The sequence below is a fragment of the Nonomuraea terrae genome (assembly GCF_004348995.1).
Classification (GTDB): Bacteria; Actinomycetota; Actinomycetes; order Streptosporangiales; family Streptosporangiaceae; genus Nonomuraea; species Nonomuraea terrae.
On the sequence record NZ_SMKQ01000056.1, the window covers coordinates 1 to 43,004 of the forward strand.

Consider the following 43,004-nt stretch of genomic DNA (forward strand, 5'->3'; position numbering starts at 1 on the left):
CGCTCGTGGTGGGCCGCGGCTTGGGCGCGGTGGGGGTGGCCCGGGGCGTGGACGAGCGCTTGGCCGGCGACGCGGGCTCCTCCCGGATGACCGACGGCGTGGCAGGGTCGAGATCGACGGGGGTGCCGCTGATGCTCGGCGGCTGGACGACCTGGGTGCCTGTGGTCGGCTCGGCCGGCCGCAGCCAGACGAACCCGGCCACGCCCGCGGTCGCCGCCACCGCCGCCGCCATGGTCAGCGCCGCTCGCAGCGTGCGCCGGCGGCGCGACGCGTCGATCCCGACCGGCGACGTCGAGAGCGCGGCGGGGGATGGGACCGGAGGTGGGGCCTCGGAGTGAGCCAGGGGCGAGGCCGGCGCGCGGCGCGCGGCCTCGGCCATCGCCGGGGCGCTCGGCCAGCGCGCGTCGGGCGCCTTCTCCAGCGCCCGCTCCACCACGTGGCGCGGCCCCGGCGGCACGTCGTCGGGCAGCCGCGGGATCGGGGAGTTGAGGTGCTTGAAGATGATCTGTACGGGAGTGTCGCCCTGGAACGGCAGCCGCCCGGTCAGGCACTCGTACGCCACCACGCCCAGCGCGTAGACGTCGACCGCCGGGGTCACGTCGCTGGAGCTGGCCATCTCGGGGGCGCAGTAGCCGGCCGAGCAGAGCATCGTGCCCGTGGCCGTCAGATGCCCGGCCGAGACCGAGTGGGCGATGCCGAAGTCGGTGAGCGCCACGCGGCCGTCGGGCCTGACCATGAGGTTGGCCGGCTTGACGTCGCGGTGGACGATGCCCTGCGCGTGGGCGGCAGCCAGCGCGTCGGCCACCTCGGCGACCAGCCGCATCGTGGCCTCCGGGCCGAGCGGGCCGCGCCGCAGGACGCGGTCGAGCGACTCGCCGCTGACGTACTCCATGACGAGGAAGCTGACGCGGCGGCCCTCCACCTCGGTGGTGCCGTAGTCGTAGACGTCGACCACGCCCGGGTGCCGGAGCGTGGCCATGGCCCTGGCCTCGTTCTGGAAGCGCTGGGCGGAGGCGGGGTTCTCGGTGAGCGCGGGCATGAGCACCTTGACCGCGACCGCGCGCCCGAGGACCAGGTCGTCGGCACGCCAGACCTCGCCCATGCCGCCGCCGCCGAGGCGGTCTCCGAGCACGTAGCGGTCGATGAGGGTGGTCCCCGCGCCAAGCACGTTTCGAGGCTAACACCGCGGGTCAGCCCCCACCGGCAAGTCCGCTCAGTCCGCGAACGCCGAGGCCGGGCGGCGCCGGTGCGCGGCGGCGCGGAGCACGGTGGGCCGGTCCAGCTCGGCGGGCGGGGTCACCTCCCGGCCGCCATCCAGGGAGTGTCCGGTCCAAACATCGATCCGCTCACCCTCTGGGAGGTAAACCGTCACTTCGGAAACATCAGGTTCTGTCGCCGCAGCCACCGAAGCGGAAGGCCCCCGCCCGGGGTGGGCGAGGGCCTTGTCGTGCCATGAGGCGGGGTCAGGCGGAGGCGGCGTCCTTCTCGCGGTTGCGCAGCGCGCGGCTGACGCCGTCGGCGCCCTCCAGGATGAGACGGCGCAGCGCCTGCGGCACCTCGCCGTCCTCGAGGAACCGGTTCGCGGCCTCGACCGTCGCCGGCTCGATGAGCAGCGCGGGGAAGCACCCGATGGCGAACGACGACGCCTGGTCGAACGTCCACTCCCGGTAGATCCGCCCCACCTCGGCGAAGTACCTCTCCCGGTACGGGGCCAGCAGCTCGGGGTGGTGCGGGTCCTGGAAGCCGTTGATCGTCGTACGGGCGATGTGGTTGGCCAGCTTGCCGCCCACGATGCGCTCCCACGCCGCCGCCTTGGCCTCCGGTGTCGGGATCCCGGCCCGGCACAGCGCGGCCGAGCGCTCACCCGTCGCTGTGGCGTCGCGCTCCAGCTCGGCCGCGATGTCGGCCTCGTCCAGCCTCCCGCCGGTGACCAGCGCGTGCACCAGCGCCCAGCGCAGGTCGGCGTCCACGGACAGGCCCTCGGGCACCGCCGTGCCGTCGAGGATGCCCTGCAGCAGCGCCAGGTCGTCGTCGGAGGTCGCCACCGGCGCGAACGCCTGCAGGAAGGCGAGCTGGTGGTCCGAGCCCGGCTTCGCCCCGGTGAACATCGAGCGCAGCTCCTTGGCCAGCAGCGCCATGCCCTCGGCCCGCCAGGCCGGGTCGGCGTACTGCTGGACGGCCTGGCGGGCCTGGCGCAGCACCGCCTGCAGGACCGTGATGTCGCTGACCGTGCCGGCGCCGGAGACGACCAGCCGGACGTAGTCGCGCGTGGACATCTCGCCGTCGCGCGTCATGTCCCAGGCCGCCGACCAGCACAGGGCGCGCGGCAGCGACTCGGTGAACGCCGCGATGCCGCCGTCGACCAGCGTGCGCAGCGAGCCGTCGTCGAGCCGGATCTTGGCGTACGTCAGGTCGTCGTCGTTGAGCAGCACCAGGTCGGGCTGCTCCTCGCCGACCAGCTCGGCCACCTTCGTCCGCGCGCCGACCACGTCGAGCTCGACCCGCTTGGTACGGGTCAGCTCGCCGCCGGTCAAGGAGTACAGGCCGATCGCGACGCGGTGCGAGCGCAGCGTCGGATAGTCGGCCGGGGCCTCCTGCAGCACCTCGAACGAGGTGAAGCGGCCGTCGGACACCTCGAAGGAGGGACGCAGCGTGTTGACCCAGGCGGTCTCCAGCCACTCCTTCGACCAGGCCGACAGGTCGCGGCCGGACGTGCGCTCCAGGGCGTTGAGCAGGTCCTTCAGCTCGGTGTTGCCCCAGGCGTGCTCGGCGAAGTAGTCGCGCACGCCGGCCAGGAAGTTGTCCAGGCCGACGTAGGCCACGAGCTGCTTGAGCACCGAGGCGCCCTTGGCGTACGTGATGCCGTCGAAGTTGACCTCGACGGCCTGCATGTCGGGGATGTCGGCGGCGATGGGGTGGGTGGAGGGCAGCTGGTCCTGGCGGTAGGCCCAGGCCTTCTCCACGTTCGCGAACGTCGTCCACGCGCCCTTGCCCCACCGCGTGGCCTCGGCCTGGGCGAGCACGGACATGTAGGTGGCGAACGACTCGTTCAGCCACAGGTCGTCCCACCAGCGCATGGTGACGAGGTCGCCGAACCACATGTGCGCCATCTCGTGCAGGATCGTCTCGGCGCGCCGCTCGACGACCGCGTCGGTGACGCGGGAGCGGAAGACGTAGTCCTCCAGGAAGGTCACGCAGCCGGCGTTCTCCATCGCGCCGGCGTTGAACTCGGGCACGAAGAGCTGATCGTACTTCCCGAAGGGGTAGCGCAGCCCGAAGACCCGGTGGAAGAAGTCGAAGCCCTGCCGGGTGACCTCGAGGATGTTGTCCGCGTCGAGGTGCTCGGCCAGCGAGGCCCGGCAGTAGATCCCCAGGGGGATGCCGTCGTGCTCGGAGGTCACCTTGTGGTACGGCCCCGCCACCAGCGCGGTGATGTAGGTGGACATGACCGGCGTCGGGGGGAACGTCCACCGCTTGGCGCCCGCGCCGGCGTCCTCGACCCCGGAGGCGGCGGCGTTGGAGACCACCTCCCAGTCGCCCGGCGCCGCCACCGTCAGCTGAAAGGTGGCCTTGAGGTCGGGCTGGTCGAAGCAGGCGTACATGCGGTGCGCGTCGGCCGTCTCGAACTGGCTGTGCAGGTAGACCTTCTGGTCGACCGGGTCGACGAAGCGGTGCAGACCCTCGCCGGTGCGCATGTACGCGCAGTCGGCCTCCACCCGGAGCTCGTTGGACGCGGCGAGCGAGGGCAGCGGGAAACGCCCCTTCTCCGCGTCGTACGCCGCCACGTCGAGGTCCCCGCCGTTGAGCGTGACCTTGCGGACGACGGCGCCGTGCAGGTCGATGAAGGTCGAAACGCCCGGTGCGGCGCTGGTGAAGCGGACCGTCGTGACGCTGTCGAAGCGCTCGTCTCCCTTCGTCAGGTCGAGGGCGACGTCGTACGACTCGACCGTCAGCAACCGGGCACGCTCGCGCGCTTCGTCCCGGGTCAGGTTGCCTGCCAAGATGCGCTCCTTTTCACCACTTCGTCGGGGTTGTCCGTATCCTGCCATGCCAGGGAATAGGACCAGAACCACCTCAGGTTATGGCCACACATGACTGAGAAGATTCCCGTGGACCTGTGGTTCGACCCCTCGTGTCCCTTCGCCTGGATCACGTCCCGCTGGTTGCTCGAAGTCGAGAAGGTACGCCCCATCGAGCCGCGCTGGCGGCAGATGTCGCTGTACTTCCTCAACGAGGAGAAGGACGTCCCCGCCGACTACCTCGAAAGGGCCGCCAAGGCCATGGGCTCGGTCAGGGTGATCGCCGCGGCCGCCGCCAAGCACGGCGAGCAGGTCATCGGCCAGCTCTACACCGGCATCGGCACGCGGCTGCACAACCAGGGCATGAGCAAGGAGCCCGAGCGGCTGCACGAGGTCATCGAGGGCGCGCTCACCGACACCGGCCTCGACACCGGGCTCGCCGACGCGATGCGCTCCGAGGAGTACGACGCCACGATCCGCGCCTCCCACGACGAGGGCATCGGCCTGGTCGGCCAGGAGGTCGGCACGCCGATCATCCGCGTCGGGTCCAACGCCTTCTTCGGCCCCGTCATCACCAAGATCATCCGTGGCGAGGAGGCCGGCCGGCTCTGGGACGGCGTGCTCGCGGTCACGTCGTTCGACGACTTCTTCGAGCTGAAGCGCACGCGCACCAAGCGGCCGACGTTCGAGTGATATATCCCTTTTAAGCTAAAAAAGGGGTCTTTCTGGCTGGGGATAAGTCGGTAACGGTGGAAAAGGCTTATCCCCGGGTCGCGACGAGCTCTCGCATTGTCTCCCGTACGACTGTCAGGATGGGACCATGCGTCAGCTGTACATCGGCGGCTCCTGGACCGCTTCGGCATCGGACGAGCCCATCGAAGTCGTCAACCCGGCCACGGAAGAGATCATCGACCGGGTGCCGGCGGGCTCACCCGACGATGTCGAAGCGGCGGTCGAAGCCGCCAGACGAGCGTTCCCGGCCTGGTCGCAGACCGCCGCCGCCGAGCGCGGAAAGCTGCTCGGCGAAGCGGCCGAGCTGCTGAAACAGCGCTCGGACGAGATGGCCGAGACGATCGCCACCGACATGGGCTCCCCGCTGGCCTTCGCGCTCAGGGTGCAGACGCTCATGCCGGCGAACGTCCTGGCCTCCTACGCGCAGCTGGCCGAGAGCCATCCCCGCGAGACCCGGGTCGGCAACTCCCTGGTGGTGAAGGAGCCGGTCGGGGTCGTCGCCGCGATCACCCCGTGGAACTACCCGCTGCACCAGATCGTCTGCAAGGTGGCCCCCGCGCTGGCCGCCGGGTGCACCGTGGTGCTCAAGCCGAGCGAGGTGGCGCCGCTGGCGGCGTACGCGCTGGCGGAGATCTTCGACGAGGTGGGCCTGCCACCGGGAGTGTTCAACCTGGTCAGCGGGCGCGGCCCGGTCGTCGGCGAGGCCATGGCCGCCCACCCCGACGTCGACATGGTCTCCTTCACCGGCTCCACCGCCGCCGGCCGCCGGGTGGCCGCGCTGGCCGCCGAGACGGTCAAGAAAGTGGCGCTGGAGCTCGGCGGCAAGTCGGCCAACATCATCCTGCCCGACGCCGACCTGGACCTCGCCGTCAAGGTGGGCGTCGCCAACTGCTTCGTCAACGCCGGCCAGACCTGCTCGGCCTGGTCGCGCATGCTGGTCCAGCGCGACCGCTACGACGAGGCCGTCGGCCTGGCCGTCGAGCTGGCCCGCGGCTACCGCGTGGGCGACCCGTTCGACGAGTCCACCAAGCTCGGCCCGCTGGTGTCGGCGGCCCAGCGCGACCGCGTGGTCCGTTACATCAACCGGGGCCAGGAGGAGGGCGCCAGGCTGGTGACGGGCGGCACCGAGCGGCCGCACGACCGGGGCTTCTACGTCGAGCCCACGGTGTTCGCCGGTGTGGAGCCCGGCATGACGATCGAGCAGGAGGAGATCTTCGGGCCGGTCCTGTCGCTGATCCCGTACACCACGGAGGAACAGGCCGTGCAGATCGCCAACGGCACGAAGTACGGCCTGGCCGGCGCCGTCTGGGCGGCCACCGAGGACCGCGCGCTCGCGGTCGCCCGCCGGCTGCGCACGGGCCAGGTCGCCGTCAACGGCGGCCGGTTCAACCCCCTCGCGCCCTTCGGCGGCTACAAGCAGTCGGGCGTGGGCCGCGAGCTCGGCGAACACGGGCTCGAGGAGTATCTGGAGGTCAAGGCGCTGCAGCTGTAGCGCTCGCGGGCGCGGCGGGTGTGGGGCTCGCCGCGCCGGCCGCAGCAGCCGTCAGACGAACAGGCCCCCGGTCGCCAGGAGGTTCTGCCCGGTGACCCAGCGTCCGTCGGGGCCGGCCAGGAAGGCGACCACCGCCGCGATGTCGTCGGGGCGGCCCAGCCGCCCGAGCGCGGTGAACGCCGGCGTCCGCTCCAGCGCCTCCGGCGGGTTGGCGCCCCGCAGCATGTCGGTGTCGGTGGCGCCGGAGGAGACGGTGTTGACCGTGATGCCACGCCCGCCCAGCTCGCGCGAGGCCACCTTGGTGAACTGCTCGACGGCCCCCTTGCTGCCGCAGTAGAGCGACAGGCCCGGCGCGGGAATCTTGGTGTTGAGCGTGGAGATGGTGATGATGCGCCCGTCGTCGCGCATCGCCCGCGCCGCCCACCGCAGGGCCAGGAAGACCGAGCGGGTGTTGACCGCGAACACCCGGTCGTACTCGTCGTCGGTGAGGTCGGCGACGGACTTGTGCCCCTCGCTGGTGGCGGCGTTGTTGACCAGGATGTCGAGACCGGGCAGCCGCGCCTCCGCCTCGGCGAACAACCGCTCCAGATCGGCCCTGCTCCCCAGGTCGGCGCGTACGGGATGCGCGCCCGTCGCCTTGGCGACCTCCTGCGCCGCCTCGTCGGAGCTCCGGTAGCAGAACACGACCTGCGCGCCGTCATCGGTGAGCCGCTCGACGACTGCCCTGCCGATGCCCCGGGAGCCGCCGGTGACCACTGCGCCCTTTCCAGAAAGTACGCTCATGCCGCCAATCTACGTGCGCAGCATGATCTCGCGGGCCTCGTTTCGCGGCAGGCGATCGACGTACAGCCTGCCGTCGAGATGCTCGGTCTCGTGCTGGAAGCAGCGGGCGAGCGAGCCGCGGGCCTTGACGCGCACCGGCCGCTGCAGCCGGTCGACGCCCTCGACGGTCACGCCCGAGGCGCGCCCGACCGTGGCGTAGATCGGCCGGCGCGTCCGGCGGTCGGGCACCGACAGGCAGCCCTCCTCGTCGAGCACCTCCTCCGGGTCGTCGACGGTCAGGACCGGGTTGATCACATGGCCCTTGCGCCCGCTGATGTCGTAGACGAACAGCCGGCGCGAAACGCCGATCTGGGGGCCGGCCAGGCCCACGCCCTCGACCGCGTACATGGCCTCGAACATCTCGTCGATCAACCGGCGCAGCTCGCGGTCGAAGTCCGTCACCGGTTCGGCGGGCGTGCGCAGGACCGGGTCGCCGACGATGCGGATCTCTCGCATGGCTCTCTGCTTTCGTAAGGACTGGACAACCATAGAGATCCTTACTCTAGTCGGCGAGCCGCATCGCCGAGGCTGTGGAAGACTGGAGAGGTGCGTGTCTACATCGGTGCCGACCATGCCGGCTATGAGCTCAAGAACCACCTGGTGTCCTGGTTGAAGGACCACGGCCATGAGGTGATCGACTGCGGTCCCTTCGTCTACGACGCGGAGGACGACTATCCCGCGTTCGTGCTGCGTGCGGCCGAGGGCGTGGCGGGCGACCCCGGCAGCCTCGGCGTGGTCATCGGCGGGTCGGGCAACGGCGAGCAGATCGCCGCCAACAAGGTGCGCGGCATCCGCGCCGCGCTGGCCTGGAGCGACGACACCGCCCGCCTGGGCCGCGAGCACAACAACGCCAACGTCGTCAGCGTCGGCGCCCGCATGCACTCCACCGACGAGGCCACCGGCTTCGTGGAGACCTTCCTCAACACCGCCTTCTCCGGCGGTGAGCGCCACAGCCGGCGGATCGCCCAGCTCGCCAGCTACGAGACGATCGGCCAGCTGCCCTCGCTGCCCTAACCCTTGCGCCGGGAGTCGCGCCTCGGCACCTCGTCGCGCAGGGGCCGCCGGTCGGCGGCCTCCTGCTGCTCCTTCGACGGCCGCGAAACGTCGCGGGCGCGCATGGCGACGACCGCGGTGATCTGAAGACTCTGCAGCGCCATGTCCTCGACACTACGCCGGAATCGGGCCCGGCGCCCTCAGAAGGTCAGCCCGCACCACGGCTTCGGGCTCCACGACATCGCGGCGGCCAGCGCCCGCACCGCGCCGGGGGAGTGCTCGCGCAGCAGCCCCGCCTGCAGGAGCTCGCCGAGCTGGCCGTCGCCCAGGTACGCCGACCCCAGCGCGGCCACCGGCAGCGTCACGTCCGGCGCGTCGTCCACGGGCCCGCACACCGCGCCCGACGGGCCGGCGGTGAGCCGCCTGCGCCCCGCGTTCCACGGGCACACGTCGTCCTCGACCTCGATCACCACGTCCACGGGTGCCGCGTACGCGCGGGAGGCCAGCGCCTGGTCCACGTCGACCAGGCGTACCCACAGCTCGTCCGCCACCTCGGCGCGCAACCGGCGCGGGTCGGCCAGCAGCGCGACGAGCGGGTCGTCCGCCGGGCGGCCGCCCGCCTCCACCCGGGAGATCAGGTCGCGTTCGAGCACGCTGCGCCACAGGAGGGCGTAGGCCGCCGGATCGGCCGCCTCCAGCTCCTGGAGCTTCAGCTCGCCGTCGGGAAGGCCGTGGGCGTCCCAGGACGTCTTGACGCGGAAGAGCGCGTAGCCGCGCACGCCGCCGTCGTCCTCGGCCAGCACCGAGCGCAGCGGGCCCGCGCCGCGCTGGTCGTACTCCTCGTCGGCGAGCACGACGTCCCAGACCAGTTCGGGGCGCTCGTAGCGGCCGGGGCGGCGGGCCACGAGGGAGGCGAACAGCTTCTCCAGGTCGGAACGGACGTCGGCGGGCTTGACGACCCTGAGCCTGAGCGAGGGGTCCTGCGGCCACTCGCGCACGAACGCCGCATCGGGCTTGCGCAGGTGGAAGGAGAGCTCGCTGCTGGCCCGGCCGTAGCCGTACCGGCCGTAGATGGAGGCTTCGGAGGCGTAGAGCGCGGCGACGTGCTCGCCGCGCTCGCGCACGTCGGCCAGCTGCGTGCGCATCAGGGAGGACAGCACGCCGCGGCGCCGGTGGGACGGCAGCACGCTGACCGAGGTGACGCCCGCGACCGGCAGACGTCCGCCGGGGACCGTCATCGAGAGGCTGAAGGCGGCGGCCGCGCCGACCAGCTGGTCGCCGTCGAAGGCGCCGATCGTGCGATCGAACTCGGTCTGCGCCTTGAACCGTGCGGACTGCTCGGGATGCGGGGTCCAGCCGAACGCCTCTTCGAGGACGCGGGTGAGTGCCGGCCACTCGGACTCGGCGACCGGACGGATGGGAAACGTCATCTGTCCACGTTATGAGCGGGCAAAGCGGATGGGCCACCGAATATCCGTGCTTAACGATCAAGGCGTTGGTCAAGTGGGCTGCCCAAACATGGGTGAGACCGATACAGTCAGGCGCATCATGAGTTCCCGTACGGCGCCGCTGATCCCGCCCCGGGTCCGCGCTGTACTGGTGCGGGTTCCTTTTCTGGTGCCTATTGTCCGGTTTGTTCGGCGGGTGCTGCTGGCCCGCAACCGCAACCTGCTCGTCACGCTGGTCACGCTGGCCCTGGTCATCGGGGTGCTCGCGGCCGAAGTCTCGACCGAGTGGTTCTCACCGTCGCTGCTCATCCTCGTCACCCTGGTCGGCGGGCTCCAGCTCCGGCTGCGCAGCCTTGTCAAGCTCCTGGTGGGCGTGGGCGCCTCGCTCGGCTACATCGCCTTCACGCTGGGGGCGAACCGGATCGGCCTGGGGCTGACCGTCACCATCGTGTTCACCACCGTGCTCGCCGTGCTCATGGCCCGCACCAGGGGCAAGCTCGGCGTGCAGGGGCTGCGCGGCGACGCGATGCTGCTGGAGCTGCGCGACCGGCTCAAGAGCCAGGGCGAGCTGCCGCCGCTGCCCAAGGACTGGGGCGGCAAGGTCGTGCTCAAGCAGGCGGGCGGTTCTTCGTTCGGCGGCGACTTCCTCGTCTCCATGCGCGACGACGACTCCGTCGAGATCGCGCTGGTCGACGTCTCCGGGAAGGGCGTCGACGCCGGCACCAGGGCGCTGCTGCTGTCGGGCACGTTCGGCGGGCTGCTCGGCTCCGTCGACGACTTCCTGCCCGCGTGCAACGCCTACCTGCACCGCCAGCGCGGCGACGAAGGCTTCGTGACCGCGGTCCACGTACGCCTCGACCTCGCCACCGGCGACTACACGATCACCTCGGCCGGGCATCCGCCGGTGGTGAAGTTCGACGCGGGCACGGGCAACTGGCAGACCGCCTCGGCCAAGGGCGTGGTGCTCGGCGTCGTGCCCGACCTGCACTGCGAGCCCGACAGCGGCACCCTGCGCAAGGGCGACGCGCTGCTGCTCTACACCGACGGGCTGATCGAGCAGCCCGGGCGCGACATCGACGCCGGTCTCGACCGGCTGCTCGGCGAGGCCGAGCGGCTGCTGCCGTCGGGCTTCCGCGACGGCGCCCGCGCGCTGGTCAACGCCATGGCCTCGGGTCACAACGACGACTGCGCGCTGGTCCTCATCTGGCGTCCATGACGTTTCACACGGGTCAGGTCGTGATGCCGGTCACTGGCCGGGGGCTCGCCTTGCCTGAAATCCTCTAGGGCGTCGGGCTCCGGTGGAGCGGCGCGGCTCCGCCGGAGCCCTTCACAGCCACCCGTAGTCACTGGCGATGCGCACGGCGTCGAGCCGGTTGCGCGCGCCGGTCTTGCACATGATCCGCGACAGGTGGTTGCGGACGGTGCCGACCGACAGGAAGAGCTCGTCGGCGATCTCCGCGGAACGCGCGCCGCCCGCGGCGATGCGCAGTACGTCGAGCTCCCGCCTGGTCAGCGGGTTGGTCGCGCACTTGAGCGCGGCCACGGCGACCTCCGCCTCGATGGCCCGGTGTCCCGCGGCGACCTGGCGCACGCCCTCGGCCAGGCGCTCCGGCGCCACGCAGAGGCTCATGAAGCCCAGCGCCGGCCCGGCGAGCGCCTCGCGCACCTGAGCGGGGTTGGGGTGGGCCGACAGGATGAGCACCCGGCAGCGCGGCACCTGCTCGGCGAGCAGGCCGACCGCGGGAGGGCCGGGCAGGTCGAGGTCGACGACGGCCACATCGGCCTCGCCGGCCAGCGCGGCGCCGACCACCTCATCCGCGTGCCCGACCTCGGCGACGACGCACAGGCCGGGCTCGGTTTCGAGGGTGGCGAGCAGGCCACGGCGCACCAAGAGCAGGTGTTCGGCAATGAGTATCCGGATCAAGACGTCCCCCTCGTTCGTCTCCTAGGGTGATCGTTTGATTGCGCACTGTCAATGCTCTCTCAAGCTGGCCAGCCGTGAGCTGTGCGGGTTTCGACTACTCTGGGGTCATCGGACTCCTCGTCCTCCCTGTCGTCTGCCTGGAGCGCGCCTAGATGAACTGGCTCTATGTCGTGGGGATCGTCCTCTTCCTCCTCGGCCTGATGTTCTCCATCGCGCTGCACGAGCTCGGCCACCTCGTGCCCGCCAAGATCTTCGGTGTCCGGGTGACCCAGTACATGGTGGGCTTCGGCTCCACGGCCTGGTCACGGCGCAAGGGCGAGACCGAGTACGGCATCAAGTGGATCCCGTTCGGCGGCTACATCCGCATGATCGGCATGCTGCCGCCGCGGCCCGGCGACGATCCCACCAAGGTCAGGAGCACCGCGACGGGGCCGTTCCAGGGCCTCATCGAGTCGGCCCGCGAGGCCGCGCAGGAAGAGGTGCGGCCGGGCGACGAAGACCGTGTCTTCTACCGCAAGAAGTGGTGGCAGAAGGTCATCATCATGTCCGGCGGGCCGCTGATGAACTTCGTGCTCGCGTTCGTGTTCTTCAGCATCCTGCTCGTCGGCATCGGCCTGCCCGGCTGGGCGCCGATCGTCTCGCCCGACACCAGCACGTGCGTCATCCCGGTCACCGAGCAGCGCACCGACTGCAGGTCCGGCGACCGGCCCACGCCCGCCGCGCAGGCCGGTCTGAAGCCCGGCGACCGCCTGGTCTCCTTCGACGGCCAGAAGATCGCCTCCTGGGACGACGCGACCCGCCTGATCCGCTCCCACGGCGCCGGCGCCGTGCAGCTCGGCATCGTCCGCGACGGGCAGCCCATGACCCTGGGCGTCACGCTCATCGCGCAGGACCGCCCCAACCCCGACGACCCGGAAAAGATCGACAAGAATGTCGGCTTCCTCGGCGTGCTGCCCACCGAGGTCATGGAGAAGCAGAGCATGGGCCAGGTCGTCGGCTACATGGGCGAGCTGACGGCCAGGGTGGCGGGTTCGCTGCTCAACCTGCCGGAGAAGATGGTCGGCGTCTGGCACGCGGCCTTCTCCGGCGAGGAGCGCGACCCCGAGGGCCCGGTGGGCGTGGTCGGCGCGGGCCGCATGGGCGGTGAGATCCTCGCCTCCGACCTGTCGGCCGAGAAGAAGATCGCCATCTTCGTCAACCTGCTGGCCGGCTTCAACCTGGCGATCGGCATGTTCAACCTCATCCCGCTGCTCCCGCTCGACGGCGGCCACATCGCGGGCGGCCTGTGGGAGGGCGTCAAGCGGGCGTACGCCAAGATCATGCGGCGGCCGGAGCCCGGCTACGTGGACATCGCGAAGGTGCTGCCGCTGACCTACGCGATCGCGCTCGTCATGATGATCATGGCAGGCCTGCTCGTCTACGCCGACCTGGTCAACCCGCTCACGCTGACGAACTGAGGCCCGGCCGTGGACGCGCTCGACCGGCTGCGCGCCTTCTGCCTGGCACTGCCCGAGACCACCGAACGCCTCTCCCACGGGGAGCCGGTGTGGTTCGTCCGCGGCAAGAAGGCGTTCGTGATGTTCGCCGACCACCACCACGACGACCGCCTGGCCTTCTGGTGCGCGGCCCCCGCGGGAGCGCAGGAGGCGCTCGTGGGCAGCGACCCCGAGCGCTTCTTCCGCCCGCCGTACGTCGGGCACCGGGGGTGGGCAGGGGTCTATCTCGACGTGCCGGAGGTCGGCTGGGACGAGGTGGCGGAGCTGGTCGCCGACGCCTACCGCCAGGTCGCCCCCAGGTCGCTGATCGCCCGGTTGCCCTGACGCGTTCAGTTCATCGAGATGTGCACGTGGTCGTAGTGGTTCTCGGTGACGCTGCCGCGGTCCGACATCGCGCGCCAGCCGGAGCCCTGGTTGATGCGCTGCTTCCAGATCACGTACTTGACGCCGAGCTTGTCCTTGTTCTTGAGGGCCCAGGCGGCGATCCGGTCGCCGAGCGCGTTGTCGGCGGCGGTGGGCATCGCGCCGCCGGCGCTCATCATGAAGTCGCACGCCCGCCCCAGCGGGTGCTCGCCGCTGGAGCCGGAACGGAAGCAGCCCACCGCGAACGGCAGCGCGAAGTTCTTCTCCACCTGCTCCTTCATCAGCCGCGTGCGGGCGGTGATGTTGTCGGAGCCCGTGGGCAGCTCAGGCGCCCAGGAGCCGTCGGTGTTCCGTCCGCTCCCGTACGGCACCAGGTCCTCGAGCTTGTCCTCGATGTCGTCGATGACGCCTTCGGCCTCGTCGCGCTGGTCGGCCACCTCGGCGGCGTCGGCGCCGATCTGCCGCGCCAGCGCCGCGGCCTCCTCGCTGGCCTTCTTCTTCTCGTCACGCGCCCTGGCGATGCCCTGGACGACGGCCTGCTGCTCGGCCGTGAGCTGTTCGAGCAGCGCGATGTCGGAGGTGCTGGTCGGCAGCAGCATGCCGGCCAGGGAAGGGTCGGCGTTCTGGTAGCGCAGCCGGGCGATCTCGGCCACCCGCTGCTCGGCGGTCACGAGCGTCTGCTCGGCGGTGGCCAGCCGTTCCTTGGCCGTCTTGGCGGCCTCACGGGCCTTGGCCAGCTCGACCCGCTTGAGGTTGTAGGTCTCGATGAGCTTGTCGACCTTGGTGTTGAGCCGCTTGAGCTGGGTGCGCAGCTCGGACTCCGTCGGTTTGGGCGCGGCCGAGGCCGGTGCCGTCGGCAGGACGGCGACGGCTGCGGCGGTGACGAGGCCAAGGGCGAAAATCGCGGGGGACGAAGCCGCCACGTAGGTGTTCCTCTCCCTCTTGCCGGCCGGGTTAGCTGACGGGTTCGGGTATGGGAGGCGCGTCCCTACCACCGAAGTGGATTCACCCCAGTGCGGATTGGGTCCCCGGCTCCCGGGCGACGCGCCCGGAATTAGGCGATGCACCGGCTGTTACGGCCGGTGCATAAGGGGATATTAGTGGTAGATCACGAGTCATGCGACCTTAAGTAGAAATCTATTAGTGATCTACCTGTGATCGAAGCATGCGTGCGGCCTCCTCCGGCCGTACGTCGTTGACGAACGCGCCCATCGCCGACTCCGAGCCCGCCAGGAACTTGAGCTTGCCCGGCGCCCGCCGGATGCTGAACAGCTCCAGGTGCAGATAGGCCAGCTCACGCCCGTGCCGCACCGGCGCCTGGTGCCAGGCCGAGATGTACGGCATCACGACCCCGAACAGCCCGTCGAACGCCCGCAGCACCGAGGTGTACAGGGGTGCGAACGCCGCCCGCTCCTCCTCGGTGAGCGCGGCCAGGTCGGGCACCTGCCGGTGGGGGTAGATGTGCACCTCGAACGGCCAGCGCGCGGCGGCCGGCACGAACGCCGTCCACAGCTCGTTGGCGGCCACCACGCGCGTGCCCGCCTTCCGCTCGGCGGCCAGCACGTCGGCGAACAGGTTGCCGTCGTAGCGGCTCGCGGCGCCGAGTTGCAGCCTGGTCCTCGGGGTGACGTACGGGTAGGCGTAGATCTGGCCGTGCGGGTGGGAGATCGTGATGCCGATCTCCTCGCCCCGGTTCTCGAAGCAGAAGACCTGCTCCACGCCCTCGATCCCGGACAGCTCGGCGGTCCGGTCCGCCCATGCCTCCATGACCAGCTCCACCTGCTCGTCGGAGAGCTTGGAGAAGGAGGAGGAGTGGTCGGAGGTGAAGCACACCACCTCACACCGCCCCACCCCCGGTCGGACCTCGCTCAGCCCGCCCACATCCTCATAAGTCCCGAGATTTCCGGAGAAGGAGGGGAAGCGGTTCTCGAACACGACCACGTCGTAGTCGTACGCCGGGATCTCGGTGGAGTGGGTGTCGGTCGACGGGCACAGCGGGCACTCCGCGGTGCCCCCGGTCGGCAGGAACGTCCGCGTCTGCCGGTGCCCGGCGATCGCGATCCACTCCTCGGTCAGCGGGTCGTAGCGCAGCTCCGAGGCCACCGGCCGGGGGTCGAGCGTCCGGCGGTCGATCGCGCTCCGGTCGGCGTCGTCGCGCCGGTCGAAGTAGATCAGCTCTCGGCCGTCGGCCAGGTGGGTGATGGTGCGCTTCAAGACGAGCCCTCCGCGATGATCAGTTCTCCGGCCCGTTCGGCCAGCTCGGTGCGTGCGTCCTCCGGCAGCCCCGCGTCGCTGACGACCACGTCGGCCTCGCTCAGCTCGGCGATGGTGCTGATGCCGACGGTGTTCCACTTGGTGTGGTCGGCGGGGACGACCAGCCGGTGCGCGGCCGCCACCAACTCCCTGTCGGTCTCCGACTCCAGCAGGTTGGGCGTGGTGAACCCGGCCCGTACGCTCATCCCGTGCACGCCCAGGAAGAGCGTGTCGACGTGCAGGCGGCGGATCGCGGCCACGGCCACCGGCCCCACCAGCGCGTCCGACGGAGTGCGTACGCCGCCCGTCAGCACCACCGTGCGGTCAGGACGCGGATTGCGGTGGAAGACCTCGGCGAGGGGGATCGAGTTGGTGATGACCGTCAGCTCGGGCACGCCGATCAGGTGATGGGCCAGTGCCCACGTCGTGGTGCCGGCCGACAGCGCCACGGCCGTGCCCGGCCGCACGAGCTTGGCGGCCTCGCGGGCGATGGCCTCCTTCTCCTGCTGCTGGCGGGCGGACTTGGCGGTGAACCCCGGCTCCTCGGTGGAGCCGGGCCCGACGGCGGTCGCGCCGCCGTGCACCTTTTCCAGCAGCCCGCGCTCGGCCAGCACCTCGAGGTCGCGGCGGATGGTCATGTCGGAGACGCCGAGCTCGCGTACGAGGTCGGCCACGCGGACCCCGCCGTGGCTGCGTACGCGCTCGAGGATCGCCTGCTGCCGCTGCTGTGCGAGCACGCCCGCTCCTTCCAACAGATTCCACCAAATTATGACACGTATTTGTTGAGGAATGTTAGTTCAGTGCGGACTGCTTGCGCAGGTCGATCGGGGAGAGAGACGTTGGTGACAACTCGACGACCGGAGGCGAGCTCATGGCGAGACGCGCGCGCAAGGGCAGGGCACGCAAGAAGAAGAAGGCCAACCACGGCAAGCGTCCCACGGCCAAGTGACGCGGGCGGGGGCGGGCCCCCGGCTCGCCCCCGCAGCCGTCAGCCGGGAAGCTCGGTGAGCGCCTGCTCGATGCGCTCCTGCGGCAGCGTGTAGTCCTCCAGCTGCCCGGCCAGGTGACGGTCGTACGCGCCCATGTCGAAGTGCCCATGGCCGCACAGCGCCGTCAGGATGACCTTCTCCTCGCCGCTCTCCTTGCAGCGCAGCGCCTCGGCGATGGTCTCGGCCAGCGCGTGCGTGGGCTCCGGGGCGGGCACGATGCCCTCGGTCCTGGCGAAGCGGATGCCGGCCTCGAAACACTCGCGCTGCGAGCGGGTGACCGCCTCGAACAGGCCCAGCTCGTACACGTGCGACAGCAGCGGCGCCATCCCGTGGTAGCGCAGGCCGCCCGCGTGGATCGGGTCCGGCACGAACGAGTGACCCAGGGTGTGCATCTTGAGCAGCGGCGTCAGTCCGGCGGTGTCGCCGAAGTCGTAGGCGTACACGCCGCGGGTGAACGACGGGCAGGCCGCCGGCTCGACCGCGCGGAACACCGTCTTGATCTTTCCGGCCAGCTTGTCGCGCAGGAACGGGAAGGCGAGCCCGGCGAAGTTCGAGCCGCCGCCGGTGCAGCCGATGACCAGGTCCGGCATCTCGGGGAGCTGGGCGAGTGCCTCCTCCCCGATGACCGTCTGGTGCATGAGCACGTGGTTGAGCACCGAGCCGAGCGCGTACCGGGCGTCGGGCGTAGCCGCGGCCACCTCGACGGCCTCGCTGATGGCCATGCCCAGGCTGCCCGGGGAGTCCGGGTCGTCGGCCAGGGCCTTGCTGCCCGCTCCTGTGATGGGGGAGGGGCTCGCGTGCACCGTGGCGCCGTACACCCGCATGAGCGAGCGCCGGTACGGCTTCTGGTCGTACGACGCCCGTACCATCCAGATCTGGCATTCCAACCCGAACTGGGCGCACGCGAACGCCAGGGCCGACCCCCACTGCCCCGCGCCCGTCTCGGTGGTGAGCAGCCGCACGCCCTCTTTCGCGTTGTAGTACGCCTGCGGCACGGCCGTGTTCGGCTTGTGGGACCCGGCGGGGGAGACGCCCTCGTACTTGTAGTAGATCCTGGCGGGCGTGCCCAGGGCCTTCTCCAGCCGGTGGGCCCGGATGAGCGGCGTCGGCCGCCACAGGCGGTAGACGTCCAGCACCTCCTGCGGGATCGGGATGTACCGCTCGGTGCTCACCTCCTGCCCGATCAGCTCCATCGGGAAGAGCGGCGCGAGGTCGTCGGGGCCTATGGGCTGCCGGGTGGCCGGGTGCAGCGGCGGAGGCGGCGGTGCCGGCAGATCGGGAACGATGTTGTACCAGTTGCTGGTCATCATCGCTTCAGTCTGCGCCCGTCGCCCGCCCCGTTCCAGCCAGACGTGCCGAACCGTCGGCGGGTCGGCACGGCGGGCCGGCCCTGTCCGTCAGCGGACCAGCACGGCGGGCCGGTCCGGATGGTCCGCCCGCACCACCACGTCGGCCGTCTCCGCGGGCCGCACCTCGCGCTCGTACCGCTCGTACGCCGGCAACCGCCACCGCTCGTCCTCAGGCGTCCCCCGCTCCAGCGCGCCCCTGGACAACCACATGTGCACGCTCAGGTCGAACCCCAGCCACCGCCCCAGCAGCAGCGTCCCGTCCACCAGCACCACCCCGCCCGGCGGCACCTCCTCGTACGGCACCCGGTACGCCCGGTCCACCCCGCTGTCCCACAACGCCGGCAACACCCGCCCCGATCCGCCGGGATCGAGCGGATCCAGCACCTCCCGCGCCAGCGCCTTGGCGTCGAGCCAGTCGTCGTAGAAGACGTCGGGATCGGTCCGGCCGTACTCCAGCCGCAGCGACGCGGGCCGCAGGAAGTCACCCGCGGACACCCGCAACGCCGCCCGCCCGCGCAGCCGCAGGGGCGCCACGAGCGCGTCGGCCAGCTCACCCGGCCGAGCGGCGGGCGCACCGTCGACGGCCACCCGCGTCCACGCCCCGGACGGCCGCGCGGAGATCAGCTCGGCCAGCTCCTCGACGAGAGCCTCACGGGAGATCGGTCGCGCACGCATCACCCCCAGCTTACGGGCGATCTTGGGAGGGCTTTGCGCCGCCATGGCGCTCACCAGCCTTCCAAGGCCGAAGGCCGAGCCAACGATCAGCCAGAGCCGCGCGGGATGGCCGCCGGCCACGCTCCACTGGGCTGCCCATGATCGGGCGGCGTTCCGACATGAAGCCACGCACGGCGGGGCAGTCACGCCGGGACGTATGCACATGAGCGGCACCGATCAACGGACAAGATCGGATAACAGTAAGGCCCAGGCTCGGAATCATCTCCCTGACCTGGGCCTTCGTGCGTGGAGCGGACGACGGGAATCGAACCCGCGTAGCTAGTTTGGAAGACTAGGGCTCTACCATTGAGCTACGTCCGCGCGAACCGGTCGAACTCTGGTTTAGACTTCATCCGGTCGTCAGAGCGTAAGCGTACCGGAGACGCGGAGCGCTTGCGTACTCGACGATACGGGGCGTGGCGCAGCTTGGCAGCGCGCTTGCTTTGGGAGCAAGAAGTCGCAGGTTCAAATCCTGTCGCCCCGACCAGGCCAGAGGCCCCTCCCGATCCGGGAGGGGCCTTCTGGTGCCGCCGCCCTACGGGTCCTCTGACCTGGAGGCCCAGAGGTGGGACGGGCGAAAGGCTGCCGACGAAGGCCGGTGGTTTGTCCAGCATGTGCGGGCTGGCTGCTACGGACATTGTGGTGGAACGGCGTCGCAGGGAAGGCGCATAAGTCCACGTCGGCCGCGCTTGGACGGCGTGGGATGTCCAGCTTCATGCTTCCCCGTCGAAGCGCCTCCATCGGAATCCATGCGCGCCCAGCGGCGTCAGCAGCTCCCGCTTCAGCGCGGCGAAGGCGACGACGGCTTCGGTCTCGTCACTGCTGATTTGCGCGAGCAGGCCCGGCGCCACAAAGAACTTTTCGGCGGTGTAAGTCGGCATGAACGGGTTCAAGGGCACGGGACGCAGCATGTCCCACAACGTGTCAAGGCGCTCGGTCGGCATGCAGTAGCTCCATGCCTGGTAGGGCGCGGCATTCATGGCTCCGAAGAGTGTGAACTGCAGGAGGAAGCGACTCAGCGGCTCCTCCTCAAGGGAGGTTTCCGGATCTGATCCATCAGGGTCTTCGGTGTGCCACACGCGGGGGTCGGCTGCGCTCGGTCCTTCTAACGGCCACGGGATCGACCAGTCCATGGAGGCCCCGTTCCACATGGCGAAGACCAGCCGGTCGCCGAGCGGTCCGGTAGCGCGTCGGGGCTGTTCCAGCACTGGGTCGTGAAATCTGTGGAGTACTGGGCGTACGCGGGCCAAGCGATGGAAGGCCGCCAGTGCCTCCGGCACGTCGGCTAGATCGTCCGCCATGCTCTCCTCCTCCACCGGTTCCGACGCTTCGGCGGGGAACCAGCCAAGGACGAGCTCCTCCAGAGCCCGGATCGCATCCGTGCCCACATGGTCAACCCAGCCGATACCCGGCACAGGCCAGGTTGCCGCTTCGGTGATCACGGGCGGATGCGGCATGCGGTGGCCCCACTATGTGCGTTCTGGATCACGATGGCTCTCCACGAGTTGGCAGGTCGACTGGCGTCAACGGTGGTGTTTTGTGTAGCACAGGCGATCACTAGCGCTCATCGAGACGAAGATCAGATCATATAGTGCCCGCACTGTGCCGAACATGCGTCGGCGGGTGAAGGCTCACAAGATGTCCCAGCGGTCCCCACTGTCCCAACGCCCTTGTTGACCAGCGCAAAGGCGAGCGATCTACAGGGACACAGCGGAATGGCGGCTGTCCCGGCTGTCTCTGTGAGAATCGTCCAGCTCTTGCTGCCTCCCGTCGTGAACGACAAGATCACCCCGTGGCTGACTACGAGCAGGTGGCCGATGTCTTAGGGAACACCACCTGGATCACCTGGTGTACGGGCTCCACCCTGGACGATGTCCTCGCCCTCTACGGCGGAGGCTGGAACCTGCCGATGACGGCCACATTTGGCGAGGCTGATGAGGTCGCCCATCTTGGCATCGAGGAGGGGATACCGGTCCTCTTCGCTGGTGCGCTCGGCCATGGGGTCGTTCTTATGGAACCAGGGCTGCCTTGCGTGGGAACCGACGAGCGGATTCGCCTCTCCTCGGCAGGTGTGTGCCTGGACGTCGGCTGGAGTGACTTCGGTCCACCGCACGTCACGTACAGGGAGAAGGGGCACGTCGTGGTGGCCTTCGAGGGCATCGCGTGGGAGTACGACGCCACGCCCGACCAGGAGACGGTGGAGCGCTGGATGAGCACCACCCCCGGCGGATTGGAAGGGTGGCAGAACAATTACGGCACGGCGTCGCTGATGACGGTGGAGGCCATCATGGGCGCGCCCATGGATGAGCAGTGGCTGGCGCGAGAACACACCTGCATAACGGGTAGAAGGTCTGGTTCGGAGCGTCCTCGTGCACGCTCGGTGAGCCTGGGAGAGCTGCTGAAACATGTTGCAGCGCCTGTCCCGCGCGAAGGACGGCCTGAAACGACGGGCGAAGCTTCGAACAGCCCTGGTAGCGGTCACCCGCCTGCTTGACGTTCTGCTCGACAATCGCGGTGAATGATCTCGAACGCAGGCGTACGTCGGCGGAGGCGAGGGAAAGGCTGGGCAGGGGCTGAACGCCAGTGAATCCTCGCTGATGCCTCGTCAAGCGAACGCCCTGCGACGGGATGCTGCACAGGGTGGCAGGAGCCTGGCGCCCCGTAGCCACGCCCTTGATAGGCCAGGCCAATCCAAGACCCGGTTCCCACGGTCCTGGCGATGGTGAAGTCGATGGCCACAAGTTCTGCAGACCCAGGGCGACGTGTATCGCGTCAGAACCTCACCCCACGTGCGGGAGTTTGACGCCCCACAGGCGATGGGGACGGACAGAAATGGCGTGTGCGTCCAAAACAGAGAGTGGGGCGGCGCAGTTCAGCCGGTGCCGGGATTCCAGGTGACTGTCTCCAGATTGCTTAAGTCGTCCACGGCGACGCGGTCCTCGCGGGCCAAGGCCTGAATCATGGTCGCGGCCTCGTCGCGCGTGACGTACCGGCCTCGGGAACGGTGGTGGGTGGGCTCGGGCGTCTCCAGCCAGAGCCTCGGCTCGCCGGGCCCTTGCCACCTCATCTGAACGACGCCTTCCGACCTTCCGACAAAGACCAGGTAATTGCCATCGATGGGTGCTAGCGCGTCCAGCCACCCCAGGCACTCCTCCAGAGAAGCGGGGTGGTGGCCGTGGTGGCGGCGCATCATCAGCATGTGCTCGGGCGGCCGCCGCACCTCCAAGGCAGCAGGATCGAAGTCGGCGCCGCCGAACAACGGGCCGAAAATAGCCCAGGCCGAAAGCCGGGGGATGTCTACATCGATGACCTCGGCCTTACCTGAAATCTGGAGCGTCCCGCGCAGCCGATCCCACTCGCGATGCAGCCGCAGATCGTGGCCGCGTGTGTCCATGACCGACAGCCGGACATCGTCCGGCAGGACGGGCAGATCCTGCTCCAACACCATCCTCGCCTTCACCAGCGCCGACTTCGAACTGCTGCGGCTGTGACGGTTGTGCCGATACACGCCGCCTTTGCCATCGTCCAGGCGCCGCACGTCGGCCCTCGACGACGGCTCGCGGGTCCAGTCGTGGTGCCGGACGGCCAAGTTCTTGCCGATCACACCCGGCCAGAAGGCCTCGTACTCCTCGCCATCAACGGCCTCAGAGCGATGCACCGGGATGACCTGCATCCCGCGGTCCGCAAACGGCGTGTTCTTGAAGAAGGGGCTGTGCCCGGGACCGAGCAGAACGGCCCGGTCCAGTGCGAACCCCGAAACCTCTATCGGGCGCAGCCGAACGATCGAACCGAGGTCATCGGCGTCCGCCAGATCGTCCACGGCGTCCAGCAGTGCGCCCGCGACATCGTCGCGGTAGCCCTTGTTGGCATGGATCACCAGGACCCGATCGCCGCGGATCTGGTGCACGAAAACCCCTACCCAACTGCTCTCCATCAAGACGTCGTGGTGGCCGACCCGCGCGGGCACCGCGGGACCAGGGCGGCCTTCCTGGATCAGCTCTGCGAGAGGAACACCATCAACCATGCGAGACAACCTAAGCGCGTATCCAGAAGTTCTGCGCGTAACAGGATGTGAGATCGCCGGGACAGGCAGGTATTGACAGGGGCTTCGCCGGGGCTTGGATCGAGGTTGCTCAGACCGTCTTTCCTGCCCCGGCGAGGTCGTGGTCAGTATGCTCCCGACGCCGCGATCGAGCACCTGCAGACGGAGGTACGCGGCCGCTGGCGGCAGGCGATGCGGGCAGTGATGGTGCTGTTGTCGCTGCACGGACTGTCGGTTGCGCAGATCGCTGACCTGCTCGGCTGCGACCCGGGCGTGAGTTGCACACCCGGCGGGGCGGCAGCAGTGGCCCGGCGGCGGCGCCGATGGGGCTTTTCGCTTCTACTCATCCGAGGACACCAATCCTGAGCGGTAGGCATGGATCGCGGCTTGGACACGAGTGCGCACGCCGATCTTAGACAGGACACGCGACACGTGGATCTTGACCGTGCCGGCGGCGATGCGCAGCTCCCCGGCGATCTCGGCGTTGGACCGGCCCAACGCGACCAGGCGGAGGACCTCCGTTTCCCGGATCGTCAGCTCCCGGCCATGGCCTCGCACCGGTGGGGTGGCGAAGCGGCGCACGAGCCTGCGGGTGACCTGCGGGTCGATCAGTCCCTGACCGCGGTGAGCCGCGCGTATCGCTGCCCGATAGAGGTCGGGGTCGCCGTCCTTGAGCAGGAAGCCCACGGCGCCCGCTTCGAGTGCCCCGAAGAGGTATTCGTCGGTGTCGAACGTGGTCAGCGCGATGATCGGCCTATCCGGCGCCCGCGCCGTCAGCCGCCGGATCGCCGTGATCCCGTCCGTGCCCGGCATCCGCAGGTCCGTGAGGATCACGTCCGGCTGGTGCTCGCGCGCCATGCTGATCAGCTCGGCCCCGTCACGCGCGGCACCGAGGAAGGCGATGTCGGGCTCATGGCTGAGCAACTGCCGCAGGCCCTCGCGGGCGAGATGCTGGTCGTCGGCGATCAGCAGCCGGATCACGGGACCACCTGCCGGGCCGGATGACTGTACGCAGAGGACATCGTGGAAGGGCCGGGTTCTGCACCGCCGGCCGTCACCGCTGATCTGTGCTCGTCACGCGCATGCGGAGGGAGCACGGGCAGGCTGACGCGCACCCGCCAGCCCGCCCTGCCGTGCCGGCCGATGTGGCAGTGCCCTCCGAGCGCCGCCACACGCTCGCGCATGCCCGCCAGGCCATGCCCACCGCGGTGCCCACCGCGGTGCCCACCGCGGTGCCCACCGCGGTGGCCACCGCTCAGAACACCGTCGCCGGCCGCTTCGCCGCCGGCCGACGGCCGGGGCGGGCCTGGGTCGTCGATGGTGACGACGACCCGGCTGCTCACCGCACGGACCGTGACCGAGGCCAGCGCGGCCGTGGAGTGCCGCGCCACATTGGTCAGCGCCTCCTGCACGATCCGGTAGGCGCAGGCCGCCGTCTCGGGGTGGACGGTGCTGTCAAGGCGAGGGTCGACCTCCAGGGCGACGGCCAATTCCGGCCCGCCACTGCGTTCCGCCAGCGCGGGCAAGTCGGCGAGGCCTCCGCTGTAAGCGTGGTCCTCGCGGTCCGATCGCACCAAGGTCGCCAGCAGTGCCCGAATCTCGGCCAGCGCCTCGGCCGACAGACCGGCGATCCCGGCCAGCGCGCGGTCGGCCTCGCAGTCGTGACCGGTCAGCGCCCGCCTGGCACCGACCGCCTGCAGCCTGATCGCGCTGAGGTGATGCCCGACGACGTCATGAACCTCCCGGGCGATCCGCGCGGCCTCCTGCGAGCGTGCCTGCTCCTCCCGGGCACGCTGTAGCCGCGCGGCCTGCACGGCGCGGTCGGCCCGCAGCCGCAGCGCGTACCCGACGGCGACCGGCGCCGCGCCCGCCGCCGCATAGACGGACACGGTAGCGAGGTCCGGCACAGACATGCCCCCGAGGCCTGCCGCCACCGCCCAGACGACCGAGCCGATCAGGAGTACCGAGCGCAGCCGATGGCGGTGGTAGGCCGCCGAGGCGACGATCAGGCCCAGGACCCAGATCCCGGCGTCGCGCTCCAGCGCGAGGCCGAGCGCGAGCATCACCATCGCGGACGCAACTACTGCCGTCAGCGGCAGCCGCCTGCGCAGCGCCAGCGGCGCGCAGGCGGCCAGAATCGGCGGCGCCCACGCCGCCGCGCCCACATCGGTAATCTCGGCAGGCTGACCGCGCCACCATTCGTCCAGTGCCGACACTGCCAGCGCGATGATCGCCACGGCGCAGGCGAGCAGGGCGTCGCGGCCCATGAGCGGCATACGTCGCCAGACGCCGGTCAGAAAGGGGCGGAAAGCCGCTGGTCGTCTCACGCGCCCAGTATCACGCCGGCCTGGCGGGGCACGTGGTGCCGGGTGCGGGCACCTTGCCGTCGATCAGGTACCGGTCCACGTGGCCGATCACGCAGGGGTCGCCGGCGTTCAGGTACCGGCCATGGCCGATGCCGTCGTACTTGACCGTGACCGACCCGGGGACCTGGTCGGTGATGGCGCGGACAGAGGGGTACTCGTAGACCGGGCCTATGCCGAGCAGCGGCGGGAGCTTGCGGGCCGGCAGCGGCGCCGGCGGGTTGGCGGCCTTGGCCGCCCACGGCGAGCAGGCGAGCCAGGCATTCTCCCGCATGCCGGAGAAGTTCGGCGACACCTTGACCGAGCGCCGCACCGCCGCACGGTAGGCGTGGTAGCCGTCGTAGCGGAATCCGTCGGCGCAGTTCACCGCGAGCATGGCGGTCACCCGCGGCGGCAGGCCGCGGCCTTGCGGGTCGAAACCGGACGCGTCGCCCTTGGCGGCGCCCGTGATGGCCTTGGCCAGCGCGGGCCACTCCGCCGTGCTGTCGACCAGGCCGTAGGCCAGGAACTTCAGGTCGTCACCGTCGTAGCGGCGCTCACCGGCGGCCGCGGCGCCGGGCAAGGGACGACGCTCGGCCCGCCGCACAACGGCCTGCCAGGTCTTCTCCACGCCGGTCCCGCGCAGCGCGCAGTCGGAGGAGCCGGCGCACCAACGGACGAACCGCTGGAACCCCGCCTCCAAGCCCTTATATTGCAGTTGCTCCGACTTCGCGAGCGGGTCCACGTGGTCGGGTACGCTGTCCACCGCCATCGCGCGCAGCCGCTGCGGGAACAGCCGCGCGTAGGAGGCCCCGAGCACGCCGCCGTAGGAGTTTCCGAAGAAGGAAATCTTCTCCTCGCCCAGGGCAGCGCGGATCGCGTCCATGTCACGCGCCTGAGTGGCCGAGTCCAGGTTGGCGAACAACTCGGGCACGGCGTCCCGGCAGGGAGCGATCCCGGCGGCGTTCGCCTTGAGCGCCTGATCGTACTCGCGCCGGCTGTCCGGAGTGGCGAACACGGGACCGGCCGCGCAAGACTCCAGCGGGATGTGCTCACCGCTCACCCCGCCGCGCGGGTTCCAGGTGACGACGTCCATCCGGGTACGCAGACCGGCGAAGTGGGGCAGCGCGCGGGACAACTCCTGAACGCCGGCGCCACCGGGACCTCCGGGGCTGAACAAGACGGTGCCCGCGGCCGCACCGGTCGCCGGCGCCCTGCCCACAGTGAGGGTGATCGTCTTCCCGTCGGGTTTCGACCAGTCGATGGGAACGGCCAGCTTGGCGCACTGCAACTCGGCCGAGATCTTCCCCCCGCATGCCGACCATGTCAGGGGCGGCGTCAGCGCCCCGCTGGACGAGGCGGAGGCAGCTGGAGCGTACGCTCCCAGCGTCACCATCAGGGGCATGGCAAGCAAGACCGATCTTGGCCAGGTCATCGAATCCTCCAACAGGATGGTGCGGCGAGCGCCGCAGATGACCTCACAGACTAGGTATGCGAAGCTCCCGCCACATCTGCCACAAGACATACGTGCGACCCGCCACGCCGACGCGACAGCTTCGCCGCCATCCTGGCGCGGAGCAAGATCAAGATGAGTACTACGCCGCCTCGGCGAGGGTGATGAAGTCGATCTCGGACAGGTCCGGATCGAAGTCATCAGGCCGCAGCCGCAGCACGTCGGTGGCATACAGGCCGAACCTGCTGATGTGCGCGGTCAGGTAGGGCGATAGCCGACAGTCACGGGAGCCCTGCGTCAGTGCAATCTAGGGCTTCTTGTCGGGCAGGGCTGCGTACCACGTGTCGTCGTGTTCCGGTCCGGGCAGCCATGCCGGAGGATCGGCCAAGCCGAGCGCCTCCTCAGCCCAGGCCAGCATGTACGCGTCCGTGGCCGCACGCGGCCGGGGTGCCCGGACGACCCCGCCCAGCAGGATCCAGCCGCGGTCAGGGAAGAGAGCATACTGCTGGATGAGCAGGTTACTGGTGGTGTGCCAGCCGTCCTCTTCGATTTCCTTCCAGGGCAGCAGCCGCGTCTGCAGCAGGCTGGTGGCCCAGGCTCTCGCATGGTGAGAGCTCAGCGTCCGTGGAGCACGGCCGAGGAGGGTGCCCGCGATCATGGTCTCTCGGCAGAACCGCACGGCCTGGCGACCCGTGCCCGCCGGAACGGTCTGCCTACTGACAGGCGAGAAACCGGAGATCTGCGTGTCGGCATGCCGGACGTCAGCCACGGCAGTCAAGCCCTGCGCCGAGATGATGGAGACTTGGGTGTCGGCCGCGTGGGGATCCTCACCTGAGATCACGCCCTCAGGATAACGACACGCTGTTCTCGAGGTTCAGGAATCGGCGGACAGCCGTTATCGACGATACCGATCTTGCTGGGACGCTGAAATGGAACCGGACGCGGGGGGATAGCTGCTGGTCAGCGTCCCGCGAGTGCCGCGTAGGCGGTGGAGCAGCCAGGCGGCGCTTGGCGACGTAGTCGCGGACCATCCCGTACGACACCTCCACCGCGCCGTGTTCCTCCAGCAGCCGGTCGAAGATGTGCTTGGCGGTGTGCCGCTGCTTGGGGGCGCGTCCAGATCCACCCGCGGCATCGGGTCGCAGGTTCACATCCTGTCGCCCCGACCAGCACGACCAGTCATAAGGCCTTTTCCTTGGGGGGCCGTGGCCTTCTGAGTGACAAGCGGCGTCACTGCTGAGGTGCTGGTTCCACTCCCTGATCAGGCATGACCGGGTAGCTTCAGGACATGGTGGGTCATCGGGCGGCGCCCGTCATCCGGAAGGTCGACGCAGTCATGGTCCCGGTCCCGGACCTCGACAGCGGTCTCGGCTTCTACCGGGACGGTCTCGGCCACGAGCTGCTGTGGCGCAATTACGAGCTGGGGCAGGCGGGCCTCCGGCTGCCCGACACCGACACCGAGATCGTGCTGACCACCCGGCGCGGCCTCGTGCCGACCTGGCTGGTCACCTCGGTGGACGCCGCCGCCGCGCAGGTGGTCGAGGCGGGCGGTCGCATGGTCGGCGAGCCCGCGGACGTTCCCGTCGGCCGCCTGGCGGTGGTGGCCGACCCGTTCGGCAACGACCTGGTCCTGATCGATCTGTCGAAGGGAATGTACGTGACCGACGAATCCGGCGCGGTCACAGGCGTCCAGGACCCAGCCGGGTAAAACACGGAATCTCAGGCCCAGAAACCCGCGTCTCACCGTCCTTGGCAGCGCCCACCGGCACAACCGCCCGGCGCGACGAGGCCGTGGATGTCTGCGAGGAGACAGATATCCCGAAGGCCATCTCCGTGATCGGAAGTGGCCTGGCCGTCACAACAGCGAGAACTCGCCGGGGAGTCTCGGCAGGAACGCGACCTTGCGGGGGTCCGGCGCCTTGATCGACACCTTGCGGCCCCACCCGCTGCAACGGGTGTCCACGGCGATGAGCTTGCCCTCGATCTTCCTGTCCCAGGTGTCCAGCGCCCGGTACGCGCTCTGCAACCCGCTCACCAGGCCCGCCGGGGTGAGCGTGAGGGTGTAGGAGACCTCCGTGCGGGCGGCGATGGTGGTCGGCCACGAGCTGCGGAACCACCGCGAGTGCTCCACGAGCTCGCCGAACGTGATCGTGCCGGTGACCGTGTCGTCGGTCCGCTTCCCGTTCTTGATCAGAGCGGCCAAGGTCGCGGGCTCGGCCGCGTTGAGGACCTGCCCGTAGGAGTCGGACAACCCGCCACTGGGCATGTCGTCATACTTCATACCCTCCACCGGAGGACCTGCCGGGTCGCCATAGGAGACGTACGTCCTGCATTCGCGCTGGATGACGATGGTCCGTCCGTTCGGAGTCGATGGTGGTGGCCGTGATGTCCAAGGCCGCGACGCCCTTGCTGTCGAAGCGGCTCTTCTGCTGCCTCTCCTCGAGGCCGTCCACCACCGTGGCCGTCTCGGTGAAGCGCACGCCGTGCCCGGCCACCGGCTTGGTCGTGAGCGCGCGGACCGGGTCCTCGGGCGCCGCATGAGCTGGAACGGCACCGACCGCCAGGACGGCACAGGCCGCCAAGGCAGTCATCGTCTTCTTCATGGTCGGTAGCCGCAGGCGCGAGGTCAGGCTCTCGTGGCGATGGGCCGTGACCCCAGGTCCTGTCCCGTACGGACGAAGGCGCGGACGAGCGGCGTCTCGCACTCCGCGCGCCAGACCAGCGCCCATTCCGTACGCGGAGCGTCATGGATGGGCAGTAGGGCGATGTCCGGGTGGGTGTAGTAGCGGGCGACGTGAGCGTTGACCGGGCTGACGATCTGCCCGGCGGCGACGAGCACGAGTAGTTCGTGGAAGGTGCGAGCCCGCGGGCCGCGCGGGATGGGCCCGCCGCTGGGGGTGAATGCGGGGATCATGGCCTCGGCCCAGTAGACCGGCGCCGCCGGCCCCGGATCGAGAACCGGCCGGCCGGCCAGGTCCTCCATGGACACCGACGTACGGCCGGCGAGGTCGGAGGTCTCGGCGATCGCGAGCACGCGCCCCTCCGTCAGGACCACGGGCCCGACGGCGAGGTCGGCCTCCCTGACCGGCAGCCACATGAGCTACATGTCGACCTCGCCGGAGCGCAGCGCGGCGAGCGGCTCGCTGAAGTGGTACTCGGAGATCTGGACCGCGCAGTCGGGGTGACGGGCGCCGAACTCGTCGATCACCGGGCGCAGCTCATTGCCCAGCGCTCCCATCACGCCAAGCCGCAGGGTGCCCTGGACGCCCTGCGCGGTGCCGGCCGCGCGGGCCAGGCCGCTGTGGACGAGGTCGTAGGCCTGTCGCAGATCGTCGTGCAGGCGGCTGCCGATGGCAGTGAGGCGTACGGTACGGCTGTTCCGCTCGAACAGCGGGGCTCCGATGCGCCGCTCCTGCTTCTTGATGGACTGGCTGACGCGGGCCTGGGTGATGTGGAGCCTTTCCGCGGTACGGCCGAAGTGAAGTTCCTCCGCAAGCGTGAGGAAGATCTCGATGTCCCGCAGCTCCATTTCGACCTTTCAATCCATAAGTGTGACGTTATGGGATGTTATCGGAGCTGTCGTTGATCGCCTGATGGGCGGAGCGGAAGGCTGTCCCTGACCAGCTGTGATTCACCTGAGGGGAAGCTCTTGCGGTCGTTCGCGGATGACGATGCCGCGCTGCGGCTCACCGGCCTGTCCAAGGCCTTCGGCGCCTCGCTCGCGGCGGACAGGATCGATCTGGAGGTGCCGCGGGGCGCGTTCCTGGGGCTGGTGGGGCAGAACGGCGCGGGCAAGACCACCACCTTGTGCGGTCGGGCTTCTGCGGCCCGACGCCGGATCCGCTCACGTCTTCGGCATCGACGTGTGGGAGGAGCCCGCCGCCGCCAAGGCGCTGATCGGGGTGCTGCCGGACGGCCTGGCCATGCCGGAGCGGCTGACCGGCCGCGAGGTGCTGACCTACCTCGGCCTGCTGCGCGGCCTCCCCGAGAGCACGGTCGGCCGGCGTGCCGAGGACCTGCTGAGCGTGCTCGAGCTGGACCGGGCGGAGAAGACGCTGGTGATCGAGTACTCGACCGGCATGCGCAAGAAGATCGGCCTGGCCGCGGCTCTGCTGCACGCGCCGCGGCTGCTGGTGCTGGACGAGCCGTTCGAGGCGGTGGACCCGGTTTCGGCGGCGACGATCAAGACGATCCTGCGCGGCTTCGTCGCGGGAGGCGGCTCGATCGTGCTGTCCAGCCATGTCATGGCGCTGGTGGAACAGCTGTGCGACCACGTGGCCGTGATCGACGGGGGCCGGGTGGCCGCCGCCGGCACGCTGGAGGAGATCCGGGAAGGCCGGAGCCTGGAAGAGCGCTTCGTGCGGCTGGTGAACGCCGAGGGTGGCGGCGTGAAGGAGCTGGCGTGGCTGTCGCGCTGACCCTGGCCCGGATGAAGATCGCGGTGCTGCGGCACTCGCACAAGGGCGCGTGGGGCTCGATGACCTCCACGGGTGTCTTCTTGGGGCTGCTGTTCTCGGGCGGGACGCTCTACCTGGCCGCGACGGCCGACGCCGAGCTGCTCGCCGGGGTCTACGCGGTATGGATGATGGGCTGGATCCTGGGTCCGGTGGTCATGGGCGGCGGCGACGAGACCCTCAAGCCCGAGCATTTCGCCCTTCTCGGCCTCAAGTCGCATCGCCTGGCGACCGGCCTGCTGGTGGCGGCGTTCGTCGGGCTGGCCCCGCTGATCAGCCTGACCGCTCTGCTCGGGCTGGCGGTGGCCGGCGTACGGCATGCGGGACCGGCCGGCGTGTTGCCGGCCGTGCCCGCGATCGTGCTGCAGCTGGCCCTGTTCGTGCTGCTGTCGAAGGTCGCCGTGGGCGTGCTCGGCCTGGCGTTGCGCTCCCGCCTGGGGGCGGTCGGCGCGGGCGTGGTCAACGGGGCCGTGCTGGCAGGGGGCAGCCAGATCTGGGTGTTCCTCGCGCTGTTCGACCAGAGCGGGGTGCCGGAGGCGGTCTGGTACCTGCCTTCCGGCTGGGGCCTGCTCGCGGTCAGGGGCGACCTCGCCGCGCTCGCCGGTCTCGCCGTACTCGATCTGCTGTTGCTGGCGGCCTGGGCCGCGCTCCTGGCCAGGAGCGCGGGCGCACCGCGCACGTCGGGCCGCCCGCGCCGGCCGATCAGGGCGGCGAGCGCCAACGGCGCGGTCGTCGCCAAGGAGCTGCGTACCTGGTCCCGCGATCTGGCGCGCAACCACCAGCTGGTCTTCGCCCTGTCCTTCGCCGTCTGCTTCGGCGCCAGCCCGCTGCTCATCGGCTGGGACGGCATGCTGCCGTCCGCCGGGCCGATCTTCGTCGTGATGGCCGCCGGGCTGACCTCCAACCTGTACGGCACCGACGGCACCGCGCTGTGGCTCACCATGCTGACGCCGGGCGCGACCGACGTACGCGGCCGGCAACGAGCCTGGCTGGCCGTGATCGCCCCGGTAGCGGGCGTGGTCACCGTCGGGAGCACCGCCGTCGCCGGCGGGCAGTGGCCGCTCGTGCTCGCGTTGCTGCCCGCCCTGCTGGGCGGCGCCGCGGGGCTGGTGCCGTTGCTGTCGGTGTACGGGCTGGTGCCGGGGACCGACCCGCACAAGCGCAGCGGCAACCCGCTGCGCGTCAGCGACGACAACGGCGGCCTGACCGGGCTCGCCTACCTCATGCTGGCGCTCGTCGTGGTGACCGGCGTGCCCGCCGGCCTCGCGGCCCTCCGGTACGGCTGGGCCGGCGTCGCGGTCGGCCTGGCGACGGGCGCCCTGTGCTACTGGGGCCTCGGTCTCATGGCCGAACGACGGCTGCGCGGCCAGGGCCCCGAACTGCTGCACGCCATGCGCACCGGCCGCCGTACGGGGAAGGCCGCGGCCTCCAGACTCGCCGCCCTGCCCAAACCCCAGCAGGCCATCGCCTGGGTGGGCTTCGGCTTCGGCTCGATCCCGCTGTTCCCGCAGGGGATCGTGGCCTCGATCTTCATCGTCAACGACATCGAGCGCCACAGCTGGTTCCTGGCCACGTACATGAGCCCGAGCCTGCGCTGGCCCGTGGTGATCGCCATGGTCCTGCTCGGCCTGACCATGTACGGCATGGCCCTCTATCAGGTCAGTCGAGCGTCGCCCCGCCGAGCTTGAGCGGTGCCTCGGTACGGGGTGTACCTAGGTACACCCCGTCCGGGCAGCCAGGTCGATTCTCCCCGGCCGCGTCCCTCCTTAGCGTCGGAGGCAACGGAAGGGGAGAAGAATGACCACACGCGTGGGGAACATCGCCCTGTGGGTCCTCCAGGTCGTCGTGGCGGGATTTTTCGTGATGTCCGCCATGGCCAAGTTCACGAACGCCGAGCCGTCCGCCTCCACGTTCGAGGCGATCGGGCTGGGCGACTGGTTCCGTCACCTGACGGGCGCGCTCGAGGTGGCCGGCGCAGCAGGACTGCTGGTGCCGCCACTGGCGGGGGTGGCCGGACTGGCGCTCGCCGTGCTGATGGTCTGCGCGACGCTGACCGAGCTCTTCGTCTCCGGGGGAGCGGCGGTCATGCCGTTGTCCCTGCTCGTGCTCTGCGCCGTCATCGCGTGGGGCCGCCGCGCGGCCACGGCCCGCCTCCGGACGCGGATCGCCGGATAGACGGCGCTTCGTCCGGTATAGGGTCTGGCGACGTGACCGACACCCGAGTACCCCCGGCCTACCTCGGCGACGAACTGACCATGCTGAACAACTGGCTCGAATGGCACCGCGCGACCCTGGCCGTCAAGTGCGCGGGCCTGTCGGACGAGCAGCTGCGCGAGCGTTCCGCGCCGCCCTCGGACATGTCTCTCCTGGGCCTGGTCAGGCACATGGCCCATGTCGAACGCATGTGGTTCCGCCGCGTGCTCGACGGCGAGGACATCCCCAAGTTGTGGGACAAGGACCGCGACAACGACAACGACTTCAAGGAGGTCGACACCGCGTCGGTGCCGGAGGCCTTCGACACCTGGCGGCGGGAGATCGAGCACGCCCGCCGCATCTCGGCCGCCAAGCCGCTGGACGCCGTCGGCGACCGCAACGGCGACGACTGCTCGCACCGCTGGGTTCTCGTGCACATGATCGAGGAGTACGCTCGCCACAACGGTCACGCCGACCTGCTACGCGAGCGTATCGACGGCGTCACGGGCGAATGACGCCCTGAAACGGGGGCTCAGGAGCCGGCGTGGAAGAGCGCCCAGACGGCCTTGCCGCCGCGGGCCAGCGGGTCCCAGCCCCAGCACTGGCTGTAGGTTTCGACGATGTAAAGGCCGCGGCCGTTCTCGGAGATGAAGTCGGGCTCCTTGCGCCGCGGCACCTCGTCGCTCGGGTCCGCCACGGCCAGCAGCACGTGCGGCGCGACCCGCATGAGCAACAGCTGGATCTCGCGGCGGCCGCCGGCGTACATCGCGTACCTGACCGCGTTCGTCACGAGCTCCGACACCACGAGCGCGGCGTCGTCGCTGAGGTCGTGCAGACCCCAGCCGCGCAGCGTCGAGCGGGTCACGTCCCTGGCGGTCTTCACCGAGTCGGCCTGGAAGGGCAGCGGACACGAGGTCGTGTACGGCTTGCCGCCCTGGAGGAGATGGTCGAATCCCACCTCGCGGGTGATCTGCAGGCAATCGGCAGTGGCCAGAGGATCCTCCACCATGCCGCCGATACCTCCCGATTCAACCTTGGTTAGTGCATGTTTGGCCCAATATGCACTAGGCCATCATGGGTCACGAGTCGCCGTCGCTGCAAGACCCAAATGCACGTGCATGTGCAGTGTGCAGGAGCAAGCACTGTTTTTGCCCATTAGTCCCTGAATCGGACACCAGGTTGAGACCTTGTCATACCCGGCAATGTGGTGTCACTGTGTGTGCGGACCTTGATAGGAGGCAAAGTGACGCAGAACCAGCCGGGTTCCGGGCCGACGGCGCTGCGCATCCTCCTGGGCTCCCAGCTGCGCAAGCTCAGGGAAGCGAAGAACGTCACTCGTGAGGAGGCGGGCCACCTCATCCGGGGGTCCGAATCCAAGATCAGCCGCATGGAGCTGGGCCGGGTGGGGTTCAAGGAACGTGACGTCGAGGACCTGCTGACCCTGTACGGAGTGGTGGATCAGCAGGCTCGCGCCGCGGTGCTGGACCTGGTCGCCACCGCCAACGAACCCGGCTGGTGGCACCGGTTCAACGACGTCCTGCCCACGTGGTTCCAGGCGTACGTCGGCCTTGAGGAGGCCGCCGCCAGGATCAGGACCTACGAGGTCCAGTTCGTGCCAGGACTGTTGCAGACCAAGGAGTACGCACGGGCTGTGGTGACCGCAGGGGCGGCGGGCATCGGAGCCGAGGAGATCGCCAGAAGGGTGGATCTCCGCCTGGAGCGCCAGAGGATCTTCGACCGGCCGGACGGGCCGGTGTTCTGGGCGGTGATCGACGAGGCCGCGCTGCGCCGGCCGATCGGTGGAGTCGAGGTGATGCGGGCCCAGCTCGAGCACCTCATCGACCTCATGCGCCAGCACAACATCACGATCCAGATCATGCCGTTCAGCTACGGCGGGCACAGCGCCGAGGGCGGGGCGTTCAGCATCCTGAGATTCCCCGACGCCGACCTGCCCGACGTGGTGTACGTCGAGCAGCTGGCCAGCGCGCTCTACCTGGACAAGCGTGAGGACGTGGACCGATACAGCGAGGTGATGGAGCGGCTGTGCGCCGTGAGCACCACTCCTGACGAGACGATCGAGCTGCTGCGGACGATCGCCGACGAGTTCTGAGGGCGGCGAGCGTCGTTGTTGGGTGTGCATCTGCCCTAGACTGGCCATGGCGTTGGATCCCGCCATGGCGGAGCATGCCCAACACCGCTCATGTGGGCGCGGCGCGTGGGCCGTACCGATGGACGCGCCCGCGATCACTCGTAGCTTGATCAAGGAGACCATTCCGTGAAGACCGCTGTCGAGGAGCTCAGCCCGACCCGGGTCAAGCTCACTGTCGAGGTGCCGTTCGAAGAGCTGCGCCCCAGCATGGATGCGGCGTACAAGAAGGTCGCGCAGCAGGTGCGCGTCCCCGGGTTCCGGCCTGGCAAGGTTCCGGCCCGCATCATCGAGCAGCGCTTCGGCCGGGCGGTGGTGCTGGAGGAGACCCTCAACGACGCGGTGCCCAAGCTGTACGGCCAGGCCGTCGACGAGGTCGACGTGTTCCCGGTCAGCCAGCCTGACATCGAGGTCACGAAGATCGACGACGGCGAGCAGATCGAGTTCACCGCCGAGGTCGACATCCGTCCCAACTTCGAGCTGCCCGACTACCAGGGCCTCGAGGTCACGGTCGACTCCGCCGAGGTCTCCGACGAAGACGTCGACGCCCAGCTCGACGCGCTGCGCCAGCGCTTCGCCACGCTGACCGGCGTCGAGCGGCCCGCCGCCAACGGCGACTTCGTCGTGATGGACCTGCGCGCCGAGATCGACGGCCAGAACATCGAGGAGCAGCAGGCCAGCGAGGTCTCCTACGAGGTCGGCGCCGGCTCCGTGCTGCAGGGCCTCGACGCCGCGCTCGAGGGCATGTCCGCGGGCGAGGAGAAGGGCTTCAAGACCGAGCTCGTCGGCGGCGAGAACGCCGGCGAGGAGGCCGACGTGATCATCAACGTCAAGTCGGTCAAGGAGAAGGTCCTGCCGGAGCTCGACGACGAGTTCGCCCAGCTCGCGAGCGAGTTCGACACGCTCGACGAGCTCAAGGCCAGCATCAGCGAGCAGGTCCGCCGCAACAAGGTGATCGACCAGGTCGTCCAGGCCCGCGAGAAGGCGCTCGACGCGGTGCTCGAGCAGATCGACATCCCGCTGCCCGACAGCGCGCTCAAGGCCGAGATCGACGCCCGCAAGCACAACCTCGACCACCAGATCGCCGAGAGCGGCCTGAGCCGCGAGGCCTTCTTCCGTCTCTACCAGACGACGGAGGAGGAGCGCTTCGCCGAGTTCGAGACCACCTCCGCCCGGGCGATCAAGGTCGGCTTCGTGCTCGACAAGGTCGTCAAGGCCGAGGAGCTCGGCGTCTCGGAGCAGGAGCTGACCAACTTCGTGGTCCGCCGCGCCATGGAGATGGGCGTCCAGCCCAACGAGCTGGCCCAGCACCTCGCCGACAACGACCAGCTCACGCTCGCCATGGTCGAGATCGTCCGTGACAAGGCCAAGGCCGTCCTGGGCGACGCCGCCAAGGTCGTCGACGCCGACGGCAACGAGGTCGACCTCAAGGCCATCTACACCGAGCTCAACGGTGGCGAGGCCCCTGAGGAAGAGCCCGCCGACGAGGACGACAAGCCCGAGGCGTAACGGTTTTCATCCGAGCCGACGTAAAGCCCCCGAACCGACCGGTCCGGGGGCTTACGCGTTCCCGGGGCGCCGTACGCGGCTCTCAGCGGCCTCGTGGTGGCCTGCGGACCAACGGAGGGTTACCGGGCAGGGATGCGCGCGTCCACCTCTCTCGGGCCGCCCAGAGCGTCCTCTTCCCCCCGGCCAGGTACGAAAGCGACGCGACATGGCAAGCCCCCGAGGCGCTGCGACATGCGCCGTCAGCGAACAGTCCCGGCGACCGGGCATGAGCTATGGGCAGCGCGCGTTAAGGTCACAAGCAAAGCCAATCGATTACGACGCATCGGAAGGTGACGCTGTGACCAGCCCGCCGACCTTCTATCAGCCTGAGTCTCGAGGCCGTGAGAACGGCTCCGCCTTCCGGCTTGAAGACCAGCTCTACCAGCGCCTGCTCCGCGAGCGGATCATCGTGCTCGGGCAGGAGGTCAACGACGAGATCGCCAACCGGATCTGCGCCGAGCTGCTGCTGCTGGCGGCCGACGACCCCGACCGCGACATCTCGCTCTACATCAACTCACCGGGGGGCTCGGTGAGTGCCGGCATGGCGATTTACGACATGATGGAATACGTGCCGAACGACGTATCGACCGTGGTGATGGGGATGGCGGCCTCGATGGGGCAGTTCCTGCTCACCGCGGGGGCCAAGGGCAAGCGTTACGCTCTGCCGCACGCCCGCGTCATGATGCACCAGCCGTCGGGTGGCATCGGCGGCACGGCGGCCGACATCGCCATCCAGGCCGAGCAGATGCTCTACGTGAAGAAGACGCTCGCCGAGCGGATCGCCTTCCACACGGGGCAGCCGCTGGACCAGATCGAGGCCGACTCCGACCGCGACCGGTGGTTCACGGCCGAGGAGGCCAAGGACTACGGCTTCATCGACCACGTCGTCCGCAGTGCGCGCCAGGTGCCCTCGCACGGCCCGGTTTCCTAAGGGGGAGCTACTGTGAACATCCAAAGCCGCTACGTGCTCCCGCAGTTCACCGAGCGCACGTCCACCGGGTCCAAGACGATGGACCCGTACACCAAGTTGTTCGAGGACCGCATCATCTTCCTCGGCGTGCAGATCGACGACGCCTCGGCGAACGACGTCATGTCGCAGCTGCTGACGCTTGAGTCGCTCGACCCCGACCGCGACATAAGCATCTACATCAACTCGCCCGGTGGTTCCTTCACCGCCATGACGGCGATCTACGACACGATGCAGTTCGTCCGGCCGGAGATCCAGACCGTCTGCCTCGGCCAGGCCGCCTCCGCGGCGGCCGTGCTGCTGGCCGGCGGCACCCCGGGCAAGCGCTTCGCGCTGCCCAACGCCCGGGTGCTGATCCACCAGCCGTCCACCGAGGGCGGCGGCCAGGGAAGTGACATCGAGATCCAGGCCCGCGAGATCCTCCGCATGCGCACGCTGCTGGAAGACATCGTGGCCCGGCACACCGGTAAGTCCTCCGCCGAAGTCCGCAAGGACATCGAACGCGACAAAATTCTCAACGCGGACGAGGCGAAGGCGTATGGTCTGATCGATGACATCATCCCGTCCAGGAAGAAACGAGCTCAGGCCGTGGCTTCCTAGACGAGACGTGACGCACCGGAGCGCTGCCCTATAGGGCACGTTCCGGTGCGACTCGCCGCTAGGGGGCTCACTGAGGGCCCAGAAGACGGTAACGTCGAAACCTGAGCGGTTCGGCCTAGTCCGGAGGATGTCCGGAGACACTGCTCTCGGCAGCAGGGCGGTCCCACGCAAAGGAGTATCTGGGGTGGCACGCATCGGCGACGGGGGAGACCTGCTGAAGTGCTCGTTCTGCGGAAAGAGCCAGAAGCAAGTCAAGAAGCTCATTGCCGGTCCAGGCGTCTACATCTGCGATGAGTGCATCGATCTCTGCAACGAGATCATCGAGGAGGAGCTGTCGGAGTCCTCCGAGCTCAAGTGGGACAACCTGCCCAAGCCCAGGGAGATCTACGAGTTCCTCGACGCCTACGTCATCGGTCAGGACAAGGCGAAGAAGGCTCTCTCGGTGGCGGTGTACAACCACTACAAGCGGGTGCAGTCGGGAGACCGGGGCAGAGACGACGGCCTTGAGCTGGCCAAGAGCAACATCCTGCTGCTCGGGCCCACGGGCTCGGGCAAGACGCTGCTGGCGCAGACCCTGGCGAAGATGCTCAACGTGCCCTTCGCCATCGCCGACGCCACCGCGCTCACCGAGGCGGGATACGTCGGCGAGGATGTCGAGAACATCCTGCTCAAGCTCATCCAGGCGGCCGACTACGACGTCAAGAAGGCCGAGACCGGCATCATCTACATCGACGAGGTCGACAAGATCGCTCGCAAGAGCGAAAACCCGTCGATCACACGCGACGTCTCCGGCGAAGGTGTGCAGCAGGCCCTGCTGAAGATCCTGGAGGGCACGACCGCGTCGGTGCCTCCGCAGGGCGGCCGTAAACACCCGCACCAGGAGTTCATCCAGATCGACACCACCAACGTGCTGTTCATCTGCGGTGGTGCGTTCGCCGGCCTTGAGCAGATCATCGAGTCGCGCATCGGCAAGAAGGGCATCGGCTTCAACGCCATCATCCGGTCGAAGGAAGAGGTCGACGCGGCCGACATCTTCTCCGACGTGATGCCCGAAGACCTGCTGAAGTTCGGGATGATCCCCGAGTTCGTCGGCCGTCTGCCGGTCATCACCTCGGTGCACAACCTCGACCGCGAGGCGCTCATCCAGATCCTCACCGAGCCGCGCAACGCCCTGGTCAAGCAGTACCGCAAGCTGCTCGAGCTCGACGGCGTGGAGCTGGAGTTCACCGACGGAGCCCTGGAGGCCATCGCCGACCAGGCGATCCTGCGCGGCACCGGCGCCCGCGGGTTGCGCGCCATCCTGGAGGAAGTGCTCCAGTCCGTCATGTACGAAGTGCCGTCCCGGCAAGACGTCGCCCGCGTGGTCATCACCCGCGAGTCGGTGATCGAGCACGCGATCCCGACGCTCGTCCCGCGCGACCAGCTCGCCGCCAAGCAGCAGCGCACTCCGCGCGAGAAGTCGGCCTGACCCGCCGCCGCCCGTCCGGCGGCATCCCGAGCGCCCCGCGGCAGCCCGCCGCGCGGGCGCTTCCGGTTTTCCGGGACACGCGCGGAGGCCGTACGGTGTTGGGGTTTCTCGCTCCGATACGGGATGCCGCGTACGGCGGCTCCCGGCTCGGGGCGTTTTCCGCTCGCCCTCGTCCTTAGAATTGGTCACTGTGACAACGCCAGAGCTGCCTACTCAATACACACCGGCCGACGTCGAGACCCGTAGCTACGAGCGCTGGGTATCCGAAGGCTACTTCCGCGCCGACCCGGGCAGCTCGCGCGAGCCGTACAGCATCGTCCTCCCGCCGCCCAACGTGACGGGTGTCCTGCACATCGGGCACGCGCTCGACCACTCCATCCAGGACGCGCTGACGCGCCGCGCCCGCATGCAGGGGCGCGAGACGCTCTGGTTGCCCGGCATGGACCACGCCGGCATCGCCACCCAGAACGTCGTCGAACGCGAGCTGGCCAAGGAGGGCAAGTCCCGGCACGACCTGGGGCGCGAGGCGTTCGTCGAGCGTGTCTGGGAGTGGAAGGAAGTGTCCGGTGGACGCATCCTCGGCCAGATGCGCAAGCTGGGCGACGGCGTCGACTGGTCGCGCGAGCGGTTCACGATGGACCAGGGGCTCTCGCGGGCCGTGCAGACCATCTTCAAGAAACTCTTCGACGACGGGCTGATCTACCGCGCCGAGCGCATCATCAACTGGTGCCCGCGCTGCCTGACCGCGCTGTCCGACATCGAGGTCGAGCACAGCGAGGACGAGGGTGAGCTCGTCTCGATCCGCTACTCCGACGACATCGTGGTGGCCACCACACGCGCCGAGACCATGCTCGGCGACACCGCTGTCGCCGTCCACCCGTCCGACGAGCGCTACGCCCACCTGGTCGGCACGATGGTGGAGGTGCCGCTGACCGGCCGCATGATCCCGGTGGTCGCCGACGAGCACGTCGATCCGGCGTTCGGCACCGGCGCGGTCAAGGTCACCCCGGCCCACGACCCCAACGACTTCGAGATCGGCCGCCGTCACTCGCTGCCGTCCCTCACGATCATGGACGAACGCGGCGTCATCATCGCGCACGGCCCGTTCCAGGGGCTCGACCGGTTCGAGGCCCGTCCCGCCGTGGTGGCGGCGTTGCGCGCCGAGGGACGCATCGTCGCCGAGAAGCGTCCCTACGTCCACTCGGTCGGTCACTGCTCGCGCTGCAAGACCGTGGTCGAGCCGCGGTTGTCGCTGCAGTGGTTCGTCAACGTCGGGCCGCTGGCTAAGGCGGCGGGTGACGCCGTCCGCGACGGGCGCACCCGCATCCACCCGCCGGAGATGGCCAAGCGCTACTTCGACTGGGTCGACGACATGCACGACTGGTGCATCTCCCGCCAGCTGTGGTGGGGCCACCGCATCCCGGTCTGGTACGGCCCGGGCGGCGAGGTCGTGTGCGTCGGCCCCGACGAGGAGCCGCCCGCCGGCTACACGCAGGACCCTGACGTCCTCGACACGTGGTTCTCCTCAGGCCTGTGGCCGTTCTCGACCATGGGCTGGCCCGACTCGACGCCCGAGCTCGCGCGCTTCTACCCGACCTCCGTGCTGGTCACCGGCTACGACATCCTGTTCTTCTGGGTCGCCCGGATGATGATGTTCGGCCTGTACGCCATGGACGGCGCGCCGCCGTTCCGCGTCGTCGCCCTGCACGGCATGGTCCGCGACCAGTACGGCAAGAAGATGTCGAAGTCGTTCGGCAACGTGGTCGACCCGCTCGACTGGGTCGAACGCTTCGGCGCCGACGCCACCCGCTTCACCCTGCTGCGCGGCGCCAACCCGGGCGCCGACGTCGCGGTGAGCGAGGAATGGGCGGCCGGCTCCCGCAACTTCTGCAACAAGATCTGGAACGCCACCAGATTCGCGTTGATGAACGGCGCCGCTGTCGGCTCCCTCGACGACGCCGAGCTGACCCCGGCCGATCGGTGGATCCTGTCGCGGCTGCAGACCGTCATCACGGCGGCCGACGCGGCCCTCGAGGAGTTCGAGTTCGCCAAGGCCTCCGATCTGCTCTACCACTTCGCGTGGGACGAGGTCTGCGACTGGTATCTCGAGCTGGCCAAGATCCAGCTTGGCGAGGGGCTGGAGCACACGCGACTGGTGCTCGGCCACGTGCTCGACGCGCTGCTGCGGCTGCTGCACCCGCTGGTGCCGTTCGTCACCGAGGAGTTGTGGCGGGCCGTCACCGGCAAGGAGTCGATCGTCGTGGCGGCCTGGCCGACGGCCGACGCCCGCTACACCGACCCGGCCGCGGAGGCGGAGATCGAGGCACTGCAGGAGCTGGTGACGGAAGTCCGCCGGTTCCGCTCGGATCAGGGGCTCAAGCCGGGCCAGAAGGTGGCCGCGCGGCTCGCCCTGGCCGGCACGCCGCTGTCCGGCCAGGAGACGGCGATCCGGTCGCTGTTGCGGCTGACGGAGCCGTCCGGGTCGTTCAACGCCACGGCGCGGCTCACGGTGGGCGGAGTCACGGTCGAGATCGACACCGCCGGCGCCATCGACGTCGCCGCCGAACGCAAGCGGCTGGAGAAGGACCTGGCCGCCGCGCGCAAGGAGGCCTCCCAGGTGGCGGCCAAGCTGGGCAACGAGCAGTTCATGGCCAAGGCGCCGCAGGACGTCGTGGACAAGGTCCGCAGCCGTGCCGAGCAGGCGTCCGCCGACATCGCGCGGCTGGAGGCCCAGCTCGCCGGGCTGGGTGTTTGAACCGTACGCAAACGGGGGAGGTCTATTTGTTACCGAAGATGGGCCTTCCCCGTCGCAGAGGCTGCTAGAGTTTTCTGCGCAGGGCCGGTTGGCTCTGACAAACCCCTTCTGATGAGCCCCGGCTTTTGGGCGGCCCCAGCCACGCGGTTGGACAAGCGCCGAAAGTTAGAGTAAGTTAGCAGGGTTGTCTCCGAGCGGGGCAAGTCCGGAAGCTCCCGGATCGGGCGGTTTGACAAGAATCGTCACGATAGGGTAGACTGAAGGAAATGAAATGTGAGCGCCTCGCGCACCGGGTTCAAGGATTCTGGTGCGGATGTACGCGTCCGTTTCTTGAGAACTCAACAGTGTGTTAAAAGCCAGTGCATGATTTTCATGCAACACCTCGTCAAAGAGATTGTTTGACGGTTTTGCTTGGACGAAGTTTCCAAACATCATTTGGAGA

The 43,004-nt window shown here is 69.3% G+C and carries 41 protein-coding genes, 2 tRNA genes, 3 pseudogenes and 1 riboswitch; of the genes and pseudogenes, 21 read left to right on the plus strand and 25 right to left on the minus strand.

The window, feature by feature from the left end:
- From E1286_RS19680 to pepN, 3 genes are all read right to left on the minus strand, one after another.
- On the minus strand, positions 1 to 1,168 hold a 1,168-nt coding region (locus E1286_RS19680), incomplete at its 3' end, for a serine/threonine-protein kinase (protein ID WP_132614574.1).
- A gap of 45 nt (positions 1,169 to 1,213) precedes the next feature.
- Positions 1,214 to 1,372: a hypothetical protein gene (locus E1286_RS47895; protein WP_165969806.1), complete on the minus strand. Its 159-nt coding sequence runs from the start codon at positions 1,370 to 1,372 to the stop codon at positions 1,214 to 1,216.
- 91 nt (positions 1,373 to 1,463) lie between these two features.
- Positions 1,464 to 4,001: an aminopeptidase N gene (gene pepN, locus E1286_RS19685; RefSeq protein WP_132614576.1), complete on the minus strand. Its 2,538-nt coding sequence runs from the start codon at positions 3,999 to 4,001 to the stop codon at positions 1,464 to 1,466.
- Positions 4,002 to 4,091: 90 nt separating this feature from the next.
- Here pepN and E1286_RS19690 point away from each other — a divergent pair, with 90 nt between their 5' ends.
- Together E1286_RS19690 and E1286_RS19695 are read left to right on the plus strand one after the other, a co-directional pair.
- The gene (locus tag E1286_RS19690; RefSeq protein ID WP_132614578.1) at positions 4,092 to 4,712 is read left to right on the plus strand and encodes a mycothiol-dependent nitroreductase Rv2466c family protein; all 621 of its coding nucleotides are present in this window, start codon (positions 4,092 to 4,094) and stop codon (positions 4,710 to 4,712) included.
- Between the two features lie 127 nt (positions 4,713 to 4,839).
- A complete protein-coding gene (locus E1286_RS19695) occupies positions 4,840 to 6,243 on the plus strand; it encodes an aldehyde dehydrogenase family protein (protein WP_132614580.1) in 1,404 nt (467 codons plus the stop codon).
- A gap of 51 nt (positions 6,244 to 6,294) precedes the next feature.
- Here E1286_RS19695 and E1286_RS19700 read toward each other — a convergent pair whose 3' ends face one another.
- Entirely contained in the window at positions 6,295 to 7,026 is a 732-nt protein-coding gene (locus tag E1286_RS19700; RefSeq protein WP_132614582.1) for an SDR family oxidoreductase, read from the minus strand.
- A gap of 9 nt (positions 7,027 to 7,035) precedes the next feature.
- Positions 7,036 to 7,521, minus strand: a complete 486-nt coding sequence (gene def / locus E1286_RS19705; protein ID WP_132614584.1) for a peptide deformylase — start codon at positions 7,519 to 7,521, stop codon at positions 7,036 to 7,038.
- A 90-nt stretch (positions 7,522 to 7,611) separates the two neighbouring features.
- Between def and E1286_RS19710 the strand changes: the two genes are divergently transcribed.
- Positions 7,612 to 8,079, plus strand: coding sequence for a ribose-5-phosphate isomerase (locus tag E1286_RS19710; RefSeq protein WP_132614586.1), 468 nt, complete (start codon positions 7,612 to 7,614; stop codon positions 8,077 to 8,079).
- Here E1286_RS19710 and E1286_RS47900 read toward each other — a convergent pair.
- Together E1286_RS47900 and E1286_RS19715 are read right to left on the minus strand one after the other, a co-directional pair.
- Entirely contained in the window at positions 8,076 to 8,222 is a 147-nt protein-coding gene (locus E1286_RS47900) for a hypothetical protein (protein ID WP_165969807.1), read from the minus strand. The two genes, E1286_RS19710 and E1286_RS47900, sit on opposite strands and share 4 nt — an antisense overlap.
- 36 nt (positions 8,223 to 8,258) lie before the next feature.
- Complete coding sequence (locus E1286_RS19715; RefSeq protein ID WP_132614588.1) at positions 8,259 to 9,488, minus strand: GNAT family N-acetyltransferase; 1,230 nt, start codon at positions 9,486 to 9,488, stop codon at positions 8,259 to 8,261.
- Between the two features lie 118 nt (positions 9,489 to 9,606).
- Here E1286_RS19715 and E1286_RS19720 point away from each other — a divergent pair, with 118 nt between their 5' ends.
- Complete coding sequence (locus tag E1286_RS19720; RefSeq protein ID WP_132614590.1) at positions 9,607 to 10,722, plus strand: PP2C family protein-serine/threonine phosphatase; 1,116 nt, start codon at positions 9,607 to 9,609, stop codon at positions 10,720 to 10,722.
- Positions 10,723 to 10,833: 111 nt separating this feature from the next.
- Here E1286_RS19720 and E1286_RS19725 read toward each other — a convergent pair whose 3' ends face one another.
- A complete protein-coding gene (locus E1286_RS19725; RefSeq protein ID WP_132614592.1) occupies positions 10,834 to 11,430 on the minus strand; it encodes a response regulator transcription factor in 597 nt (198 codons plus the stop codon).
- Positions 11,431 to 11,582: 152 nt separating this feature from the next.
- Here E1286_RS19725 and E1286_RS19730 point away from each other — a divergent pair, with 152 nt between their 5' ends.
- A complete protein-coding gene (locus E1286_RS19730) occupies positions 11,583 to 12,887 on the plus strand; it encodes a M50 family metallopeptidase (RefSeq protein ID WP_132614594.1) in 1,305 nt (434 codons plus the stop codon).
- Positions 12,888 to 12,896: 9 nt separating this feature from the next.
- Positions 12,897 to 13,250: an MmcQ/YjbR family DNA-binding protein gene (locus E1286_RS19735; protein WP_132614596.1), complete on the plus strand. Its 354-nt coding sequence runs from the start codon at positions 12,897 to 12,899 to the stop codon at positions 13,248 to 13,250.
- 5 nt (positions 13,251 to 13,255) lie between these two features.
- Here E1286_RS19735 and E1286_RS19740 read toward each other — a convergent pair whose 3' ends face one another.
- The 3 genes from E1286_RS19740 to E1286_RS19750 form a co-directional block, all read right to left on the minus strand.
- The gene (locus E1286_RS19740) at positions 13,256 to 14,212 is read right to left on the minus strand and encodes a coiled-coil domain-containing protein (protein ID WP_132614598.1); all 957 of its coding nucleotides are present in this window, start codon (positions 14,210 to 14,212) and stop codon (positions 13,256 to 13,258) included.
- A 5-nt stretch (positions 14,213 to 14,217) separates the two neighbouring features.
- Positions 14,218 to 14,360: riboswitch (cyclic di-AMP (ydaO/yuaA leader) on the minus strand.
- Between the two features lie 69 nt (positions 14,361 to 14,429).
- Positions 14,430 to 15,503, minus strand: a complete 1,074-nt coding sequence (galT, locus tag E1286_RS19745; RefSeq protein WP_132614600.1) for a galactose-1-phosphate uridylyltransferase — start codon at positions 15,501 to 15,503, stop codon at positions 14,430 to 14,432.
- On the minus strand, positions 15,500 to 16,279 hold the full coding sequence (locus E1286_RS19750) for a DeoR/GlpR family DNA-binding transcription regulator (RefSeq protein ID WP_132614602.1): 780 nt from the start codon (positions 16,277 to 16,279) through the stop codon (positions 15,500 to 15,502). The genes galT and E1286_RS19750 overlap by 4 nt, the downstream gene beginning before the upstream one ends.
- A 134-nt stretch (positions 16,280 to 16,413) precedes the next feature.
- Between E1286_RS19750 and E1286_RS52080 the strand changes: the two genes are divergently transcribed.
- Complete coding sequence (locus tag E1286_RS52080) at positions 16,414 to 16,491, plus strand: 50S ribosomal protein bL37 (protein ID WP_425464764.1); 78 nt, start codon at positions 16,414 to 16,416, stop codon at positions 16,489 to 16,491.
- A gap of 39 nt (positions 16,492 to 16,530) precedes the next feature.
- Here the strand turns inward: E1286_RS52080 and E1286_RS19755 are convergent, their stop codons facing one another.
- The 3 genes from E1286_RS19755 to E1286_RS19765 form a co-directional block, all read right to left on the minus strand.
- Entirely contained in the window at positions 16,531 to 17,841 is a 1,311-nt protein-coding gene (locus tag E1286_RS19755; protein ID WP_132614604.1) for a TrpB-like pyridoxal phosphate-dependent enzyme, read from the minus strand.
- An 87-nt stretch (positions 17,842 to 17,928) separates the two neighbouring features.
- A complete protein-coding gene (locus tag E1286_RS19760) occupies positions 17,929 to 18,555 on the minus strand; it encodes a nucleoside/nucleotide kinase family protein (protein ID WP_132614606.1) in 627 nt (208 codons plus the stop codon).
- A 286-nt stretch (positions 18,556 to 18,841) separates the two neighbouring features.
- Positions 18,842 to 18,915 (minus strand) — tRNA-Gly (locus E1286_RS19765).
- Positions 18,916 to 19,004: 89 nt separating this feature from the next.
- On the opposite strand from E1286_RS19765, the gene E1286_RS19770 reads away from it, so the two are divergent.
- Positions 19,005 to 19,081: transfer RNA gene (locus E1286_RS19770), tRNA-Pro, on the plus strand.
- A 226-nt stretch (positions 19,082 to 19,307) separates the two neighbouring features.
- Here E1286_RS19770 and E1286_RS19775 read toward each other — a convergent pair.
- Entirely contained in the window at positions 19,308 to 20,036 is a 729-nt protein-coding gene (locus E1286_RS19775) for a hypothetical protein (RefSeq protein ID WP_132614608.1), read from the minus strand.
- Positions 20,037 to 20,386: 350 nt separating this feature from the next.
- On the opposite strand from E1286_RS19775, the gene E1286_RS19780 reads away from it, so the two are divergent.
- A complete protein-coding gene (locus E1286_RS19780) occupies positions 20,387 to 21,088 on the plus strand; it encodes a hypothetical protein (RefSeq protein WP_132614610.1) in 702 nt (233 codons plus the stop codon).
- 378 nt (positions 21,089 to 21,466) lie between these two features.
- Here the strand turns inward: E1286_RS19780 and E1286_RS19785 are convergent, their stop codons facing one another.
- Positions 21,467 to 22,618, minus strand: coding sequence for a hypothetical protein (locus E1286_RS19785; protein ID WP_132614612.1), 1,152 nt, complete (start codon positions 22,616 to 22,618; stop codon positions 21,467 to 21,469).
- A 165-nt stretch (positions 22,619 to 22,783) separates the two neighbouring features.
- Here E1286_RS19785 and E1286_RS51745 point away from each other — a divergent pair.
- Positions 22,784 to 22,909: pseudogene (locus E1286_RS51745) on the plus strand (helix-turn-helix domain-containing protein); the annotation flags it as partial.
- Between the two features lie 66 nt (positions 22,910 to 22,975).
- Here the strand turns inward: E1286_RS51745 and E1286_RS19790 are convergent.
- The 4 genes from E1286_RS19790 to E1286_RS19805 form a co-directional block, all read right to left on the minus strand.
- Positions 22,976 to 23,617, minus strand: coding sequence for a response regulator (locus tag E1286_RS19790; RefSeq protein WP_132614614.1), 642 nt, complete (start codon positions 23,615 to 23,617; stop codon positions 22,976 to 22,978).
- Complete coding sequence (locus tag E1286_RS19795) at positions 23,614 to 24,903, minus strand: sensor histidine kinase (RefSeq protein WP_132614616.1); 1,290 nt, start codon at positions 24,901 to 24,903, stop codon at positions 23,614 to 23,616. Before E1286_RS19795 ends, E1286_RS19790 begins: the two co-directional genes overlap by 4 nt.
- Before the next feature lie 70 nt (positions 24,904 to 24,973).
- A complete protein-coding gene (locus tag E1286_RS19800; protein ID WP_165969808.1) occupies positions 24,974 to 26,374 on the minus strand; it encodes an alpha/beta fold hydrolase in 1,401 nt (466 codons plus the stop codon).
- 364 nt (positions 26,375 to 26,738) lie between these two features.
- Positions 26,739 to 27,272 carry a hypothetical protein gene (locus E1286_RS19805; protein WP_132614620.1) on the minus strand — a complete coding sequence of 178 codons (534 nt, stop codon included), beginning with the start codon at positions 27,270 to 27,272 and terminating at the stop codon, positions 26,739 to 26,741.
- A gap of 495 nt (positions 27,273 to 27,767) precedes the next feature.
- Here E1286_RS19805 and E1286_RS19810 point away from each other — a divergent pair, with 495 nt between their 5' ends.
- The gene (locus tag E1286_RS19810) at positions 27,768 to 28,139 is read left to right on the plus strand and encodes a VOC family protein (RefSeq protein ID WP_132614622.1); all 372 of its coding nucleotides are present in this window, start codon (positions 27,768 to 27,770) and stop codon (positions 28,137 to 28,139) included.
- A 147-nt stretch (positions 28,140 to 28,286) separates the two neighbouring features.
- Here E1286_RS19810 and E1286_RS19815 read toward each other — a convergent pair whose 3' ends face one another.
- The 3 genes and pseudogenes from E1286_RS19815 to E1286_RS19825 form a co-directional block, all read right to left on the minus strand.
- Positions 28,287 to 28,712, minus strand: coding sequence for a hypothetical protein (locus E1286_RS19815; protein ID WP_132614624.1), 426 nt, complete (start codon positions 28,710 to 28,712; stop codon positions 28,287 to 28,289).
- Positions 28,702 to 29,034: a hypothetical protein gene (locus E1286_RS19820; protein ID WP_132614626.1), complete on the minus strand. Its 333-nt coding sequence runs from the start codon at positions 29,032 to 29,034 to the stop codon at positions 28,702 to 28,704. Before E1286_RS19820 ends, E1286_RS19815 begins: the two co-directional genes overlap by 11 nt.
- Positions 29,035 to 29,057: 23 nt before the next feature.
- Positions 29,058 to 29,960: pseudogene (locus E1286_RS19825) on the minus strand (LysR family transcriptional regulator).
- 120 nt (positions 29,961 to 30,080) lie between these two features.
- On the opposite strand from E1286_RS19825, the pseudogene E1286_RS19830 reads away from it, so the two are divergent.
- From E1286_RS19830 to E1286_RS19845, 4 genes and pseudogenes are all read left to right on the plus strand, one after another.
- Positions 30,081 to 30,849: pseudogene (locus E1286_RS19830) on the plus strand (ABC transporter ATP-binding protein).
- Positions 30,834 to 32,573 (plus strand): hypothetical protein, encoded by a 1,740-nt coding sequence (locus tag E1286_RS19835; protein ID WP_132614628.1) that lies wholly within the window; start codon positions 30,834 to 30,836, stop codon positions 32,571 to 32,573. Before E1286_RS19830 ends, E1286_RS19835 begins: the two are co-directional and overlap by 16 nt.
- Positions 32,574 to 32,682: 109 nt before the next feature.
- Positions 32,683 to 33,060 carry a DoxX family protein gene (locus E1286_RS19840; protein ID WP_132614630.1) on the plus strand — a complete coding sequence of 126 codons (378 nt, stop codon included), beginning with the start codon at positions 32,683 to 32,685 and terminating at the stop codon, positions 33,058 to 33,060.
- A 32-nt stretch (positions 33,061 to 33,092) separates the two neighbouring features.
- Positions 33,093 to 33,593, plus strand: a complete 501-nt coding sequence (locus E1286_RS19845; RefSeq protein ID WP_246074992.1) for a DinB family protein — start codon at positions 33,093 to 33,095, stop codon at positions 33,591 to 33,593.
- A gap of 17 nt (positions 33,594 to 33,610) precedes the next feature.
- On the opposite strand, the gene E1286_RS19850 is transcribed toward E1286_RS19845, so the two are convergent.
- Positions 33,611 to 34,087, minus strand: coding sequence for an ATP-binding protein (locus E1286_RS19850; RefSeq protein ID WP_132614632.1), 477 nt, complete (start codon positions 34,085 to 34,087; stop codon positions 33,611 to 33,613).
- Positions 34,088 to 34,321: 234 nt separating this feature from the next.
- Between E1286_RS19850 and E1286_RS19855 the strand changes: the two genes are divergently transcribed.
- The 6 genes from E1286_RS19855 (at position 34,322) to E1286_RS19880 (ending at position 42,562) form a co-directional block, all read left to right on the plus strand.
- A complete protein-coding gene (locus E1286_RS19855; protein WP_132614634.1) occupies positions 34,322 to 35,188 on the plus strand; it encodes a helix-turn-helix domain-containing protein in 867 nt (288 codons plus the stop codon).
- A gap of 165 nt (positions 35,189 to 35,353) precedes the next feature.
- Positions 35,354 to 36,733 carry a trigger factor gene (gene tig, locus E1286_RS19860; RefSeq protein WP_132614636.1) on the plus strand — a complete coding sequence of 460 codons (1,380 nt, stop codon included), beginning with the start codon at positions 35,354 to 35,356 and terminating at the stop codon, positions 36,731 to 36,733.
- A 337-nt stretch (positions 36,734 to 37,070) separates the two neighbouring features.
- Complete coding sequence (locus E1286_RS19865; protein ID WP_132614638.1) at positions 37,071 to 37,703, plus strand: ATP-dependent Clp protease proteolytic subunit; 633 nt, start codon at positions 37,071 to 37,073, stop codon at positions 37,701 to 37,703.
- A gap of 12 nt (positions 37,704 to 37,715) precedes the next feature.
- Positions 37,716 to 38,339 carry an ATP-dependent Clp protease proteolytic subunit gene (locus E1286_RS19870; RefSeq protein ID WP_132614640.1) on the plus strand — a complete coding sequence of 208 codons (624 nt, stop codon included), beginning with the start codon at positions 37,716 to 37,718 and terminating at the stop codon, positions 38,337 to 38,339.
- A 184-nt stretch (positions 38,340 to 38,523) separates the two neighbouring features.
- On the plus strand, positions 38,524 to 39,807 hold the full coding sequence (gene clpX, locus E1286_RS19875; protein WP_132614642.1) for an ATP-dependent Clp protease ATP-binding subunit ClpX: 1,284 nt from the start codon (positions 38,524 to 38,526) through the stop codon (positions 39,805 to 39,807).
- 181 nt (positions 39,808 to 39,988) lie between these two features.
- Entirely contained in the window at positions 39,989 to 42,562 is a 2,574-nt protein-coding gene (locus E1286_RS19880; RefSeq protein ID WP_132614644.1) for a valine--tRNA ligase, read from the plus strand.
- A gap of 165 nt (positions 42,563 to 42,727) precedes the next feature.
- On the opposite strand, the gene E1286_RS49280 is transcribed toward E1286_RS19880, so the two are convergent.
- Positions 42,728 to 43,004, minus strand: a 277-nt coding sequence (locus tag E1286_RS49280) for a hypothetical protein (RefSeq protein WP_223190132.1), incomplete at its 5' end; no start/stop codon positions are given.

What these genes read in the sequence shown, in the direction of transcription:
- E1286_RS19840 (WP_132614630.1), top strand. Translation starts at nt 32,683, where the DNA reads ATGACCACACGCGTGGGGAACATCGCCCTGTGGGTCCTCCAGGTCGTC.
- E1286_RS19760 (WP_132614606.1), bottom strand. Translation starts at nt 18,555, where the DNA reads ATGCGTGCGCGACCGATCTCCCGTGAGGCTCTCGTCGAGGAGCTGGCC.
- E1286_RS19850 (WP_132614632.1), bottom strand. Translation starts at nt 34,087, where the DNA reads ATGGTGGAGGATCCTCTGGCCACTGCCGATTGCCTGCAGATCACCCGC.
- E1286_RS19690 (WP_132614578.1), top strand. Translation starts at nt 4,092, where the DNA reads ATGACTGAGAAGATTCCCGTGGACCTGTGGTTCGACCCCTCGTGTCCC.
- E1286_RS19715 (WP_132614588.1), bottom strand. Translation starts at nt 9,488, where the DNA reads ATGACGTTTCCCATCCGTCCGGTCGCCGAGTCCGAGTGGCCGGCACTC.
- E1286_RS19785 (WP_132614612.1), bottom strand. Translation starts at nt 22,618, where the DNA reads ATGGTTGATGGTGTTCCTCTCGCAGAGCTGATCCAGGAAGGCCGCCCT.
- E1286_RS19815 (WP_132614624.1), bottom strand. Translation starts at nt 28,712, where the DNA reads ATGAAGTATGACGACATGCCCAGTGGCGGGTTGTCCGACTCCTACGGG.
- E1286_RS52080 (WP_425464764.1), top strand. Translation starts at nt 16,414, where the DNA reads ATGGCGAGACGCGCGCGCAAGGGCAGGGCACGCAAGAAGAAGAAGGCC.
- E1286_RS19700 (WP_132614582.1), bottom strand. Translation starts at nt 7,026, where the DNA reads ATGAGCGTACTTTCTGGAAAGGGCGCAGTGGTCACCGGCGGCTCCCGG.
- E1286_RS19695 (WP_132614580.1), top strand. Translation starts at nt 4,840, where the DNA reads ATGCGTCAGCTGTACATCGGCGGCTCCTGGACCGCTTCGGCATCGGAC.
- E1286_RS19820 (WP_132614626.1), bottom strand. Translation starts at nt 29,034, where the DNA reads ATGAAGAAGACGATGACTGCCTTGGCGGCCTGTGCCGTCCTGGCGGTC.
- E1286_RS19730 (WP_132614594.1), top strand. Translation starts at nt 11,583, where the DNA reads ATGAACTGGCTCTATGTCGTGGGGATCGTCCTCTTCCTCCTCGGCCTG.
- E1286_RS19720 (WP_132614590.1), top strand. Translation starts at nt 9,607, where the DNA reads ATGAGTTCCCGTACGGCGCCGCTGATCCCGCCCCGGGTCCGCGCTGTA.
- E1286_RS19810 (WP_132614622.1), top strand. Translation starts at nt 27,768, where the DNA reads ATGGTCCCGGTCCCGGACCTCGACAGCGGTCTCGGCTTCTACCGGGAC.
- E1286_RS19800 (WP_165969808.1), bottom strand. Translation starts at nt 26,374, where the DNA reads ATGGTGACGCTGGGAGCGTACGCTCCAGCTGCCTCCGCCTCGTCCAGC.
- E1286_RS19795 (WP_132614616.1), bottom strand. Translation starts at nt 24,903, where the DNA reads ATGGGCCGCGACGCCCTGCTCGCCTGCGCCGTGGCGATCATCGCGCTG.
- E1286_RS19755 (WP_132614604.1), bottom strand. Translation starts at nt 17,841, where the DNA reads ATGATGACCAGCAACTGGTACAACATCGTTCCCGATCTGCCGGCACCG.
- E1286_RS47900 (WP_165969807.1), bottom strand. Translation starts at nt 8,222, where the DNA reads ATGGCGCTGCAGAGTCTTCAGATCACCGCGGTCGTCGCCATGCGCGCC.
- def (WP_132614584.1), bottom strand. Translation starts at nt 7,521, where the DNA reads ATGCGAGAGATCCGCATCGTCGGCGACCCGGTCCTGCGCACGCCCGCC.